59 protein-coding genes and 3 pseudogenes are annotated in these 52479 nt (G+C 45.0%); 48 read left to right on the forward strand and 14 right to left on the reverse strand.

The features are described from left to right. The first annotated feature begins 1 nt into the window (after position 1). The 3 genes and pseudogenes from mce to LNN34_RS03260 all read left to right on the forward strand — a co-directional run bounded on the left by mce (position 2) and on the right by LNN34_RS03260 (position 3072). Positions 2-424 (forward strand): methylmalonyl-CoA epimerase, encoded by a 423-nt coding sequence (mce, locus tag LNN34_RS03250; RefSeq protein WP_059352400.1) that lies wholly within the window; start codon positions 2-4, stop codon positions 422-424. Continuing rightward, a pseudogene (locus LNN34_RS03255) lies at positions 417-1939 on the forward strand (acyl-CoA carboxylase subunit beta). Before mce ends, LNN34_RS03255 begins: the two are co-directional and overlap by 8 nt. Positions 1940-1956: 17 nt before the next feature. Next, on the forward strand, positions 1957-3072 hold the full coding sequence (locus LNN34_RS03260; protein WP_106020070.1) for a tripeptidase T: 1116 nt from the start codon (positions 1957-1959) through the stop codon (positions 3070-3072). A gap of 48 nt (positions 3073-3120) precedes the next feature. Here LNN34_RS03260 and LNN34_RS03265 read toward each other — a convergent pair whose 3' ends face one another. The 3 genes from LNN34_RS03265 to mifM all read right to left on the reverse strand — a co-directional run bounded on the left by LNN34_RS03265 (position 3121) and on the right by mifM (position 5121). Next, positions 3121-3849, reverse strand: a complete 729-nt coding sequence (locus LNN34_RS03265) for a YqjF family protein (protein ID WP_217827754.1) — start codon at positions 3847-3849, stop codon at positions 3121-3123. Between the two features lie 127 nt (positions 3850-3976). Beyond that, positions 3977-4804 (reverse strand): membrane protein insertase YidC, encoded by an 828-nt coding sequence (locus tag LNN34_RS03270; RefSeq protein WP_229042717.1) that lies wholly within the window; start codon positions 4802-4804, stop codon positions 3977-3979. Positions 4805-4833: 29 nt separating this feature from the next. Next, complete coding sequence (mifM, locus tag LNN34_RS03275; RefSeq protein WP_081638334.1) at positions 4834-5121, reverse strand: membrane protein insertion/folding monitor MifM; 288 nt, start codon at positions 5119-5121, stop codon at positions 4834-4836. A gap of 72 nt (positions 5122-5193) precedes the next feature. Here mifM and LNN34_RS03280 point away from each other — a divergent pair, with 72 nt between their 5' ends. From LNN34_RS03280 to LNN34_RS03290, 3 genes are all read left to right on the forward strand, one after another. Beyond that, positions 5194-6438, forward strand: coding sequence for a DNA polymerase IV (locus tag LNN34_RS03280; RefSeq protein WP_229042721.1), 1245 nt, complete (start codon positions 5194-5196; stop codon positions 6436-6438). Positions 6439-6547: 109 nt separating this feature from the next. Continuing rightward, positions 6548-7957, forward strand: a complete 1410-nt coding sequence (gene gndA, locus LNN34_RS03285; protein ID WP_044154734.1) for an NADP-dependent phosphogluconate dehydrogenase — start codon at positions 6548-6550, stop codon at positions 7955-7957. A 64-nt stretch (positions 7958-8021) separates the two neighbouring features. Next, complete coding sequence (locus LNN34_RS03290; RefSeq protein WP_202647461.1) at positions 8022-8690, forward strand: DUF3885 domain-containing protein; 669 nt, start codon at positions 8022-8024, stop codon at positions 8688-8690. Positions 8691-8732: 42 nt separating this feature from the next. Here the strand turns inward: LNN34_RS03290 and zwf are convergent, their stop codons facing one another. Continuing rightward, positions 8733-10202 (reverse strand): glucose-6-phosphate dehydrogenase, encoded by a 1470-nt coding sequence (gene zwf / locus LNN34_RS03295; RefSeq protein WP_059293648.1) that lies wholly within the window; start codon positions 10200-10202, stop codon positions 8733-8735. A gap of 223 nt (positions 10203-10425) precedes the next feature. Between zwf and rnz the strand changes: the two genes are divergently transcribed. Beyond that, on the forward strand, positions 10426-11349 hold the full coding sequence (gene rnz, locus LNN34_RS03300) for a ribonuclease Z (protein ID WP_044154736.1): 924 nt from the start codon (positions 10426-10428) through the stop codon (positions 11347-11349). Positions 11350-11428: 79 nt separating this feature from the next. After that, positions 11429-11578, forward strand: coding sequence for a 50S ribosomal protein L33 (gene rpmG, locus LNN34_RS03305; protein ID WP_003226511.1), 150 nt, complete (start codon positions 11429-11431; stop codon positions 11576-11578). 34 nt (positions 11579-11612) lie between these two features. Here the strand turns inward: rpmG and LNN34_RS03310 are convergent, their stop codons facing one another. Beyond that, entirely contained in the window at positions 11613-12383 is a 771-nt protein-coding gene (locus LNN34_RS03310) for an alpha/beta fold hydrolase (RefSeq protein ID WP_229042723.1), read from the reverse strand. Between the two features lie 117 nt (positions 12384-12500). Then, complete coding sequence (gene namA / locus LNN34_RS03315) at positions 12501-13517, reverse strand: NADPH dehydrogenase NamA (protein WP_044154738.1); 1017 nt, start codon at positions 13515-13517, stop codon at positions 12501-12503. A 170-nt stretch (positions 13518-13687) separates the two neighbouring features. Here namA and LNN34_RS03320 point away from each other — a divergent pair, with 170 nt between their 5' ends. After that, positions 13688-15319, forward strand: coding sequence for a M20/M25/M40 family metallo-hydrolase (locus tag LNN34_RS03320; protein WP_059336693.1), 1632 nt, complete (start codon positions 13688-13690; stop codon positions 15317-15319). Positions 15320-15366: 47 nt separating this feature from the next. Here the strand turns inward: LNN34_RS03320 and proC are convergent, their stop codons facing one another. After that, positions 15367-16203 carry a pyrroline-5-carboxylate reductase gene (gene proC / locus LNN34_RS03325; protein WP_059352406.1) on the reverse strand — a complete coding sequence of 279 codons (837 nt, stop codon included), beginning with the start codon at positions 16201-16203 and terminating at the stop codon, positions 15367-15369. Positions 16204-16607: 404 nt separating this feature from the next. Here proC and LNN34_RS03330 point away from each other — a divergent pair, with 404 nt between their 5' ends. The 5 genes and pseudogenes from LNN34_RS03330 to LNN34_RS03350 all read left to right on the forward strand — a co-directional run bounded on the left by LNN34_RS03330 (position 16608) and on the right by LNN34_RS03350 (position 21192). Continuing rightward, the gene (locus LNN34_RS03330) at positions 16608-17567 is read left to right on the forward strand and encodes an MBL fold metallo-hydrolase (RefSeq protein WP_229042724.1); all 960 of its coding nucleotides are present in this window, start codon (positions 16608-16610) and stop codon (positions 17565-17567) included. Positions 17568-17572: 5 nt separating this feature from the next. After that, positions 17573-18352 carry an SDR family NAD(P)-dependent oxidoreductase gene (locus tag LNN34_RS03335; RefSeq protein WP_099043229.1) on the forward strand — a complete coding sequence of 260 codons (780 nt, stop codon included), beginning with the start codon at positions 17573-17575 and terminating at the stop codon, positions 18350-18352. A gap of 92 nt (positions 18353-18444) precedes the next feature. Then, entirely contained in the window at positions 18445-19791 is a 1347-nt protein-coding gene (dsdA, locus tag LNN34_RS03340; protein ID WP_229042725.1) for a D-serine ammonia-lyase, read from the forward strand. Between the two features lie 88 nt (positions 19792-19879). Next, entirely contained in the window at positions 19880-20839 is a 960-nt protein-coding gene (gene coaA / locus LNN34_RS03345; protein WP_024121956.1) for a type I pantothenate kinase, read from the forward strand. Between the two features lie 5 nt (positions 20840-20844). Beyond that, positions 20845-21192: pseudogene (locus LNN34_RS03350) on the forward strand (VOC family protein). On the opposite strand, the gene LNN34_RS03355 reads toward LNN34_RS03350, so the two are convergent. Then, entirely contained in the window at positions 21189-21350 is a 162-nt protein-coding gene (locus tag LNN34_RS03355; RefSeq protein WP_024121954.1) for a hypothetical protein, read from the reverse strand. The pseudogene LNN34_RS03350 and the gene LNN34_RS03355 overlap by 4 nt on opposite strands. Before the next feature lie 53 nt (positions 21351-21403). Continuing rightward, positions 21404-22633, reverse strand: a complete 1230-nt coding sequence (locus tag LNN34_RS03360) for an MDR family MFS transporter (RefSeq protein ID WP_099043227.1) — start codon at positions 22631-22633, stop codon at positions 21404-21406. A gap of 142 nt (positions 22634-22775) precedes the next feature. Here LNN34_RS03360 and LNN34_RS03365 point away from each other — a divergent pair, with 142 nt between their 5' ends. Continuing rightward, positions 22776-22916: a hypothetical protein gene (locus LNN34_RS03365; protein ID WP_158003523.1), complete on the forward strand. Its 141-nt coding sequence runs from the start codon at positions 22776-22778 to the stop codon at positions 22914-22916. Between the two features lie 245 nt (positions 22917-23161). On the opposite strand, the gene LNN34_RS03370 is transcribed toward LNN34_RS03365, so the two are convergent. Next, positions 23162-23368, reverse strand: a complete 207-nt coding sequence (locus LNN34_RS03370; protein ID WP_229042726.1) for a YqzH family protein — start codon at positions 23366-23368, stop codon at positions 23162-23164. A gap of 167 nt (positions 23369-23535) precedes the next feature. Here LNN34_RS03370 and LNN34_RS03375 point away from each other — a divergent pair, with 167 nt between their 5' ends. From LNN34_RS03375 to LNN34_RS03405, 7 genes and pseudogenes are all read left to right on the forward strand, one after another. Further along, the gene (locus LNN34_RS03375; protein ID WP_229042729.1) at positions 23536-24774 is read left to right on the forward strand and encodes a DNA polymerase IV; all 1239 of its coding nucleotides are present in this window, start codon (positions 23536-23538) and stop codon (positions 24772-24774) included. Next, a complete protein-coding gene (locus LNN34_RS03380; protein ID WP_024121949.1) occupies positions 24771-25109 on the forward strand; it encodes a YolD-like family protein in 339 nt (112 codons plus the stop codon). The genes LNN34_RS03375 and LNN34_RS03380 overlap by 4 nt, the downstream gene beginning before the upstream one ends. A 183-nt stretch (positions 25110-25292) precedes the next feature. Beyond that, a complete protein-coding gene (locus tag LNN34_RS03385) occupies positions 25293-25763 on the forward strand; it encodes a GNAT family N-acetyltransferase (protein WP_044154753.1) in 471 nt (156 codons plus the stop codon). Positions 25764-25775: 12 nt separating this feature from the next. Further along, positions 25776-26133 (forward strand): annotated as a pseudogene (locus tag LNN34_RS03390) (antibiotic biosynthesis monooxygenase family protein). Beyond that, complete coding sequence (locus tag LNN34_RS03395) at positions 26111-27142, forward strand: GNAT family N-acetyltransferase (RefSeq protein ID WP_229042731.1); 1032 nt, start codon at positions 26111-26113, stop codon at positions 27140-27142. The pseudogene LNN34_RS03390 and the gene LNN34_RS03395 overlap by 23 nt, the downstream one beginning before the upstream one ends. Then, positions 27139-27462, forward strand: coding sequence for an iron-sulfur cluster biosynthesis family protein (locus tag LNN34_RS03400; protein WP_024121945.1), 324 nt, complete (start codon positions 27139-27141; stop codon positions 27460-27462). Before LNN34_RS03395 ends, LNN34_RS03400 begins: the two co-directional genes overlap by 4 nt. 13 nt (positions 27463-27475) lie before the next feature. Next, positions 27476-27715, forward strand: a complete 240-nt coding sequence (locus LNN34_RS03405; RefSeq protein WP_044154756.1) for a DUF2552 family protein — start codon at positions 27476-27478, stop codon at positions 27713-27715. 33 nt (positions 27716-27748) lie between these two features. Here the strand turns inward: LNN34_RS03405 and LNN34_RS03410 are convergent, their stop codons facing one another. After that, a complete protein-coding gene (locus LNN34_RS03410; protein WP_229042736.1) occupies positions 27749-28654 on the reverse strand; it encodes an alpha/beta hydrolase in 906 nt (301 codons plus the stop codon). A gap of 171 nt (positions 28655-28825) precedes the next feature. Between LNN34_RS03410 and LNN34_RS03415 the strand changes: the two genes are divergently transcribed. Beyond that, positions 28826-29050, forward strand: coding sequence for a YqkE family protein (locus LNN34_RS03415; RefSeq protein WP_044154759.1), 225 nt, complete (start codon positions 28826-28828; stop codon positions 29048-29050). 28 nt (positions 29051-29078) lie between these two features. Here the strand turns inward: LNN34_RS03415 and LNN34_RS03420 are convergent, their stop codons facing one another. Continuing rightward, positions 29079-29999, reverse strand: coding sequence for an aldo/keto reductase (locus tag LNN34_RS03420; RefSeq protein ID WP_229042737.1), 921 nt, complete (start codon positions 29997-29999; stop codon positions 29079-29081). A gap of 63 nt (positions 30000-30062) precedes the next feature. Then, positions 30063-30185 (reverse strand): Z-ring formation inhibitor MciZ, encoded by a 123-nt coding sequence (gene mciZ, locus LNN34_RS03425; protein ID WP_024121940.1) that lies wholly within the window; start codon positions 30183-30185, stop codon positions 30063-30065. A gap of 73 nt (positions 30186-30258) precedes the next feature. On the opposite strand from mciZ, the gene nudF reads away from it, so the two are divergent. Then, on the forward strand, positions 30259-30810 hold the full coding sequence (nudF, locus tag LNN34_RS03430) for an ADP-ribose pyrophosphatase (protein ID WP_044154761.1): 552 nt from the start codon (positions 30259-30261) through the stop codon (positions 30808-30810). A 2-nt stretch (positions 30811-30812) separates the two neighbouring features. Continuing rightward, entirely contained in the window at positions 30813-31976 is a 1164-nt protein-coding gene (locus LNN34_RS03435) for a TIGR00375 family protein (protein WP_059293659.1), read from the forward strand. A gap of 7 nt (positions 31977-31983) precedes the next feature. On the opposite strand, the gene LNN34_RS03440 is transcribed toward LNN34_RS03435, so the two are convergent. Further along, a complete protein-coding gene (locus tag LNN34_RS03440) occupies positions 31984-32334 on the reverse strand; it encodes a helix-turn-helix domain-containing protein (protein ID WP_024121939.1) in 351 nt (116 codons plus the stop codon). Positions 32335-32516: 182 nt separating this feature from the next. Between LNN34_RS03440 and ansA the strand changes: the two genes are divergently transcribed. The 23 genes from ansA to lysA all read left to right on the forward strand — a co-directional run bounded on the left by ansA (position 32517) and on the right by lysA (position 52410). Then, positions 32517-33506, forward strand: coding sequence for an asparaginase (gene ansA / locus LNN34_RS03445; protein ID WP_202663754.1), 990 nt, complete (start codon positions 32517-32519; stop codon positions 33504-33506). 45 nt (positions 33507-33551) lie between these two features. Continuing rightward, positions 33552-34979, forward strand: coding sequence for an aspartate ammonia-lyase (aspA, locus tag LNN34_RS03450; protein ID WP_229042738.1), 1428 nt, complete (start codon positions 33552-33554; stop codon positions 34977-34979). 140 nt (positions 34980-35119) lie between these two features. Next, a complete protein-coding gene (mleN, locus tag LNN34_RS03455) occupies positions 35120-36526 on the forward strand; it encodes a malate-H+/Na+-lactate antiporter MleN (RefSeq protein ID WP_229042739.1) in 1407 nt (468 codons plus the stop codon). 15 nt (positions 36527-36541) lie between these two features. Next, a complete protein-coding gene (locus tag LNN34_RS03460) occupies positions 36542-37864 on the forward strand; it encodes an NAD-dependent malic enzyme (RefSeq protein ID WP_059293661.1) in 1323 nt (440 codons plus the stop codon). A 114-nt stretch (positions 37865-37978) separates the two neighbouring features. Continuing rightward, complete coding sequence (locus LNN34_RS03465) at positions 37979-38200, forward strand: hypothetical protein (RefSeq protein WP_059336651.1); 222 nt, start codon at positions 37979-37981, stop codon at positions 38198-38200. 97 nt (positions 38201-38297) lie between these two features. Continuing rightward, complete coding sequence (gene spoIIM, locus LNN34_RS03470; protein WP_229042740.1) at positions 38298-38942, forward strand: stage II sporulation protein M; 645 nt, start codon at positions 38298-38300, stop codon at positions 38940-38942. A gap of 112 nt (positions 38943-39054) precedes the next feature. Further along, positions 39055-39504 carry a ferric iron uptake transcriptional regulator gene (gene fur / locus LNN34_RS03475; RefSeq protein WP_024121932.1) on the forward strand — a complete coding sequence of 150 codons (450 nt, stop codon included), beginning with the start codon at positions 39055-39057 and terminating at the stop codon, positions 39502-39504. Positions 39505-39628: 124 nt separating this feature from the next. Next, positions 39629-39856: a YqzK family protein gene (locus LNN34_RS03480; protein ID WP_010334808.1), complete on the forward strand. Its 228-nt coding sequence runs from the start codon at positions 39629-39631 to the stop codon at positions 39854-39856. Positions 39857-39863: 7 nt separating this feature from the next. Then, positions 39864-40754 (forward strand): site-specific tyrosine recombinase XerD, encoded by an 891-nt coding sequence (gene xerD / locus LNN34_RS03485; protein ID WP_095713215.1) that lies wholly within the window; start codon positions 39864-39866, stop codon positions 40752-40754. A 161-nt stretch (positions 40755-40915) separates the two neighbouring features. Further along, positions 40916-42100, forward strand: a complete 1185-nt coding sequence (gene deoB, locus LNN34_RS03490; RefSeq protein WP_105954908.1) for a phosphopentomutase — start codon at positions 40916-40918, stop codon at positions 42098-42100. Positions 42101-42112: 12 nt separating this feature from the next. After that, the gene (locus LNN34_RS03495; RefSeq protein ID WP_099043221.1) at positions 42113-42928 is read left to right on the forward strand and encodes a purine nucleoside phosphorylase I, inosine and guanosine-specific; all 816 of its coding nucleotides are present in this window, start codon (positions 42113-42115) and stop codon (positions 42926-42928) included. Between the two features lie 156 nt (positions 42929-43084). Beyond that, positions 43085-44254 (forward strand): D-alanyl-D-alanine carboxypeptidase family protein, encoded by a 1170-nt coding sequence (locus LNN34_RS03500; protein ID WP_099043220.1) that lies wholly within the window; start codon positions 43085-43087, stop codon positions 44252-44254. Between the two features lie 95 nt (positions 44255-44349). Continuing rightward, positions 44350-44703: an anti-sigma F factor antagonist gene (gene spoIIAA, locus LNN34_RS03505; RefSeq protein ID WP_010334804.1), complete on the forward strand. Its 354-nt coding sequence runs from the start codon at positions 44350-44352 to the stop codon at positions 44701-44703. Then, positions 44700-45140 (forward strand): anti-sigma F factor, encoded by a 441-nt coding sequence (spoIIAB, locus tag LNN34_RS03510; protein ID WP_010334803.1) that lies wholly within the window; start codon positions 44700-44702, stop codon positions 45138-45140. The genes spoIIAA and spoIIAB overlap by 4 nt, the downstream gene beginning before the upstream one ends. 11 nt (positions 45141-45151) lie before the next feature. Further along, positions 45152-45919 (forward strand): RNA polymerase sporulation sigma factor SigF, encoded by a 768-nt coding sequence (sigF, locus tag LNN34_RS03515; RefSeq protein ID WP_024121925.1) that lies wholly within the window; start codon positions 45152-45154, stop codon positions 45917-45919. Between the two features lie 127 nt (positions 45920-46046). Further along, positions 46047-46667, forward strand: a complete 621-nt coding sequence (locus LNN34_RS03520) for a stage V sporulation protein AA (protein WP_059336691.1) — start codon at positions 46047-46049, stop codon at positions 46665-46667. Next, complete coding sequence (gene spoVAB, locus LNN34_RS03525; RefSeq protein ID WP_024121923.1) at positions 46657-47082, forward strand: stage V sporulation protein SpoVAB; 426 nt, start codon at positions 46657-46659, stop codon at positions 47080-47082. Before LNN34_RS03520 ends, spoVAB begins: the two co-directional genes overlap by 11 nt. 12 nt (positions 47083-47094) lie before the next feature. After that, on the forward strand, positions 47095-47547 hold the full coding sequence (spoVAC, locus tag LNN34_RS03530; RefSeq protein ID WP_024121922.1) for a stage V sporulation protein AC: 453 nt from the start codon (positions 47095-47097) through the stop codon (positions 47545-47547). A 12-nt stretch (positions 47548-47559) separates the two neighbouring features. Further along, positions 47560-48576, forward strand: a complete 1017-nt coding sequence (spoVAD, locus tag LNN34_RS03535) for a stage V sporulation protein AD (protein WP_024121921.1) — start codon at positions 47560-47562, stop codon at positions 48574-48576. Further along, positions 48577-48927, forward strand: coding sequence for a stage V sporulation protein AE (spoVAE, locus tag LNN34_RS03540; RefSeq protein ID WP_003230467.1), 351 nt, complete (start codon positions 48577-48579; stop codon positions 48925-48927). Positions 48928-48934: 7 nt separating this feature from the next. Beyond that, entirely contained in the window at positions 48935-49552 is a 618-nt protein-coding gene (locus tag LNN34_RS03545; protein WP_229042741.1) for a stage V sporulation protein AE, read from the forward strand. Further along, positions 49497-50984, forward strand: a complete 1488-nt coding sequence (spoVAF, locus tag LNN34_RS03550) for a spore germination protein SpoVAF (RefSeq protein WP_059293666.1) — start codon at positions 49497-49499, stop codon at positions 50982-50984. Before LNN34_RS03545 ends, spoVAF begins: the two co-directional genes overlap by 56 nt. A gap of 106 nt (positions 50985-51090) precedes the next feature. Continuing rightward, positions 51091-52410, forward strand: coding sequence for a diaminopimelate decarboxylase (gene lysA, locus LNN34_RS03555; RefSeq protein WP_229042743.1), 1320 nt, complete (start codon positions 51091-51093; stop codon positions 52408-52410). Positions 52411-52479 lie beyond the last annotated feature (69 nt).

A 52479-nucleotide genomic window follows, 5' to 3' on the forward strand; every position in this document is an offset into this window, starting at 1 on the left:
AATGACCGGACTTGACCATATTGGGATTGCCGTTTATTCCATAAAAAAAGCCAGAACTTTTTATGAAGATGTATTGGGATTAACGTTTCTTCATCAAGAAACGGTTGAAGAGCAAAAGGTGATCATTGCTCTGTTCCAAGCGGGAGGTGTTTATTTGGAGCTGATCGAGCCGTTAACGCCTGACAGCCCTGTCCGTACATTTTTAGATAAAAAAGGAGAGGGGCTGCACCATGTTGCGTTTTTATGCAGCGGCTTAACAGATCAGCTTCAAGCATTATCAAACCGGCAAATTGATGTAATAAACAGGCAGCCGAGACAGGGAGCAAACGGGAAACGGATCGCGTTTATTTCTCCGCGGGAAACAAATGGCGTGCTTGTAGAGCTCTGTGAACCGAAAGGAGATCAAGACATTGAACATAAATGAACATATCGGTCATCTATACAACAGGCGCAGGCAGGCGGAAGAAGGCGGGGGACATGCAAAGCAGGCTGAACAGCGGAAAAAGGGAAAGCTCACAGCACGGGAAAGGATCGCCTATCTCCTGGATGAGGATAGTTTTATCGAATTATATCCCTTCATGGAGAGCCGAAGCTTAACTAGGGAGCAGCGTATATTGGGAGATGGAGTCGTGACGGGCTACGGGACGATTGACGGCCGCTCTGTATATGTGTTTGCGCAGGATTTTACCGTATTCGGCGGGGCGCTTGGCGAAACCCATGCGAAAAAAATCACCTCTCTGATGGATCTTGCAGCAAAAAATAAAGCACCGATTATCGGGCTGAACGACTCAGGTGGTGCGAGAATTCAAGAGGGTGTGGTATCATTAGATGGATACGGTCACATATTTTACCGAAACGTCTTATATTCCGGAGTCATTCCGCAAATCTCGGTTATATTAGGGCCGTGCGCTGGAGGCGCTGTGTACTCTCCGGCACTTACTGATTTTATCTTTATGGCAGAACAGACGGGCCGAATGTTTATTACCGGTCCGAAGGTCATTGAAAAAGTAACAGGAGAACAGGTTGATGCGGAGAGCTTAGGAGGAGCGGGAATACATAATGCCGTCAGCGGAAATGCCCACTTTTCCGGAAAAACGGAAGAGGAGGTTCTGGCAGGAGTGAAGAAGCTGCTGTCTTATTTGCCGCTCGACAAACAGATATCACTACCTTCATCTGGGGATGAGGCCTCCAGCTCGTTAATAAACCGCCTCGTGCCGGCTGACAGCACAAAACCGTATGATGTTCGGGCGGTGATTCAGGAATTGGCTGATCCGCAGTCTTTTTTTGAGATTCAGCCGTATTTTGCGAAAAATATAGTCATCGGATTTGCAAAGCTTGGCCAAAACACGATCGGAATTGTGGCAAACCAGCCGAAACATTTAGCAGGAAGCCTGACGATTGACGCGGCTGATAAAGCAGCGAGATTTATCCGGTTTTGTGACGCCTTGACATCCCGCTGTTAACTGTCGAAGATGTTCCGGGGTTTTTGCCCGGCATTCAGCAGGAGCATAACGGCATTATCAGACACGGAGCCAAATTGCTGTTCGCTTATGCAGAAGCGACGGTCCCCAAAGTAACGCTCATTATCAGAAAAGCGTATGGCGGGTCGTATGTCGCCATGAACAGCAAATCCATCGGAGCGGATCTCGTGTTTGCTTGGCCAAATGCTGAAATCGCAGTGATGGGTGCTGAAGGTGCGGCATCTATTTTGTATCATAAGGATATTGAAGCGTCAGCTGACCCGCAAAAAACAAAACGCGAAAAAACAGCTGAATACAAAAAACAAAACGCCAGCCCTTACAAAGCGGCGGCATGCGGAATGGTCGATGACATCATTTTGCCGGAAGAATCAAGGAATAGACTCATCCAAGCTTTTCACATGCTTGCACATAAGACAGAAGAGAGACCGAAAAAAAAGCACGGTAACATACCGCTTTAACATGGAGGGACTTACAAATGGTGAATGAAAAACGCCTGCTGGAAGAATTTTTAGAGCTTGTTCAAATCGATTCAGAAACGAAGCACGAAGCTGAAATCTGCAAAGTGCTGAAACAAAAATTTTCTGATTTAGGTGTAGACGTAAAAGAAGACGATACAATGGGTATCACTGGCCACGGAGCCGGCAACCTAATCTGCACATTAAAAGGAACGAAAAAGACAGATACAATTTATTTTACATCTCATATGGACACAGTCGTACCCGGAAACGGCGTAAAACCGGTTGTTGAGGACGGATATGTCAAAACAGACGGCACAACGATTTTAGGCGCCGATGACAAAGCCGGATTGGCTGCCATGTTTGAAGCAATTAAAGTGCTCAAAGAAGAAAATATTGAGCATGGCACGATTGAATTCATCATCACTGTAGGTGAAGAATCAGGTCTTATCGGGGCAAAGGCGCTTGACCGTTCCATGATGACAGCATCCTACGGTTATGCTCTTGACTCAGACGGAAAAGTCGGTAATATCATTGTTGCGGCACCGACTCAGGCGAAGGTAAGAGCGGCGATTTACGGTAAAACTGCACACGCCGGAGTTGAACCAGAAAAAGGTATATCAGCGATTACAATCGCAAGCAAGGCGATTTCAAAAATGCCATTGGGCCGCATCGATGAAGAAACAACAGCAAACATCGGCCGGTTTGAAGGCGGCACACAAACGAACATTGTGTGCGACGAAGTTCATATTCTTGCTGAAGCCCGTTCTTTAGTTCCTGAAAAAATGGAAGCGCAGGTTCAAAAAATGAAAGCTGCTTTTGAAGAGGCGGCAGCTGATATGGGCGGACGTGCAGAAGTTGAAATCGAAGTCATGTATCCAGGGTTTAAATATCAAGATGGCGACCAGGTCGTTGAAATCGCGAAAAAAGCGGCTGCGAAAATCGGACGCACAAGCGAGCTGCAAACGAGCGGCGGCGGAAGCGACGCAAACGTAATCGCAGGCCATGGCATCCCAACGGTCAATCTTGCTGTCGGGTATGAGCAGATTCATACGAAGAACGAAAAAATGCCGATTGAAGAGCTGGTGAAAACAGCAGAAATGGTTGTTGCCATTATTGAAGAAGCAGCAAAATAATGAAGAAAACCCGAGTGCGGATCTGGCATTCGGGTTTTTTTCTGACAGTCAGCGCCATTGTCGAAGCGGCCAAAATAACACGTCTTGTTTTTTGGCATAATGAAGCAGCGGTTCTGAGTCTGGTAAAGTGATTTCGTGAGCATCAGCCACTGTATTGATTGAAAACTGGGCCTCGGCTCTTTGAAGAAGCCAAGGGTGATGGTGAATGTCCTCATAATAGAGCTTGTCACGATGGGCGGTGTAGAGTCTGTAGCGCTCCGTCAGCCAGTAATCTAGCGAATCCTCTTGCGCTGTAAAAGGCGCAGAGAGTGGCCGGTACGTGGCGCCGAATTCTGCTTTTCCGGCATCTCTCCGTTTGCTTCTATATTCCATATTATCCCCATTTTTTTCAGCTTTCATATCGGCGTAAAAATAAGGCAAATGAAAGAAAGTCCGTGCACCTTGAACTGCCAGCCGATGATCAGCATCTAAGCTGAAGAAATAAATGCCCGGCTTGCCTTTATAGGTGACATAAGTGCGCAGGTTAAGCTCTGGAAAGGACTGGGCTCCGGGAATAGGAGGGAGAAAACGCGCGCGAAGGTTTGTGAGCATAAAGGGAAGCACGCTGACCCAAGCTTGTCCGTTATATGTATCTATGTCCAATATCGGCGGAATCTTAGCTCGAAGGGTAGAGTAATTAACCGGCCAATGAGCAAATAAGACATCATTCCATGTTTGTTTCATGATCCAAATTCCCTCAGGCACAGAAATATTTTTTTGTTGAGACCGTTCCGTCATGACACCAGCTCCTTTCGTTTGGATGTGAGTAAAGGTATTCCCGATTTTCTTCTTTTTAAACGAATGCAGGTTCTAAAACGTGATGGAAATAAAAAAACAACTCCGAACAAAAGTCGGAGTTGTTTTTTTATTTCACCGGCTCTGTAAGAGCGGCTGTTTTTTTATGTTTATGGTGTGTCATCTGAAGTACGACGTTTTGCACTGTCAAGAACAGGCCGCTGGTGAACCAGTACAGCGGAAGGGCCGCAGGAACATTAAGCGAGAAAATCGTCATCATCAAAGGGAAGATAACCACCATTAGCTTTGCAGATTGCTGCGCTGCCGGATTTTGCGGAACAGCGGAATATTTCGCGCTCAGTTTTTGAGCGATATAGGCTTGGACAAAATACATAATCCCTGCACTAAGGGACATGAGAATATCAGATTGCCCTAAACTGAACCATAGAAACGAGTGTGACGCAATTTCAGGTGTTGAGCGAATCGCGTAATAAAGCCCAATCATAATCGGAGACTGAATCAGCATTGGAAGACAGCCCATCGCAAGCGGGTTGATATTATGCTCCTGATACAGCTTCATCATGTCCATTTGCAGTTCTTTTTGCTTTTCCGGGTCCTTCGTCTTTTTCAACTTAGCCTGAATACTGTCAACCTGAGGTTTAATAACGGCCATTTTCTCTTGGAACATGCGCTGTTTTTTGAACTGATTGACAAACAAAGGCAGTACAACCACACGCACAATAATCGTAACGAGAATAATAGAGAGTCCGTATTCTCCATGAAAGAACCCGGCAACACCCTTAAGCAGAGCAGAAAACGGCTCAATTAAATAGTCGTGGAAAAAACCGACGTTACTGAGGCCTCCCACCTGATTTGTTGCAGCAAAAGCTGCGTTGCCCGAGCATAATACGATCAAAAAGGCCCCTAAAGCCAAAAGTTTCTGATATGTTTTTAACAATTTGTTCTCCTCCTTTTTATAAATGCGGTTTATAAAAGAAGGGAACTGACGTCTTCATCATCATTCACAGGTGAATTCATGCGGAAGACTTTACGTATCCAAGTTGTAATGCGATGATATATAATAATAAGAAAGTCTGTTCGGTTTATTCGAAAGACCGTCTGATGCTCATCTGTTCGTTTTGATTTCCACTGCTCGCCGGCACGGCACTCTCGCAAGAGAAAAGCAATCCCGATGGCGGTCAGAGCCGGAAGAATAATTGTGAAAAAATCGACTAAGAATAAAACGTCATTTATCGATTCCACAAACATTGTAATCACATCCATTCAATACCTTCATTTTACTATATGTACAAGCCGTTGTCTAATGAACGGAAAGGAGATATGTTTATGCCGGGGAAGGGCCGAATTATTTTCCATATTGATATGAACAGTTTCTATGCATCGGTGGAAATGGCATATGACCCGTCTCTCAGAGGAAAGCCAGTTGCAGTTGCCGGAAACGTCAAAGAACGCAAAGGCATCGTCGTCACATGCAGCTACGAAGCAAGGGCGCACGGTGTGAAAACAACCATGCCGGTTTGGGAAGCAAAGCGCAACTGTCCTGAGCTCATCGTCCTTCCGCCGAACTTTGACCGCTACAGAAGCTCTTCAAGAGCGATGTTTAGCATCCTTCGTGAATATACAGATCTGGTGGAGCCTGTATCCATCGACGAAGGCTATATGGATATGACGGATACACCATACAGCCGCAATGCCTATGAGACGGCAAAAGAAATACAAAGCAGACTGCAGAAAGAGCTGCTGCTTCCGTCAAGCATCGGAATTGCCCCTAATAAATTTCTCGCCAAAATGGCATCCGATATGAAAAAACCGCTTGGGATCACCATCCTGAGAAAAAGAGAAGTGTCTGATATCCTTTGGCCTCTCCCAGTTGGAGAAATGCATGGCGTAGGCAAAAAGACGGCGGAAAAACTGAACGGGCTCAGTATTGATACGATTGGAGATTTAGCGGCCGCTGACGAACACGCGCTGAAACGGCTGCTTGGCATCAACGGGCCCCGTCTAAAAAATAAAGCGAACGGCATTCACCATGCCCCTGTTGATCCGGAACGTATTTATGAATTTAAAAGCGTAGGCAATTCATCCACACTTTCTCATGATTCTGCCGATGAAGATGAGCTGTTAGCTGTTTTTCGCAAACTGTCCGCATCAGTTAGCGACCGTTTGCAGCGTAAAGAGGTAATGGCTTCAAAGCTGTTTATTATGATCAGATATGCGGACTGGAAAACCATAACGAGAAGCATCACACTGAAGAATCCGATAGATCAAAAAAACGAGATATATAATGAAGCAGAACATCTCTTCTTTAAGCATTGGAACAAAAACCCCATCAGGCTGCTCGGCATTACCGGAACGGATTTGGTAGAAAAAGAGCAGGCCTATAAGCAGCTCGATTTGTTCAGCTATACAGAGGATGCGAAGGATGAACCGATTCAGCAGATGATGGAAAAACTGAATGAAAAGTACGGCTCCAAGCTGATCAGAAAAGGTGCAAGGGTTAAAAAAGACGAGAGCAAAACAAGCGGGACAAGCTTTAATAAAGATTTTTTTCAAGAGGAAAAGAAAAGCTGAATGTCTTGAAATAAGGGGGTGAAGTATGGTAATTTCAATAGTATAAATATCATTTTATTTTAATGTAAATTTTAAAATGGTTAAACGTTTGCAGAAGGGACGTTAGAATATGTCAAAACAACAAATCGGAGTTATCGGACTTGCGGTAATGGGTAAAAATCTGGCTTTAAATATTGAAAGCCGAGGATTTTCTGTTTCTGTTTACAACAGATCAAGCAGCAAAACCGAGGAATTTTTGCAAGAGGCTAAAGGCAAAAACGTTGTTGGCACCTACAGCATTGAAGAATTTGTTCAATCCTTGGAAACACCGCGCAAAATTTTGTTAATGGTTAAAGCGGGAACTGCTACAGATGCGACAATTCAATCTCTTCTTCCTCACTTAGAGAAGGACGATATTTTAATTGACGGCGGAAATACATATTATAAAGATACACAGCGCCGAAACAAAGAGCTTGCTGAAAGCGGCATTCATTTTATCGGCACAGGCGTTTCAGGCGGAGAAGAAGGAGCGCTTAAAGGGCCTTCTATCATGCCTGGCGGACAAAAAGAAGCTCATGAACTTGTGAAGCCAATTCTTGAAGCAATTTCTGCAAAAGTTGACGGTGAAGCGTGTACGACATATATCGGTCCGGACGGTGCCGGCCATTATGTAAAAATGGTTCACAACGGCATTGAATACGGGGATATGCAGCTGATCTCTGAATCTTATTTCATCCTGAAGCAGGTACTCGGTCTTTCAGCTGATGAGCTTCATGAAGTATTTGCTGAATGGAATAAAGGCGAGCTAGACAGCTATCTGATCGAGATTACTGCTGATATCTTCACGAAAAAAGATGAAGAAACAGGTAAACCGCTTGTTGATGTAATTCTTGATAAAGCGGGTCAAAAAGGAACAGGAAAATGGACAAGCCAAAGTGCACTTGACTTAGGTGTTCCGCTTCCGATTATCACTGAATCTGTATTCGCACGTTTTATTTCAGCGATGAAGGATGAGCGTGTGAAAGCAAGCGGCCTTCTTTCAGGGCCTGAAGTGAAGCCTGTTACAGAAAATAAAGAAGAGCTGATCGAAGCAGTCAGAAAAGCGCTGTTCATGAGTAAAATCTGTTCTTACGCCCAAGGATTTGCCCAAATGAAAGCAGCTTCTGAAGAATACAACTGGGATCTCAATTACGGTGAAATCGCTATGATCTTCCGCGGCGGCTGCATCATCCGTGCGGCATTCCTGCAGAAAATCAAAGAAGCTTACGACCGCGATCCTGAGCTTGATAACCTGCTGCTTGACAGCCACTTCAAGAACATTGCAGAAAGCTACCAAGGAGCGCTTCGCCAAGTGATTTCACTTGCAGTTGCCCAAGGCGTGCCGGTACCTTCATTCTCAAGCGCACTAGCTTATTATGACAGCTATCGCACAGCCGTGCTGCCTGCAAACTTAATCCAAGCGCAGCGTGACTACTTCGGCGCCCATACTTATGAGCGCACAGACAAAGACGGTGTCTTCCATACTGAATGGATGAAATAATGATGTGGAAATCCCGCAGCCTGACAGCTGCGGGATTTTTTTGAAATAGAGTGCCGACGAAAGGATGTATGTTTTGCCTGTAAATGAGTATTTACTTGAAAATTTTCCTGGTTTACGACTTACACCTCCTTTGTTTTATAACTGGCCGATCGGAATCCGGTTTGAAATAGGTGTAGGGTATAATGTGAACGATGCCTATCTACACAGCCTTTATTTAGATAACGCATATAAGAGAGCTGTCACTTTATTTAAATCTCTACATGCCGAAGATGATGATATATTTGTTATAGCTGATGCTGTTGGTATTGAAGGGAGAAGGGGATATAAGAGCAAATTGCATATTTTCTCACGGTACATTCGAGAAAAAGCTGTGTTGAAAAAACTGCAGCACATTGCTGTTCCTTATACTTGTTCTGATGATTATGATGATAAAACGCATAGATTTTTTCTTAGATGCAAAGCTGGTGATATAAGATATATCCCAATGCTGAGAGCAATATGTAATCAAGATATGGGGATAAAACCAAGCATTTCTCGAAAAATTTACTTTATCAATATAAAGAAGAGAACCATTTTTTATCTTTATGATGATCGAGGCTGCGATATTTTAGCTGCTGCAGCTGAAACAATATGGGATATGTATGAAACATATAACAGTTGGATATTAGATTACGACAGAGAGAGAATCAATCGACTTTTTGAGCCGCTTAGAGGCAGAAAGCTTGATACATAAATAAAAGGCTGAAAATGCTTTACAAGCACTCAGCCTTTTTCTTTATATATTCCACCAATGCAAGCCGTCTTTCGCCAAAAGATCATCTGATTCTTTTGGACCCATAGAACCTGATTCGTAGTTTGGCGATAGTGTTTTGTTGGCTGCCCATGTTTCAGAAATGGAATCGACAAAGCTCCAAGAAAGGGCAACTTCATCCCAGTGTGCGAAGTTCGTCGCATCGCCGAGAAGACAGTCGTGAATCAATTTTTCATATGCTTCAGGAGTGTTCAGCTCGTCATTGCAATTGCTGCAGTAATCCAGTTTGATTGGCTGCGCGTGTGCTGCTCCTCCGAGTTTTTTAGCGTTTAAGTAAAGTGTAATGCCTTCGTCAGGCTGAATATGAATGACGAGTAAGTTCGGATTCATGTTGTTTTCATTGCCGTAATAAAGGTTCATCGGAATGTCCTTAAATTGAACGACAATTTTTGTAGACTTTTCTTTCATTCGTTTTCCGGTACGGATGTAGAATGGAACACCAGCCCATCTGAAGTTGTCGATCAGAAGCTTTCCAGAAACAAAGGTTTCTGTATTTGAGTCAGGAGCGACATTATCTTCATCTGTATAAGCAGGGACTGGCAGACCGTCAATTTCACCGGCTTGATATTGTCCGCGCACAAAATACTCATCCACTTCGTCTTTTGCAATAGGGCGGAGGGCTCTCAGCACCTTCACTTTTTCGCTGCGGATTTCTTCTGTGTTCAGTTTAATCGGCGGCTCCATTGCGAGAAGCGCAACCATTTGCATAATATGGTTTTGGACCATGTCGCGAAGGGCGCCTGATTTTTCGTAATATCTAGCACGGTCTTCAACACCAAGTGATTCGCTTGATGTGATTTGGATATTTGAGATGTAGCGGTTTGTCCATAGCGGTTCGAAAATCGCATTGGCAAATCGAATGACCTCAATATTCTGCACCATTTGTTTTCCTAAATAGTGATCGATTCTGTAAATTTGATCTTCTGTAAATGCTTCGCGAATTTCTTGATTTAATGCTTGCGCGCTTGGCAAGTCATGGCCGAACGGCTTTTCAATCACAAGGCGGGACCAGCCTGTAGTTGCTGTAACACCTTCTGATTTTAATGTCTTTGCAATTGTCCCAAAGAATTCTGGGGCCATTGCCAAGTAGAACATTCTGTTGTTCGGGATTTGATATGTATCTTCCAGCTGGTTGAGCAGCACGTTAAGCTCTTGATAAGAACCAGGGTTTGTCACGTCAAACGGGTGGTAATAGAAGTGAGACGTGAAATCATCTATATGTTTATCAGCAGCTGAGGAAATAGATGTTTTGACGGTTTGGCGAAGATCCTCATTGGACCAAGGTCTTCTTCCGACTCCTACAACTGCAAACTCTTCGCCGATTTGTCCGTTTTTATATAAACGGTGAATGGACGGATAGAGTTTTCGTTTTGCTAAATCTCCCGTTGCACCGAATATGACAATTACTGCTTTTGGTTGTTGGTTTGTTTTCACTAAAAGTACCTCACTTTATTCGAAGCTTTATTTTAGTACCCCGCATATTTCCTTCATTTTAAATCTAAAATTCAACGAAAGCAAACATTTAAGACCTTTTTTTGCAGAATGGCGCAAAAATATTTCTAGAACGAAAGGATTGCCCGAATCAGAGGCAAGATTCACATTTTACGCATGATCCTGTATTCTTGTAGGTAACTAGTTCTAGTAGGAGGAAGGAAATGTGGAATTACTTTTTTTAGGGACGGGAGCCGGAATTCCCGCTAAGTCGAGAAACGTGACGTCGATCGCATTAAAACTGCTTGAAGAAAGACGATCTGTATGGCTGTTTGACTGCGGGGAAGCCACACAGCATCAAATTTTACATACATCGATTAAACCTCGAAAAATAGAAAAAATCTTCATTACTCACATGCACGGCGATCATGTATACGGTCTTCCAGGGCTTCTTGGCAGCCGTTCTTTTCAGGGCGGTGAGGACGAGCTGACGGTTTACGGACCGAAAGGCATCAAGGCGTTTATTGAAACAAGTCTTGCTGTCACGAAAACTCACCTAACATATCCGCTTGTGATACAAGAGATTGAAGAGGGAGCCGTATTTGAGGACGATCAGTTTATCGTCACAGCTGTATCCGCGATTCATGGTGTAGAGGCCTTCGGGTACCGCGTACAGGAAAAAGATGTGCCTGGTTCTTTAAAGGCGGCGTTATTAAAGGAAATGAATATTCCGCCGGGACCTGTATATTCGAAAATGAAAAAAGGTGAGACTGTGACACTTGAAGACGGACGCATCATAAACGGGAAGGATTTTCTGGAGCCTCCTAAAAAGGGGAGAGCTGTCGTGTTTTCCGGGGATACGAGAGTGAGCGATAAGATAAAAGAGCTTGCGCGGGACTGTGATGTGCTTGTGCATGAAGCCACCTTTGCTAAGGATGATGTGAAGCTTGCTTTTGATTATTTTCACAGTACAACAGAACAAGCAGCTCTAACTGCCAAAGAAGCTGGAGCGAAGCAGCTCATTTTAACTCATATCAGCGCGAGATATCAGGGAGAGGCTTCTTTAGAGCTCCAAAAAGAAGCGGCAGCCGTTTTTCCGAACAGCATCACGGCGTATGATTTCTTAGAGGTGCAAGTTAGGAGAGGCTGAGAAAAAGATGGTGTTTGACAATCTGTTGTTAAGCTGTATAATAAAACGTAATCATTACGCTTTATAAGGAGATGTTAACATGAGAGTAAATGTTACTTTGGCTTGCACTGAAACAGGAGACAGAAACTACATCACAACCAAAAATAAACGCACAAATCCTGATCGTTTAGAGCTGAAAAAATACTCGCCGCGGTTAAAGAAATATACCCTTCATCGCGAAACAAAATAGTAAAAACCCCGGCTGCTTTAGCCGGGGTTTTTGTTTAATTGACTGCCTGGTATATCGGGGCGGCCTGCTGGCAGGCCGCACACCAAACATCATAAATCGCCAGATGGACGATATGAGGTTCATCATGATGAATGTTATGTGAGCTGTTTTTAGCTTGTATCCAGCCGCTTTGATCGGATAGAGACAAAATGCTGCTATGCAGGTTTCTCCAGTCCTCTTCACGGGAGGCGAATTTCTCAGTGCGTTCACCTGATGACAGGACAATAAGCGGCATGTTCCCTAAATGGACTTGCTGCTGTTTGAACTGCCGCAGACTTTTCGAAAAGTCTGCATGTGTCTCCTCGAGCATCATCTGCTTTCTGTATGCTGTATGCATTTCTTCAGGAATAATTGTAAAGCCGCCTGTGCCGTAATCTCCTAAAGCGGGATCAAGGAGCACCATGCCGATAATATCCTGTCGGTTTTTACAGGCCCATAAACTGCTGATAACCGATCCGTATGAATGTGAAACAGCCAGATAAGGGGGTCTTATACCTGCTGCCTTAAGCAAGCTTTCTAATTCTCTCACCTTTTGGTCGGCTGTTCGTTCTGCCTTGCTTTGTCCGCTTTTCCCAATGCCCGCTCTATCATATGTGAATATGCCAAATTCGTCATCAATGTCCGCTGTTAGTGGTTTCCATGTCTCTGAAGAAGTGCCGTAGCCGGCTTCAAAGACAATGGTTACACCGCTAAATCCTTTTCGGTGCTTTGTATGAAATTCACAACCGTCAACCGTATAGGTCCTTTCGATCCATGCTGCATTCATTGGAGTCATCTCCTCTAATTGGTTCTACTAGGGAGACGGAGAACGTCAGCTGATCGTTTCTCCAAAAATAAAAAAAGAGATATCCGGCGGCGGAGCCGCGGATATCTCGGATCAAGATTACCAGCCTCTTTCGTATTGAACAGGGGCTTGAATGTCTGTATTCAGCTGTTTTGCGGCAGTTCTTGCAAAGTAAGGGTCGCGTAATAGCTCTCTGCCGATAAAGATGAGGTCTGCACGGTTATTTTGAAGAATTTCTTCAGCCATTGAACCATTTGTAATCATTCCAACAGCTCCAGTCGCCATGTCAGCCTGTTCGCGGATTTTCTCGGCGAAGCTGACCTGATAGCCAGGGAATACGTTAATGTCTGCCTGAACAAGGGCACCTGAGCTGCAGTCAATTAAGTCAACGCCCTGCTCCTTCATCCATTTTGCAAAACCGATATGATCAGCGATGTCTAAGCCTTTGTCTGTATAGTCAGAAGCCGATACACGGACAAATAAAGGACCGTCCCACACTTGTTTGACTTCATCAATGATCTCTCTTAAGAAACGGTAGCGGTTTTCTGGTGAGCCGCCGTATTCATCTGTGCGATGGTTAGAAAGCGGAGATAAAAATTCATGAATTAAGTAACCGTGTGCTGCATGAATCTCAATCACATCAAAACCTGCTTCTTTTGCACGGGCAGCCGCTTGTTTGAACTCCTGTACGGTTTCTTTCACTTTTTCAGTTGTCATTTCAACCGGCGTGCTCGATTGCTCGTCAAACGCAATCGCAGACGGAGCGAAAATATCTCCTTCAAGCTCTGCTTTACGTCCTGCGTGGGCAAGCTGAATTCCGATTTTTGAGCCTTGCGCTTTTACCTGCTCAGTCAGCTTTGCGAAACCTTCGATATGCTCGTCGCCCCATATCCCTAAATCTTGGTCTGTGATTCGTCCTTGAGGATTAACCGCTGATGCTTCCACAATAATCAATCCGACCTGGCCGACTGCGCGCGTTATGTAGTGAGCCATGTGGAACGGCTGTAATTTTCCGTCCTTTTCGTGAGAAGAGTACATGCACATTGGTGACATCACAATGCGGTTTTTTAACGTTACATCTTTAATCGTAATAGGTGTGAATAATTTTCTGGCCATTTCTTTCGCCTCCCGTAAGGTTTTTAGAGATTGATTATAACAAGTCATTTCTTTCACGTCATATAAACTGCTCAAACGATCCGAATTTGTCAAATATTTCTGTATAATAGACAGGGAATCATTTTATTTTTTAGGATCGAAGCGTATTTATACATAGGAGGGCGGAAATGATGAATTGGCAGACTAAGGATGATTTGCTTACCCTTTTAACTTCTCTTGTCCAGTATGAAAGTATCACCGGTTCGAAAGGGGAGGCCGCACTTGCAGAATATCTTTATTATCTTTTAAAGGACAAGCCTTATTTTCAAAATAACCCTGATCATGTAACACTCCATCCGATGGAAGACGGCAGAACGTTTTTGACAGCGCTTGTCAAAAAGAAAGATGTCAAACAGACGGTGCTCTTGCTGAGCCATTTTGACGTCGTGGACATAGAGGACTACGGAGAATTCAAACATATGGCTTGTAAGCCGGCTGAGCTTTTGAACTCCTTTTTAGAGAAAAAAGAGTTGCTTCCTGAACATGTGAGAACAGACGCGGAAAGCGGCGACTGGCTGTTCGGGAGAGGCACGATGGATATGAAAGCGGGGCTGGCTGTTCAGCTGTCGATGCTTGAGCGGGCAATGAATGGTCATTTTGATGGGAATGTGCTTTTGATTTCGGTTCCTGACGAGGAAGTGAATTCAAGGGGAATGATCGAAGCCGTTCCTGCGTTGAAAGAAATGGAGAAAAAATATCATCTTACATACACTGCTTGTTTGAATAGCGAACCGATGTTTGAAAAGTTTCCGGGCGACCAGCAGCAATATGTGTATTCAGGAAGCATCGGCAAGGTTCTCGCAGGGTTTTTCTGCAAAGGGATAGAGACGCATGTCGGAGAGCCGTTTTCCGGTTTAAATGCAAATTTAATGGTTTCTGAGATCAACCGTCTGCTGGAACTGAACGTAAATTACTGCGAAATGGCTGACGGGGAAGTCACCCCGCCGCCGGTAAACTTAATGCAAAAGGACTTGAAGGAGGCATATTCCGTCCAAACACCGCATACGGCCGTTACGTTATTTAATGTACTGACAATGAAGCGCTCCGCGAGTGAGCTGCATGACATGCTGCGGAAAACCGCAGAGCAGGCGGCAGAGAAGATTTCAAACCATATTCAGCAGAAAACACGTGATTTCCAGAAGTTTGAGCCATTTCATCCAATTGAACGAACTGTCTCTGTTTTTACATTTGATGAGCTGCTTGCACGTGCGAAACGGCGTGTCGGAAGCTCGGAAACAGAACGGGTGCTGAATTTCACTTATGCAAACAGGGGAGATCTTGGAGACAGGGATTTTTCGACTAGAATTGTATCTGAGCTCGCAGCGCTGTGTAAGGAAGATGCGCCGCTCATCGTTCTCTTTTACAGCCCTCCATTTTACCCGGCAGTGTCATCAAAGAACGATCAGATAATCAAGAATACTGCTGGCAAGCTCATTCAATATGCAGCTGACAGGTACGGCATTGCTTTACGGGAGGTGCAGTATTTCCCAGGACTCTCGGATTTGAGCTATCTTCAGCTGGAAAAACAGGAGGTTGGTGCATACACAAGCAATATGCCGCTCTTTAACAGAGGATATTCACTTCCCAGCAGTAAAGACAAGGCGCTGTATGTCCCGGTATTAAATGTCGGCCCGGCTGGAAAAGACCCGCACAAATGGACAGAAAGACTGTATGTGCCTTATTCCTTTGAGGTGCTTCCCGACTTGCTTTCCTTTACAATCTCTGCATTATTAAAACAATCAGAAGCTGCCAGCCAGCCTTAAGATAAAAAAAGACAGAAAGCGCTTTGCCTTCTGTCTTGTGTTTTTTTCTATAAATGCTTCTCTAAGGCGGCTCCGGCAAATTGCTCTTTGATTTCAGCGCTGCGTTTGGCTGTTTCTTCAATACAATGAATGATCGCTTCTTCAAAGCTGGCTTCCGTTAAAGCGCGAAGGCCTGCCTCTGTTGTTCCCCCTGGGCTCGTAATCTCCCTGCGCAGCTGTGCGGGCTGTTTTCCGCTTTGACGAAGCATGTCTGTAGCGCCTGCCATTGTCTGCAGGATCAGTTTTTTAGCCGTTTCCTCATCTAAACCGACCTTTTGCGCCGCTTTTTCCATCGCTTCGATATAGCGATACAGGTAAGCGGGACCGCTGCCTGCTATCGCGGTAACGGCATCAAGGTGCTGCTCCTCAACCAATGTGGCGTCACCGATTGTTTCTAGCAATGCTGTAGCCGCCGTGATATCGTCTTGGCTTGCTTCAGCGCTTACGGAAAATCCGGTTGCTGATTTTCTGATGGCAGCTGAAGTATTCGGCATCACCCGTATGACAGCAAGCTTTCTGCCGAAATAATGCTGAATGGTTTCGATGGTAAGGCCTGCAAGCACAGAAATGACAAGCTGATCCTTCATGTAAGAACGAATGCTGTCAATGCTCTCTGCCGCATCCTTAGGCTTAAAAGCGAGAACGACGATATCAGTTTGTGTGAAAAACTCGCTCTTATCCCTGCATGGACGCACGCCGTACATTTCCTTTAATTCATTCAGTCTCTCTTCGTTTGACCTGTTTGTGATATAAATATTTTCAGGTTTTGTAATGCCGCTTTGCAAAAAGCCGTTGATCATTGCTTCAGCCATGGACCCGGCGCCGACAAATCCTATCTTTTTCATGGATATCCTCCTTCTATCAGAACAACAAAAAACCTTTTCATCACATAAAGGACGAAAAGGTTCGCGGTACCACCCTTATTAGCACAACTTGTGCTCAGCTCAAATCCCGTAACGCGGGAAACGTTTAGGTTTTCCTAACCGCGACTTGAGGGCAGGTTCTACAAACAAGCGGGCCGCGATACCTTTCAGCCTGGGGATATCGCTCTCTCTGGCCATTGCCTGTATACTATTCCTCGTCATAGCGTTCCAATGGTTCTCATTTTAGTTGTTGTTCATTATGCAATGGGGGATAAGCTAATGTCAATATCTTTTTCAAAAAGGGACATTCTCATACGGCACAATAATGACACAAGACCGAGAAAAAGCTAAAATATGAGTAATGAATGAAGACAAGGAGCAAAAGAATGACAACTGCAGATATCATTCCGATTCGCGTCCCGACACCGTTTGCCGTCGGTGATGTCATCGTTTACTTAGTGAAAGGTGACGCGCTGACACTGATCGATGCCGGGCCGAAAACCAAAGAGGCGGCTGCAGCCCTAAAAGAGCAGCTTGCCGCTGTACATATAGAAATGTCAGATATTGAGCAGGTCGTGCTGACTCACCATCACGCGGATCATGCGGGGTTGCTTGATGTTTTTTCTGATGATATTAAAGTGATTGGACATCCGTTTAACGAACCATATATCAGCAGAGACAAGGCATTTATGGAGTGGCAAAAACATTTTTTTCAAAAGCTGCTGCCTGAGTTAGGCGTTCCATTTGATGATGTGAAAGCAGAAAGGCTCATCCGGTCGGCGTACGCATTTTCCTGTACAAGATCCTTGACCCAAACGGTTACGGAAGGGATGAAAATTGACGGGATGGGTGACTGGACTGTTCTGGAAATGCCCGGACATGCAGAGTCGCATATTGTTCTCTTTCATGAAAAGACCGGAAGAATGCTTGGCGGTGATTTGCTGCTGGCGAACAGCTCGTCTAACCCGATTCTTGAAGCGCCAAAAACGGGAGAAAAAAGATCGGAGCCTTTACTGGATTATCAGCGGTCGTTGCGGAGGCTGTCTGAACTTGCCCCGAACACAGTGTTTCCCGGTCATGGCGAGACAATTGGCAATGTACGGGCACTGATCAAGAAGCGGTTTGACAAGCAGAGCAGCCGAACCGAGGATGTGCGTCATATGCTGGCGGAAAAACCGCTTACCGCTTTTCAGGTCTGTCAGCAGCTCTTTCCTGCCGTTTATGAAAAAGAGTTGTTTTTAACGATGTCAGAAACGGTTGGGCATCTTGATATATTGGCAGCCGAAGCAGGCATCACGTCATATTGGGATGGAAAAACCGCATACTTTAGAGCAATAGAGAGGTGAACAGGGTGAAAAATATAGCTGGCAAGCGTATTTGGATTACAGGTGCTTCAGGAGGGCTTGGTGAAAGAATCGCTTATTTATGTGCTGCTGAAGGAGCCCATGTTTTGCTGTCGGCAAGACGTGAGGATCGTTTGAAGGAAATCAAAAGAAAAATGACCGAGGAATGGAGCGGACAATGTGATATTTTCCCTCTGGATGTCTCCCGTCTTGAAGATATCACCCTCGTCCGTGGTCAGATCGGTCCGGTTGATGTGCTGATCAATAATGCAGGCTTCGGTATTTTTGAAACGGTTTTAGACTCTACACTTGATGAGATGAAATCAATGTTTGATGTCAATGTTTTCGGTCTGATCGCCTGTACAAAAGCTGTTCTTCCGCATATGCTTGAGCAAAAAAGCGGCCATATCATCAATATTGCCTCTCAAGCAGGGAAAATTGCCACGCCGAAATCCAGCCTTTATTCAGCGACAAAACATGCTGTGCTCGGCTATTCAAACGCTTTGCGTATGGAGCTGGCGGGCACGGGCGTCTATGTGACGACAGTCAATCCAGGGCCGATTCAGACTGACTTTTTTTCTATTGCTGACAAAGGCGGAGACTATGCCAAAAATGTCGAACGCTGGATGCTTGACCCAGATGATGTGGCAGCACAAATCGCGTCTGCCATTATGACGAACAAACGTGAAATCAACCTTCCTCGTTTGATGAATGCCGGCACAAAGCTATATCAGCTGTTTCCAGCCCTTGTGGAAAAGCTGGCTGGACGGGTGTTCATGAAAAAATAAGCATGGAACTGCCTGTGTGAGGCGCCTTTGGGTGTGTTTGCAGGCAGTTTTTTATAAAGATATACATTTGTTACAGGAAGGAGAAATGGCTGATGTCGATAAATCAAGAAACTTTGCTTAATCTGATAAAAGATCCATTTATTCAGAAATTGATTGATGCACGACCGGTATTCTGGGCTAATCCCGGCAAGAAAGAGGGGATGGTATTACAAGCGGCTGAGTGGGAAAGCGAGATAGCCGAGGCGGACAAAAGACTTCGGCGGTTTGCTCCTTATATTGCCGAGGCGTTTCCGGAAACAAAAGCTGCCGAAGGGATGATTGAATCGCCGCTTTTTGAAATACGCCATATGAAAAAGAAGTTGGAGGAAGTGTATGGCGAAACGTTTCCGGGGAGATGGCTTTTAAAGTGCGATCATGAGCTTCCGATTTCGGGATCGATTAAAGCACGCGGCGGTATTTATGAAGTGCTGAAACATGCGGAGGAGCTTGCGCTTCAAGAAGGAATGCTTAAGGAAACAGATGATTACCGCATCTTGCACGAAGAGCGGTTCACTTCATTTTTCTCACGCTATTCCATTGCTGTCGGCTCAACAGGCAATCTTGGTTTAAGCATCGGCATCATTGGCGCCAAACTAGGTTTTCGAGTGACGGTGCATATGTCCTCCGACGCTAAGCAGTGGAAGAAGGATTTACTTCGCAAAAAGGGCGTCACCGTAATCGAGTACGAATCAGATTACAGTGAAGCGGTTAAAGAAGGACGGCGGCAGGCGGAACAAGATCCATTCTGTTATTTTATTGATGATGAACATTCCCGCCAGCTGTTCCTAGGATATGCGGTAGCGGCCAGTCGTTTAAAAACACAGCTCAGCTTAATGGATATCGAGCCTGGTCCTGAAACACCGCTGTTTGTGTATTTGCCTTGCGGAGTCGGCGGAGGGCCGGGCGGTGTGGCATTTGGACTGAAGCTATTGTACGGAAACCATGTCCATGTATTTTTCGGGGAGCCTACCCATTCACCGTCTATGCTCTTAGGTCTATATTCCGGCTTGCATGACCAGATCTCTGTGCAGGATATCGGCTTGGATAATGTAACGGCTGCTGACGGGCTTGCCGTAGGGCGTCCATCAGGATTTGTCGGCAATCTGATAGAACCTTTGCTGAGCGGCTGTTATACAATTGAAGACGAAACGCTGTATACTTTGCTTCATTTGCTGGCTTTATCTGAAAATAAGCATTTAGAGCCGTCTGCGCTTGCCGGTATGTTCGGGCCTGTTCAGCTGTTTTTATCGGAAACCGGGAAACACGACATGTTTGAAAATGATCTGCGTCACAGCATGAAAAATGCCGTACATGTTGTCTGGGGAACGGGAGGCAGTATGGTTCCGAAAGAAGAAATGGCTGCATATAACCGAATCGGTGCTGACTTGTTAAAAAGGTAAATTGAAAAAATAAGCAGACAGTAGGAATGTTTTCCGTTACAATCTTTGTAAGCGTTTGTTTAAAGCTACAGAGAGTCAGGTGTAAACAGTGAAAAATAAAGAGCTTAATTTACATACTTTATATACACAGCACAGCCGGCAGTCTTGGTCAGGATTTGGGGGCCATTTGTCGATTGCTGTTTCTGAAGAAGAGGCAAAAGCTGTTGAAGGGCTGAATGATCATCTATCCGTAGAGGAAGTGGAGACGATCTATATTCCGCTTGTTCGCCTGCTTCATTTGCATGTCAAGTCCGCTGCCGAACGAAATAAGCATGTCAATGTTTTTTTGAAGCACCCTCATTCAGCCAAAATTCCGTTTATCATCGGCATTGCCGGCAGTGTCGCAGTCGGGAAAAGCACGACAGCGCGGATTTTGCAGAAGCTGCTTTCACGTTTGCCGGATCGCCCCAAGGTCAGCCTGATCACGACAGACGGCTTTTTATTTCCTACAGCTGAGCTGAAGAAGAAAAACTTGCTGTCAAGAAAAGGATTTCCTGAAAGTTATGATGTGAAAGCGCTCCTCGAATTTTTGAATGACGTAAAGTCAGGAAAAGAAAGAGTAAAGGCCCCGGTATATTCTCATTTAACCTATGACCGCGAGGAAGGTGTGTTCGAGGTTGTAGAACAGGCTGATATCGTGATCATCGAAGGGATTAATGTTCTTCAATCGCCGACCTTGGAGGATGACCGGGAAAATCCACGCATCTTTGTTTCCGATTTCTTTGATTTTTCAATTTACGTAGATGCGGACGAAAGCCGGATTCTTACCTGGTATTTAGAGCGTTTCCGCCTTCTTCGGGAAACAGCCTTTCAAAATCCGGACTCGTATTTTCATAAATTTAAAGACCTGTCTGACCAGGAGGCTGACGAGATGGCAACCTCGATTTGGGAGAGTGTCAACCGCCCTAATTTATATGAAAATATTTTGCCGACTAAATTCAGGTCAGATTTAATATTGCGAAAGGGAGACCGGCATAAGGTAGAAGAAGTGTTAGTGAGAAGGGTGTGATCATTATGCACCATATTGAACTGTATGTCTCCGATTTGGAAGCGGCTATAAAGAGTTTCAAAATGGAGTTCCGGCATCAGCTGGAAGAAAGATCACTTTTACCTTGTGATTGTTCAGGCAAAAGAAGAATGTCTAGAGCTGAAATATCACAGGTGCCGTGTCGGCCTGAACCATCTCGCGTTTCAGCTGAAATCAAGCTTCAAGTCGACCTGATGACTGAAAAATTGATGGCGAAAGGCTATCGTGTGCTGTACCGGGACCGGCATCCTTTTGCCGGAGGAGACGGGCATTATGCAGTTTATTGTGAGGACCCTGACCGGATCAAGGTAGAGCTCGTTGCCCCAAGCGGTTAATCGTTTTGGTCTTCGGACATGCTGTTAAGCTTTTTTTCGATTCGGTCCAGCTGTGCTTTACGGTTTTTCGCATATGTAGAGCCGATCACAGCCGCCGAGATAACAGCGGCAAACATGAAAAATACGATCAGCTGAAACATGATATCACCTATATTCATATTTCATCACCTCGTTTTTGCGGGAGAGAGCGATTCTCTCCCGTCTTCTTGTGTTAAAGCGGCTTCCCCAGTCCGGGTTGCTGCTCAGTGATTCCCGCTTTCATCCTCCGATAGGCAAACACTAAAAACGGCAGGCCAAGCAGGGTGATGCCGCTAAGGACAGAAAAAATGGAACTTGGATGCCCGGCACCAAATGCATCTATACATAAGCCGCCAGCCCAAGGGCCAATCACATTCCCAAACTGCGAAAAGCCGATCGCTCCGAAATACGTTCCTTTTAATCCGGGTTTTGCAATCTGGTCTACAAACAAATCCATCATACAGAATAAGAGCACTTCTCCAATTGTAAATGCAATCACAATGATAACAAGTGAAGAAACCCCGTGTGACATGGTAAGGATCATCATGCTGGCGCTGATCATGATATTGCCGAGCATCAGGGAGCAAAGCGGCGAAAACCGTTTACCAAGGTGGACGATGGGAAACTGTGTTGCCAAAACAACAATTGCGTTTAATGTCAGCATCAAGCCGTACAATTTTGTCCCATTTTCGATAAAAGGATTTTGCGCCATATATTGCGGGAATGTAGAGCTGAACTGCGAATAGCCGAAGCTGCATAGTGTAATGCCGATAAGAGCAACTGTAAAAAGACGGTCCTTTTGCGTTACCATAAACGCTTCCCGAACGTTCAGATTTCTGGATTGTTCTAATGTCGCGGGTGGATGCTTTTTAAATTGGATGGCAAGGATGACACCGTACATCCCATAAATCACCGCGGGCACCAAAAAAGGAGCGGTAGATTGTGATGAACCAAAGTACAGACCGAGCACAGGGCCGAAGACAACGCCGATATTAATGGCTGCATACCGTAAATTAAAAACCAGCAATCTTGTTTTTTCTTCTGTCATATCTGACAGCAAAGCTTTTGAAGCAGGTTCAAACAGTGATTTACAAAGTCCGTTTAACGCATTTACCACAAAAAATACCCAGAGGTGAGAAGCGGCCGCAAACCCTGCAAACACCAGCATCCAGCCGAAAATGGATACAAGCATCATGTTCTTTTTGCCGAATTTGTCCGAGATATATCCGCCATAAAAGCTTGCAATGATACCGACTGATGAGCTCGCCGCAATGACAAGCCCCGCGTAGGACGCTGATGCGCCTTGGACAGATGTTAAATAAATCGCTAAAAACGGAATGCTCATCGATGTTGCCATCCTGCCAAAAATGGTTCCGATAATAATTGTCCAGCTGATTGGGTGGATATCTTTCCATGTCTTCATGTCTATTGTTCTCTCCTGTTAGTAAGATCTTTTTCTATCATACATGAAAAAATTTCCTTATCCAACGGAGGATTAAATATTTTTACTTACCGGTTTATAAGGGATTGTATTACACTATGGGTGCGCAGGATGACCTTTGTTTTTGAATGGTTCATGTTTCACGGTTGACGATGGCGTTTACGCCGTTGAAGCAGAGGTTGAAGTACTCGGATTTTTTGTCCGGCGCTTATATCTCACCATGAAAGTGCAATTCTCATTCAGCAGAAATGCCCGGGCAGTTTAAAGATATCAGGAATGCGGGAGAATCAAACGGATTTCCGTTTAAAGACGTTGACCTATCAGGCTGTAGCTCATATCGGCGGGGTTCCTGAAATGCTGAGTGAGACGGGGCATCAGGCTAAAGTTTATGCTGATGGGCTTGAGCGCCCCTATATGAGAAGGGGCGCTTCCCGTCGATATCAGCGGCGTCTCTTCTGGCCATACGAAAACAGATATACGAAATTTCTCCAACAATGAAGGTGCATGACACTAAGAAAACAGCCCTTGGTTTGTGACGTAGTCATAAATGATATCCTCTATATGCGCATGCAGGTCCTCATCTGGATCTTGATTTTGTCTTTCCTCTAAAGCAGCTTTCAGGCTTTGTTTTTCATACGGGCTTAACGGATCAACGGCAACATTTCGGCCGTATTGGCGCAATGCCTGTCCCAGCATTTTTTCGACAAATTTCTCCATTTTGACTCTCCTATCTTTATGGTTCGCTTTCATTCTACTAAATGTTTTCCTTCTCTCAAACCCTTGCATCATATTTTCTGTCAGACAAGAATCATTTACCAGTATAAATCGAACATATTTTCGCATATAATAGTGAAAGCGAACATAAGTTCTTTTTAGAGGTGTGTATGATGAAAGAAAAAGTGATTTTTCTCGTTGACATGCAATCGTTTTATGCATCTGTAGAGAAAGCGGAAAATCCACATTTGAAAAATCAGCCGGTGATTGTTTCGGGTGATCCGGAAAGGCGGGGCGGAGTTGTATTGGCTGCATGCCCGCTGGCGAAACAAAAAGGGGTAGCCAATGCCTCACGCCTGTGGGAAGCGCAGGAAAAGTGCCCTGAAGCTGTTGTGCTCCGGCCTCGTATGCAGCGGTATATTGATGTATCGCTGCAAATCACCGCCATTTTAGAGGAATATACAGATCTCGTGGAGCCCTATTCCATTGATGAGCAGTTCATGGATATCACAGGCAGCCAAAAGCTGTTTGGGGCGCCCGAGGAGATTGCTAAAAGCATTCAGGACAGAATTAAGCGGGAGGTCGGCATTTATGCCCGGGTCGGAATCGGCCCTAATAAAGCGCTCGCCAAAATCGCGTGTGACAATTTTGCCAAAAAGAATAAGAACGGTATTTTCACGTTAACGAAAGAAAATATGAAAACCGAGATGTGGCCGCTTCCGGTGGGGAGTATGTTTGGCGTCGGGAGCCGGATGAAACATCATTTAAATCGAATGGGCATCAGCACGATCGGCGGGCTTGCGGTTTTTCCGCTCGAGCTTTTAAAAAAGAAATGGGGCATTAACGGACACGTGCTGTGGATGACGGCGAACGGAATCGACTATTCTCCTGTGTCAACGGCATCGCTGGACGGACAAAAAGCGATTGGCCACGGAATGACACTCCCGAAAGACTATGAACACTTTGACAAAGAAATAAAAGTCGTTCTGCTGGAGCTGAGTGAAGAGGTATGCAGGCGAAGCCGAAACGCCGGGATGATGGGGCAGACGGTTTCGGTGAGCTGCAGGGGGGCTGACTTTGATTTGCCGACCGGCTTCAACCGGCAAGTGAAGCTGGCGGAACCGACCAATTCTACGCAGGATGTGTACCAGGCTGTATGCAGACTGTTTCTCAAGTTTTGGGACCGGAAGCCTGTCCGCCGCCTCGGGGTCAATCTCTCTCAGCTCTCATCTGATGAAGTATGGCAGCTTAATTTATTTCAGGATTATGCAAAGAAGATGAGCCTCGGCTATGTGATGGACGGGATTAAAAACCGGTTCGGCGACACGGCGATCATCAGGGCGGCCTCACTGACAGCGGCAGGCCAGGCGTTTGAACGAGCGGCTAAAATAGGAGGGCATTATAAATGAATGAGCATTTAAAAAGAGGCAATCTGCTGTGGGAAGGAAGCCGAATGTTTCTGCCTGAACATAAACAAAGCCTGCTTGAGAGAAAACACCATAAACAGAAGCTGCAAAGGCCAATCCTTGATTCGGATAAGCTGGAGGAGATGAACCAAACGCTTTGCATGGCAATGGAATTTGCTCAGGATATTACTGTCAGCTGCTTTCAGGATGGCGAAATTGTCACCTGCAGCGGGAAAATCTGCCGCTATGAGGAATTTGAAAAAACAGTGTGGATAAAAGGAGACGCCGGCAAGCTCTGTAAGCTGAGACTTGATCAGGTGCTTGATATTTTTCTGTAAATGTTCCCCCTCCTGGAGGGGGAGAACTAGATATGAAAATAGCAAACATTGTTCCGTCAGCAGTCTGGAAACGTATGATACAGAAAAGAAGGCATTTACAATTCCAGTCAGGCAAAATATAATTTTTATATTGTGAGAAAAAAGAGACATTCGTTTTGCCAGACGGAGGGAGATCAAATCGTAATGGATATTCGAACAATCACGTCTTCAGATTATGAAATGGTAACGTCTGTAATGAATGAATGGTGGGGCGGCAGGCAGCTGAAAGAAAAGCTCCCGCGATTATTTTTTGAACATTTTCAGGACACCAGCTTTATCACACATGAACATAACAGCATGACTGGATTTTTAATCGGATTTCAATCGCAATCAGATCCTGTAACGGCATACATCCATTTTTCCGGTGTGCATCCGGATTTCAGAAAAATGCAAATTGGAAAACAATTATACGATGTGTTTATTGAAGCAGTTAAGAAGAGGGGATGCACCCGGGTAAAGTGCGTGACGTCCCCGGTAAATAAGGTGTCAATCGCGTATCATACAAGACTGGGATTTGAAATTGAAAAAGGCAGCAAAACAGTGAATGGCATCTCAGTATTTGCAAATTACGATGGACCGGGCCAGGACAGGGTTCTTTTTGTGAAGTACATATAAGGAGGAACCGCTATGGATTTTTTATCAAAAACACCTGAGCCCCCTTATTATGCTGTTATCTTTTCTTCTGTCAAAAGTGAAAATGACGAAGCGTATGGAGAAACAGCAGAGCGGATGGTTTCGCTTGCGGCGAGCCAGCCCGGATTTTTAGGTGTGGAAAGCGTTCGCGGAGCGGATGGAACCGGCATCACAGTTTCCTATTGGGAGAGTATGGACGCAATCAATCATTGGAAGCGTCACACCGAACACCAGGCAGCGAAAGCGAAAGGAAAAAGCGTATGGTATGAATCGTATGCGGTCCGCGTCGCCAAAGTCGAGAAGCAGCGGCTGTTTTCAGGAGAAAACAAATGATTGCATTTCTTCAGCATAAGGAAGAGGCTGTATCGCGTGAGATTATTGACGTTCAAAAGCCGGCTTATGTAAAAGAAGCGGAGCTTATCGGTTTTGACGGAATCCCTGCTTTACACGAAAAAGCTGAGGATATCAGAGCCTCTCAAGAGCAATTTGCGGGATACCGGGAAGACGGGAAACTGCTCGGTGTCATTTCATGCGAGAAGTTTATGCATGAGCTGACAATTTGCAGGCTTGTTGTGCATCCCGACGGTTTCAGAAAAGGCATCGGACGAGCACTCGTGCAATTTGTTATTGATCAGAACGAAGACGCTGAGAAAATCGAGGTCGTAACAGCCGAGAAAAACAACCCGGCCGTGTCGCTGTATACGCAGGCAGGGTTTGTAAAGACGAAAACCGTCAAAGCGTCAGAGGGGCTTTTTCTGTCAGTCTTTCATCTCTATCCGAAAAGAAAGGTTGAAGTCGTTCACTACAATGAAGAATGGGCAAGGCTGTTCAGAGAGGAAAAAGATCGTCTGAAGCTTGTGCTCGGCCCGGAGATCATTGACGTGCATCATGTCGGAAGCACATCGATACCAAATATGGCGGCAAAGCCGGTCATTGATATCCTGATTGCAGTAAAGGATATCGCGGCCGTGAACCAATATGATTCGAAAATGGCGGAGCTCGGCTATATGCCGAAAGGAGAAAACGGCATGATTGGCAGACGCTATTTTCAAAAGGGCGGAAATAAGCGTACCCATCATGTCCATATTTATGAAGGAGGGCATCCTGCTATTGAACGGCATTTGGTGTTCAGAGATTATCTCACAGCTCATCCGGAAATAGCGAATGAATACGCCTCGCTCAAAAAACAGCTGGCGGCCCAGTATCCGGACAATATCAAGCCGTACATACAGGGAAAAAACGATTGGATCAAGGCTGCAGAAGAAAAAGCGAAGCGGTGGAAAAAAGGCAGAAACAATGCGAACGGACGCGTGGTGTGCTACAATAGCGAAAATGAAAAAAACGGGGGTTTCACCTTATGAACATTCATGTGACAGATGCAGCAAAACAGGCACTGCAGCAGGCGCTTGACGCCAACCCGGGAAAAAAGGCACAGCTCCGTTATGACGCTGAAGGATGCGGCTGCGCAGTAAGCGGTGTACCGACCATCTGGGTGACAGAGGAATTAGCGGGACAGTGTGAGCAGCTGGAAACGAACGGCATTCCGCTATATATCCAGTCGTCGCAAAAAGTGTTTTTTGACGATCAAATGACAATCGATTACAATGAAAAAGCCAAAACGCTGGCGCTGAAAAGTCCGGCTCAAATGCTCAGTCCAAGAATGAGCATATTAGTAAAGTAGGGAGACACGAAACGTGGAACAAAAGCTGAAGTCAATTAAGAATACAGCACAGAATAAAACGTGGGTATCCTTTCTGAACAAAAACCATCCCTACACCCTGCTGCATTGGTCAATCGGAGGAGCGCAATCCGTCGAGAAGGATGTTTGGCTTTTGCAGGATGAAATGACATTTGAAGCGCAGGAGTTTACTACGATAGACCTTGCGATTGAATGGATCAGTGAACATATGGATGGCATCACCGACGTTTTATGATGGAAAAGCGAAAGGCTAGGGGCCTTTCGCTTTTTACGTTATTTTGTCTAAAAAGGCTTGCACGGTTTTTCGATACGTGTCCCGATTTTTTGTATACGACATGGCGTGTTCTCCAGCTTCAGCAATATAGAGTTCCTTTGGACCGGGCTTTTTTTTATAAAGCCGCTCGGTTGCGGAAACAGGAATATAATCATCATGCCTGCTGTGAATAAAGAGGACCGGCTTTTCGATCGTTTCGATGACGGCAAGAGGAGATACATCGCGTGCGCGGTAGCCGTCCCTGAACCGCAAAAAGGAGTCGGCAATGGGAAGAATCGGCCAGGAAGGCAGCCGGTATTCCGCTTTCAGGCGATACGCAAGCTGTTCCTCAAAGCTTGCAAACGGGCAATCGGCAATATAAAAATCAGCGCCATCGTCAGGATGTGCGCCTGCATACAGCAGAGCAGTCACTGCTCCCATTGATTCACCATGAATTCCAACCAATCCGCGGTTACCGGTTTTTTCTTTCACCCATTTGACGACCTCGTGTAAATCATCCTTTTCATAAAAACCATAGCTTGTAGTCTTTCCGCCGCTTTGTCCGTGCCGACGATGATCGTAAATCAGCACATTCCAGCCGAGATCAAGAAATAAATCCATATATTTGAGAGAATTTAATACATTCACGGTCACACCGTGGCAGATGATCATTGTATTTGATGTATCGTGCGGTGCAGCATAGTAGCCTTTTATATCATATCCGTAAGCCGATGGAATCACAAAAGCCGTTTTCTCCATGCGTTCAAACCATTCAAATACATCATGCCCGTCATCTGTTTCTCTTTTCATAATCTCTTCGTCAGTTTTTTTCTTTATAAACATAATGATATTTGTGAAGCAAATACCGATAGCAGCTAATGCTGCCAAGACAGCGCCGACGGCTAAAAGGAATCTTTTCAAAAGACACAGCACCTTTCAACTCTATTATGGATAATCTTCTAAAACCATTATACCTAAACGCTGCTGAGCCGGCAGAAAAATATGACAGCGTTTTTCAGAAGAGAGTCTGCTTGTTCAGCCTGAATCTCCATGATAAACTGGCTTCAAAACAAAAACACGGGGGAAGCGAGCATGAAAAAACAAAAATCTGCTGACAAACACCAATTAAAAGACGACCTTCAATCCGATATAAAAGAAAAGCTGATGCAGATGAAAAGCCAATTGAAGGAAGAGGATGAGAAGAAACAGGAAAGAAAGAAAGCGGAACAGATCAGAAAGAAAAAGGAGATCGAAAAAAACAAAAGCTTTGAACAGCTCCTCAATGAAAGCCAGCTCGATTGGCATCAATACAAATAAACCAGCACCCGGTCAGGTGCTGGTTTTTTTATGAACGGTGCGCTTCGTAAACGTCTTGTTCCGTATGAGATTGGAGCGCTTTGATTTCCTCTTCACTTAAACGCCGTGCGTTTGCAGCATGAACGTTTTCCCGTAACTGCTCAATCTTACTGGCGCCTGTAATCACTGAGGCGACAGCCGGCTGTGCTAACAGATACTGCAGTGACTTTTCTGTCATGGACAGATCTGGCGCGACATTCTCCATCGCTTTGCGGGCATTTGTCAGTTTCTCGAACGAATAGGATAAGTATCCGTTTTGTTTGATACTGTCAGCCGTTTGTTCAAGCGGTTTCTCAGTCAGCAGCCCTTTAGCGACCGGGCCTCTGGCAACGACACTGATCTGATGTTCCTCTAAAAGCGGGAGCCATTCCTCCGGCCGTCTGTCATACAGGCTGAATTGCATCATAATGCTGACGATGTTTGACTTTTTCACATATTCTTTAATGACGTTCGGGCGAATAGAAGAAATTCCATAATAACGAATGACGCCTTCTTGTTTTAATTCTTCAAATGCTTCAATCGTTTCGTCAATGTTGTCTTCTATTGTGCCGCCGTGAAGCTGATACAGATCGATATAGTCCGTTTTCAGCCGTTTCAAGCTCTTTTTCACAGCTTCTTTTATGTAAGCTTTTGAAGGGTCCCAATACCAGCCTTCACTTTCGTCACTCCAGCGGTTTCCCGCTTTCGTTGCCAAAATAATATCCTGGCGTCTGTTTTGAATCGCTTCGCCGACGATTTCTTCATTGCGGCCGCGGTCATACAAATCAGCTGTGTCGAGATAGTTGATGCCAAGCTCAATGGCTTCATCAAGGATCGACAGCGCTTTATTTTTTTCGGTTCCAAGGGACATACAGCCAAGTCCGACTTCGCTTATTTCTAAATCAGATGAACCTAGTTTGCGCTTTCTCATGTGCACACTCCTTTTTTTAGGCTTTGTAATGACCGTAATATAAAGGAGCAGAGTTTTCAACTTTTACGGCTCGGAAACCCAATCTTTCACATACCGGAATGTGCGCCCGTATTCCTTGAGCTTCGCCCGCACCTCCCACGCTTTCCCCACTAAAACGACGCCCTTTTGCATACGGTACACTTTCATAAAGAAGCCCCCTTTTCTCTAGTATGATAAAATGTATGGGGCATGATATAGAGACAGAACGGGAGATGAAGAAATGAAACACTTAGAAGAAAAAACAATTGCGAAAGAACAGATTTTTTCGGGTAAAGTTATTGATCTTTATGTAGAGGACGTCGAGCTCCCAAACGGAAAAACGAGTAAACGCGAAATTGTAAAACACCCGGGTGCGGTAGCGGTGCTGGCTGTCACAGACGAAGGGAAAATCATAATGGTGAAACAATTCCGGAAGCCGCTGGAGCGGACGATCGTTGAAATACCGGCCGGAAAGCTGGAAAAAGGAGAAGAGCCGGAGTATACGGCGCTTCGGGAGCTGGAAGAAGAAACAGGATACACAGCGAAAAAGCTGACGAAAATCACAGCATTCTATACATCGCCCGGTTTTGCCGATGAAATTGTTCACGTTTTTCTTGCGGAAGAGCTGTCTGTGCTTGAAGAAAAACGGGAGCTTGATGAGGACGAGTTTGTTGAAGTGATGGAGGTGACGCTTGAAGACGCACTGAAGCTGGTTGAGTCGCGTGAGGTATACGACGCAAAGACAGCCTATGCGATTCAATATCTTCAGCTGAAAGAAGCGCTGCAAGCATAAAAATGAAAAAGATTTACGCGGATTTACACATTCATATCGGCCGGACCTATACAGGTAGGGCTGTTAAAATAACAGGTGCAAAAACCCTGACGCTGGACCGGATTTTGGTTGAGGCCAGTGAATATAAAGGGATTGAACTTCTCGGGATTATTGACTGCCATTCCCCGGAAGTCATAATAGAGCTTGAGGAAGGCATTGCTTCAGGCAGGTATCACGAGCTTGAGGGTGGCGGAATCCGTTATCGCAGCACAACTCTTTTATTGGGAAGCGAGCTGGAGATTTATGATGAAGCCTGCAGCGGGCCGATTCATGTGCTCGCTTTTATGCCGACACTCGCTGATATGAAACAATTTTCAGCCTGGCTTTCAGCGCGGATGAAAAATATTCACTTAAGCTCGCAGCGGATATACGAAACAGGCTTGAACCTTCAAAAAAAAGTAAAGGAAATGGGCGGATTGTTTATCCCCGCCCATATTTTCACGCCCCACAAAAGCTTGTACGGAAAAGGGGTTAAGTCAAGCTTAACTGAGGTTTTTGATCCTTCTATGATAGATGCGGTTGAACTTGGTTTAAGCTGTGACACACCTATGGCTTCACGGGTATCCGAATTAAATAAATATTCATTTTTAACAAATTCTGATGCGCATTCCTTAGGGAAGATCGGCAGAGAATATAATGAACTATATGTGCAGTCAGCTGATTTTTCTGAGTTTGCTCTTGCATTAAAGGGACAGGACAACAGGAAAATTACTGCAAATTACGGATTAGATCCGCTGTTGGGGAAGTATTATCAAACGGCTTGTGACGTATGCGGGGAGCGTACAGTGAGCGGGGCAACGGCGTGTGCGGAATGCGGAAGTGCCAGATTGACAAAGGGTGTCAGCGAGAGACTGCGCGAACTGAGTGATCAGTCTGGAAAAGGCAAAACGCGTCCTAGATATGTCCATCAGATACCGCTGCAATTTGTTCCGGGTGTCGGACCGAAAACCCTGGACAAGCTGAAGACTGCCTTTGGCACAGAAATGGCTGTTCTCCATGAGACTTCAGAGGAGGATCTGGCTCGGGTTGTTCCGCCGAAAACCGCCGCTCTTATTGTGAAAGCGAGGTCAGGAAAGCTTGAACTGAAAGCCGGAGGAGGAGGAACCTACGGGAAAGTTAAGTCATGAGTGAAAATTAACTCAGTTCCTCCTGGACTTTTCTCTTTGTCCGGATAAAGGTGATCAGCTGTATAATTTCGTCTTCAGACAGCGGCTTGCCGTCAACAGCAATATCAATGTCAAGGCTGCTCCACGTGGTCAATTCAATGGTCTGAGGAGCAGTCTGTTTTTGCTTTGGGCGGCCTAAGAGGTCATCGCAGGTTGTGTCAAAAAGGTCTGCCAGCATTGCCAGCGCCTCAAGCGAAGGGCGGCGGTAGCCGGACTCGTATCCCGCGTACGTGCTTTTTGCGATGCCCAGGAGGTCAGCCGTATATTGAAGCGACCAATTTTTCTTTTTTCTCAATTCAGTTAAACGATCTAAATTCATGGACTTCCGCTCCTTTTTCAACTTGAGCTGATTATATCATATAGGTATTCGGAAGTGTACGCGAATTGAATAATAATGTCTTGCGTATTTTATTTTCCGTGTCTATAATTGCATTAAAAGTATGCGAAAAGCGAATGCCTTCTCGCAAACCCATCTTTAGATATAGTGAAGAGGTGTATGGTATGAAAAAATTATTGATGTTGACAACTGGGGGAACGATCGCTTCAGTTGAAGGGGAAAACGGGCTTGCCCCGGGGGTGAAGGCTGACGAGTTGTTAAGTTACGTATCAAAACTTGATAACGATTACACGATGGAAACCCAATCGCTTATGAATATAGACAGCACCAATATGCAGCCTGAATACTGGGTGGAGATAGCGGAAGCCGTTAAGGAAAATTATGATGCCTATGACGGGTTTGTTATTACCCATGGTACAGATACAATGGCCTATACATCTGCCGCATTATCTTATATGCTGCAGCATGCTAAAAAGCCGATTGTGATTACAGGCTCGCAAATTCCGATTACCTTTCAAAAGACAGACGCCAAAAAAAATATTACAGATGCCATTCGCTTTGCCTGTGAAGGCGTAGGTGGGGTTTATGTTGTGTTTGACGGCAGAGTCATTCAAGGAACACGTGCGATCAAGTTAAGAACGAAAAGCTATGACGCGTTTGAAAGCATCAATTATCCATATATCGCTTTTATTACAGAAGACGGGATTGAATACAACAAACAAGTAACGGAACCTGAGAACGACTCCTTCACAGTTGACACGTCACTATGCACAGATGTTTGTCTGCTTAAGCTGCATCCGGGCTTAAAGCCGGAAATGCTGGACGCTCTGAAAAGCATGTACAAAGGAATTGTCATCGAAAGTTATGGCAGCGGAGGTGTTCCGTTTGAAGGCAGAGACATTTTGTCCAAGGTAAATGAGCTGATTGAAAACGGCATCGTTGTCGTCATTACGACTCAATGCTTGGAAGAAGGCGAAGATATGAGTATTTACGAAGTCGGCCGCAGAGTCAATCAGGACTTGATTATCCGCTCTAGAAACATGAACACTGAAGCAATCGTTCCTAAATTAATGTGGGCACTCGGCCAATCCTCAGATCTGCCGGTCGTAAAAAGAATTATGGAAACACCGATTGCCGATGACGTTGTCCTGTAAAAAAGCTAAAACTATAACCATTATAGAGAAAGTAGGTTAAAGATTATGTTGAACGGCCAAAAAGAATACCGCGTGGAAAAAGATTTCCTTGGAGAAAAACAAATTGAAGCAGATGTCTATTACGGCATCCAAACGCTGCGTGCTTCAGAAAACTTTCCGATTACGGGATATAAAATCCATGAAGAAATGATTAACGCGCTGGCGATTGTAAAAAAAGCTGCCGCTCTTGCAAACATGGATGTAAAACGGCTGTATGAAGGAATTGGCCAAGCTATCGTACAAGCCGCTGACGAAATTCTGGAAGGCAAGTGGCACGACCAGTTTATCGTCGATCCGATTCAAGGCGGCGCTGGTACATCCATGAACATGAATGCGAACGAGGTCATCGGAAACCGCGCGCTCGAAATCATGGGTCATAAAAAGGGAGAATACATCCACTTAAGCCCTAACACACACGTTAATATGTCACAGTCAACAAACGATGTATTTCCGACAGCCATTCATATTTCTACACTGAATCTGCTGGAAAAACTGCTTAAGACGATGGAAGACATGCATGGTGTGTTTAAACAAAAAGCGCAGGAATTTGATTCTGTCATTAAAATGGGACGGACTCACCTTCAAGACGCTGTTCCGATTCGTCTCGGCCAGGAATTTGAAGCATACAGCCGTGTTCTTGAGCGTGATATTAAACGCATTAAACAATCCCGGCAGCACCTGTATGAAGTCAACATGGGCGCTACTGCTGTCGGCACTGGACTGAACGCCGATCCGGAATATATCAAACAAGTCGTTAAACACCTTGCTGATATTAGCGGACTGCCTCTTGTCGGCGCTGACCATCTTGTCGATGCAACGCAAAATACAGATGCTTACACAGAAGTTTCTGCATCATTAAAAGTCTGCATGATGAACATGTCGAAGATCGCAAACGACCTTCGTTTAATGGCATCGGGACCGCGCGCCGGACTTGCGGAGATCTCTCTGCCTGCCCGCCAGCCGGGATCTTCCATCATGCCGGGTAAAGTCAATCCGGTTATGGCGGAGCTCATTAACCAAATTGCGTTCCAGGTGATTGGAAACGATAATACCATCTGCCTAGCTTCAGAAGCAGGTCAGCTTGAGTTAAACGTTATGGAGCCAGTGCTCGTCTTTAATCTGCTGCAATCAATCAGCATTATGAACAATGGTTTCCGTTCCTTCACTGACTATTGCTTAAAAGGCATCGAAGCTAATGAAAAACGCTTGAAACAATACGTAGAAAAAAGCGCTGGCGTTATTACCGCTGTGAATCCGCATCTTGGCTATGAAGCGGCTGCCCGAATCGCCAGGGAAGCGATTATGACAGGCCAGTCCGTACGTGATCTTTGCCTTCAGCATGATGTGCTGACAGAAGAAGAACTGAATATCATTTTAAATCCATACGAGATGACAAAGCCAGGGATTGCTGGAAAAGAGCTATTAGAAAAATAAAATTTAAACAAAATGCAGCTTATTCACTCCTGAATAGCCGGTGAATAAGCTGTTTACAAGCATAGGGATGAGGAAGTATAGTATACGTGTTGCACTATTTATTGAAAGCGTTTTAGCTTTTTCATTAAGGGGGACTTCTTTTGAAGGATGTAAGATTGCCAACACTATTTGAAATTATTATCGTACTAGGAGTATTTTTGGCACTTGTCATGTCGTTTACAGTCTTTTTGGACTTGCCGATACAGCTTGCGCTTTTTATTTCCTGGTTTATTGCAATGATTCTCGGAATCAGACTCGGTCATTCTTATAAAGATTTGCAGAATGCGATTCTTAGCGGAATATCAAACGGTCTCGAAGCCGTTCTGATTCTCGTTTCAGTCGGAGCGCTCATCGGAACATGGATCACCGGAGGCGTGGTGCCGACTTTGATTTATTATGGATTAGAATTTATTCACCCTAGTATCTTTTTACTCGCAACGTTAATTATTTGTTCTATTATGTCTGTGGCAACGGGAACGTCATGGGGAACAGTTGGAACAGCCGGCATCGCCATGATCGCAATTGGTGAAGGCCTCGGAATCCCGCTTCCTCTTGTAGCGGGAGCCATTCTTTCCGGAGCTTATTTCGGGGACAAGCTGTCTCCTCTGTCTGACAGTACAGTCCTGGCTTCTTCATTATCAAAAGTGGATGTATTGGACCACGTCAGAGCGATGCTTTATTTATCAATACCAGCATATGTGATTACGGCTATTCTCTTTACAGCTGTTGGATTTATGTACGGCGGGAAAAATATTGACCTCGACAAAGTTGAATTTTTGAAATCTTCATTGCAGAATACATTTGACATTCATATTTGGATGCTGATCCCGGCTGTAATCGTTATCGTCTTATTAGCGATGAAAAAGCCGTCTATGCCGGTTATCGTAATTGGTGCATTGCTTGGCGCTGTCTGGGCTGCTGTTTTCCAAGGCATGAATTTCGCGGATGCGATTGCAACAGCCTACAACGGGTTCTCTATTAAAACAGATGTTGAATTTTTAAACGGCCTCTTAAACCGCGGAGGCATCGTAGGCATGCTCGGGTCTCTCGTCGTGATTATCTTTGGTCTCGGTTTTGGCGGGTTGCTTGAGAAGCTAGGTGTGTTAAAAGTCATTGTTTCATTGTTTGAAAAGAAATTGACATCAGCGGGCAATGTGACATTATCTACGCTGATTGTAGCATTTTTGGCGAACATCTTCGGGTGTGCCATGTATGTATCTCTTATTTTGACACCGAAGATTATGGAAGACAGCTATGACCGTTTGCATCTGGACAGAAGAGTTCTCTCCCGTAATTCAGAGGTCGGAGGAACATTGACTTCAGGTATGGTTCCTTGGTCTGATAACGGCATTTACATGGCCGGAATTTTAGGAGTTTCTACCTTCTCTTATCTGCCGTTTATGTGGCTCAGTTTTGTCGCAATAGGTCTTGCCATTATCTATGGTTATACAGGAAAATGTATATGGTATACGAAAAACGATACAGCTCAAGCTGAAAAACTAGGCTAAGGGGAGGATCACTGAATGATAGCGAAACACATGATTCGGACACTGATGATAGAAACGCCTTCGGTTCCCGGAAATCTCGGAAGAGTGGCTACAGCAATCGGCCTTCTGGGCGGAGACATTGGTGATGTGGAGACGGTAAAAGTCGGACCCAATTACACGATGCGCAATATTACTGTACAAGTGGAAAATGAAGAACAGCTTCAGGAAGTGATCATGGCTGTTCAGGCTCTTGGCGAAGGGATCAGGCTTCACACGGTATCTGATGAAGTCCTGTCTGCCCATGAAGGCGGAAAAATCCAAATGAAAAGCAAAATGCCAATCCGTTCGCTGGCAGAGCTCGGGCGTGTCTATACCCCAGGTGTAGCAGACGTCTGCAGACTGATCGAGAAAGAACCTCAGAAGGCTGATATCTATACAACAATCAGCAACTCGGTCGCAATTGTAACCGATGGAACAGCGATTCTCGGCCTTGGTAACATCGGCTCTGTGGCGGGAATGCCTGTTATGGAAGGAAAGGCAGCGCTGTTTGATCAGCTGGCAGGGATCAGCGGTATCCCGATTTTGCTGGATACAAGTGATCCTGAAGAAATCATCAATACGGTAAAACATATTTCACCAGGATTTAACGGCATCCTGCTTGAGGATATCGGGTCACCGCATTGCTTCGAAATTGAAGATCGCCTAAAAGAGGAGCTCAATATCCCTGTCATGCACGATGATCAGCATGGGACAGCTGTCGTCACGCTGGCAGCTGCCATTTCGGCATGTAAAAGCGCGGGCGTTGACTTGAAAGAAGCAAAAGTGGGGCAGATCGGCCTCGGCGCAGCGGGCGTAGCCATCTGCCGGATGTTTATGGCTTACGGCGTCAAAGCTGTATGCGGTACAGATAAATCAGAGGCGGCGATGAGTCGTCTTGAGCAATATGGCGGACAGACAGCTGCCAGCATCGAAGAGTTAATGGAAACATGTGATATTGTCATTGCCACCACAGGAGTTCCTGGTTTAATTAAACCTGAATTCGTACGATCTGGTCAGGTCATATTGGCTTTATCCAATCCGAAGCCGGAAATTGAGCCTGAGGCTGCTTTGCAGGCCGGCGCAGCGTATGCGGCTGACGGGCGGTCTGTGAATAATGTGCTTGGCTTCCCGGGTATATTCAGAGGAGCACTGAATGCCAAAAGCAAGGAGATCAATCACGATATGCTTGTGGCGGCAGCAGAGGCCATTGCAGCCTGCACAAAGCCAGGCGATGTGGTTCCGCAGCCGCTGGATTCAAAGGTCCATCACGAAGTGACAGCTGCGGTTGAACGCGCAGCTCTTACAGCGGTCAAACATTAAAATGAAAACAGCGCCTGGGACGACAGGTGCTGTTTTTTATTGACAGGTTCAAAACATTTTAATAACAAGTTCCATTTGCTATAATGAACCAAAATGAAACAGGGAGTGATCAGCATGGCAAAAAGCCGAGCGAAAAGAAAACGGGAGCATCTGCTTAGAAACAGCGGACGGGACGCCTTATTATCAAGAGGCAGTTCTCCATCCTTCAGCACCCATGAAAGAATGACAAAAAGCAAAAAAGACATATTGAATAAAAGAAAGCATAAACACAAAAATCCTTATGATCATAATGCATTTGATGATAGGGATTTTTTTATGCCCGAAACAGCCGCCTAGCAATCTCTATCGTTTCTTTTTGAAAAAGAGCATGTTTTTTCGTTTCTTTCATACAATCTATTAAATCAAATCAATAGAGCGGGCGGGAGGAAACGATATGCGGAAAATTTCTTATAAGGACATGTTTCTCGGGCATGTAAAGGATCATCTCTCTCTTTATATATTTGTGTCTGTCCTGTTTTTCATGGGTGTGATTTTTGGCGCTATTATTGTCAACAGCATGACGATCAGCCAGAAAGAAGATTTATATTATTATTTAAGCCAATTTTTCGGACAGCTATCAGACGGAAAACAGGCCAGCTCATCCGATATGTTTTGGCAAAGCATTTTTCATAATGTAAAGTATTTAGGGCTGATGTGGATTTTAGGCATTTCTGTGATTGGTATGCCGATCATTTTTATTATGATCTTTCTAAAAGGAATTGTCGTCGGATTTACTGTGGGATTTCTCGTCAACCAGATGGGAATCAGCGGTTTTTTCTTATCCTTTGTCTCGGTTTTGCCGCAAAATGTGCTGCTTATTCCGGCTTACCTCATTATGGGCACGTGTGCGATTGCATTTTCTTTAAAGCTGATCAGACAGCTGTTCGTCAAACGAAGTCTGCATGATGCGCCGATCCAGTGGTTCGGGAGGTATGCTGTTGTTCTCCTGATCATTTTATTTTTAGCGCTGATCTCGTCTCTCTTTGAAGCATACATGTCGCCTGTTTTGATGGAAAAGCTGACATTGCGACTTTTTTAAAAACATTATTAAAAGAAAATCATTTTATTTATCAGTTTATAATAATTATAGTTGGAACTCCACGCTTATTTTGTTATAATGAGTCATGGAATGCGGCGTAGGAGGGAAAGACATGGAAAACCGTATTGATCGAATTAAGAAACAGCTGCACTCATCCAGCTACAAACTTACGCCTCAGCGTGAAGCGACAGTAAGAGTGCTGCTTGAAAACGAAGAAGACCATTTAAGCGCAGAAGATGTATACCTCCTCGTAAAAGAGAAATCTCCTGAGATCGGTCTCGCAACAGTATACCGTACGCTTGAATTACTAACTGAATTAAAAGTCGTTGATAAAATTAACTTTGGAGACGGCGTGTCCCGTTACGATCTTCGTAAGGAGGGGGCAGCTCACTTTCATCACCACTTGGTGTGCATGGAGTGCGGAGCCGTTGATGAAATTGAAGAAGATTTGCTTGAAGACGTAGAAGAAGTCATTGAACGTGATTGGAAATTTAAGATCAAAGATCATAGATTGACGTTTCACGGCATTTGCCACCGCTGTAACGGAAAAGAAACTGAATAGACGATGCCGGGCTCGAACCTTTTCTCTTGGGGAAAGGGTTTTTTGCTGTTTCGACGTATAAATCCTTTCTGATTTGGCATATGGTTTAAATAACTGGAACCATAGAGAAAGGATCGATTGGGACATGGGAAGATTCCTGAAAACGGCTGTTGATACATTGAAGGTTTTTATTCTGTTCACAGGTTTTACCGCTCTCTTCTATTATGCTATGATATGGGTAAATCAAGAGTATGAAAACTATCATCGGTACGATAAACCGGAAGGCTCTGCCGTAAAAGTTGTTGAAATGGATGCGGAAGAAAAAGGCGGATGGTTTGACCGGTTAATCTTTTTTTACCAAAATGGGGAGTAGATCTAGAGTGAAAGATCAAATAAAGGATTTCATCCACTACGTCATGGTAGAGAGAGGGCTTTCTCAAAATACGGTGGTCTCCTATGAGCGTGACTTGAAAAGCTATTCTCTTTATTTAACAGAAACCCTTCATATCAACAATTGGAACGATGTGACCCGTATACATATTATCCAATATTTGAAGCACTTGAAGGACTCGGGGAAATCCGGAAAGACATCAGCGCGGCATTTGGCATCGATTCGCTCTTTTCATCAATTTCTGCTTAGAGAAAAGGTGACGGACAAAGACCCTTCCGTACATATCGAAACACAAAAAACAGAACGGACGCTTCCAAAGGTGCTGGCGCTGAACGAGGTTGAGCGGCTGTTGGACACGCCTAAGCTTACGAGTCCTTTTGGCTATCGGGATAAAGCGATGCTGGAGCTGCTCTATGCCACAGGTATCCGAGTCAGTGAAATGATTGAATTGAAAACGACAGATGTCCATTTGTCAATGGGGTTTGTCCGCTGTTTCGGAAAAGGGAGGAAAGAGCGGATTGTGCCGATCGGTGAAACCGCTGCTTCTGCTATTGAAGAATATATGATGAAAGCCAGGGGGAAACTGCTGAAGAACAAAGTGTCTGACGCACTCTTTTTAAATCATCACGGAAAGCAGATCAGCCGCCAGGGGTTTTGGAAAAATCTGAAGAAAATCGCGCTCGAAGCCGGAATCAAAAAAGAGCTCACCCCGCATACACTCAGGCATTCCTTTGCAACGCATCTGCTTGAAAACGGAGCTGATTTAAGAGCGGTGCAGGAAATGCTCGGCCATGCGGATATATCTACGACGCAAATCTATACGCATGTGACGAAAACAAGGCTGAAGGATGTGTACAAGCAGTACCATCCGCGTGCCTAGCCGCAGCAGGCTGCGGCTTTTTTCTTTAGGACAGACAGAAAATAATGAAGTTTCTCATTATTTTCAAATGCATTGTCAACGGGAATGAAAACGGTTTATACTTGAGTTGTCAGACCTCTAGGCGATACAATAGACGTATAGAAAAAAAGGAGGCTTTTATGATGCCTGCATACAAATATAATCGCGTGTTTTTAATCGTAATGGATTCAGTCGGAATTGGCGAAGCGCCTGATGCCGCCGACTTTAATGACGTAGGCGCCAATACGCTCGGGCATATTGCTGAGCACATGAACGGATTACATATGCCGAATATGGCAAAACTCGGCCTTGGCCTTATTGGTGATATCAAGGGCGTTGAAAAAACAGAACAGCCGCTCGCGTACTTTGGAAAAATGCAAGAAGCGTCAAACGGCAAAGATACAATGACAGGCCATTGGGAGATCATGGGCTTATACATTGATAAACCGTTTAAAGTGTTCCCTGAAGGCTTTCCTGATGAACTGCTTAAGGAGCTTGAGAAAAGATCGGGCCGCAAAATTATCGGAAACAAGCCGGCTTCTGGCACAGCTATTTTGGATGAACTCGGCAAAGAGCATATGGAGACAGGCGCTTTAATTGTGTACACTTCAGCTGACTCTGTTCTGCAAATTGCCGCTCACGAAGAAGTTGTTCCGCTTGAAGAACTGTACCGCATTTGTGAAACGGCGAGAGAGCTGACGCTTGATCCGAAATATATGGTAGGCCGTATTATCGCACGGCCGTTCGTCGGCGAACCGGGACATTTCAAACGGACGCCAAACCGCCACGACTATGCGCTTAAGCCGTTTGACCGCACTGTGATGAATGAATTGAAAGACAGCGGCTTAGATGTCATTTCAATCGGAAAAATTTCTGATATTTATGATGGAGAAGGAATTACGTCTTCCCGCAGAACGGTATCCAATATGGACGGAATGGACAAGGTGGTTGACACGCTCGGAGAAGACTTTACGGGTCTGAGCTTTGCAAACCTTGTTGATTTTGACGCCTTATACGGCCATCGCCGTGATCCGGAAGGCTACGGACGCGCGCTTGAAGAATTTGATGCTCGTCTTCCGGAAGTATTCGAACAAATGAAAGAAGATGATCTGTTAATCATTACAGCCGATCACGGCAATGATCCGATTCATCACGGAACAGACCATACACGTGAGTATGTGCCGATTCTTGCATACAGCAAAAAACATGAGAAAGCGCAAATGCTGCCGCTCGCAGATACATTTGCCGATATCGGCGCAACCATCGCCGATAACTTCCAAACAAAAAAACCGAAATACGGTAAAAGCTTTTTATCTTTATTACAATAGGGGGACTGTTTCTTGAAAGACAGAATCGAACGCGCAGCCGCTTTTATTCAACAAAACTTGCCTGAATCACCAAAGATCGGCCTTATTTTAGGCTCAGGTCTTGGTATTTTGGCTGATGAAATCGAAAATCCTGTTAAGCTGAAATATGAGGATATCCCGGAATTCCCGGTATCAACGGTTGAGGGACACGCCGGACAGCTTGTGCTTGGCACACTTGAGGGAGTTACCGTCATCGCCATGCAGGGCCGCTTTCATTTCTATGAAGGCTATTCAATGGAAAAAGTCACTTTTCCTGTTCGCGTCATGAAAGCGCTCGGAGTCGAGGCTTTGATCGTGACAAATGCGGCAGGGGGCGTAAACACTGAATTCCGTGCGGGAGACTTAATGATCATTACAGATCACATTAACTTTATGGGGACAAACCCATTAATCGGGCCAAACGAAGCAGATTTCGGCGCCAGATTTCCTGATATGTCTTCAGCCTATGATGAAGATCTTTCCAGCCTGGCTGAAAAAATGGCAAAAGACCTTAACATTCCAATTCAAAAAGGTGTGTATACTGCTGTGACAGGTCCTTCCTATGAAACACCGGCGGAAGTGCGCTTTTTAAGAACAATGGGTTCTGATGCAGTCGGCATGTCTACCGTACCGGAAGTGATTGTGGCAAACCATGCGGGTCTCCGCGTACTCGGCATTTCCTGCATTTCAAACGCAGCAGCCGGAATTTTGGATCAGCCTTTATCTCACGATGAAGTCATGGAAGTGACAGAAAAGGTGAAAGCCGGATTCTTGCAGCTTGTGAAAGCGGTAGTTGCTAAGTACGAATAAATATGGGATTCAGAAAAAATAAGAAGACAGCTGTTTCTAATCGAAACAGCTGTCTTTTTTATGTCGAAAAAGTCCCGAAACATTTTCCAACAGTGGTGTATAAAACCATTCAGCTTGGAAAAAATAAAAAGGATTATGAAATGGAGGGCTTTTGAGATGAAACGTCTTTTATCCACTTTGTTGATTGGTATGATGCTGCTTACATTTGCACCGTCCGCATTTGCAAAACAAGACGGAAAACATACATCGGAGCTTGCTCATGAAGCCAAGTCTGCGGTGCTGATTGAACGTGATACTGGAAAAGTGCTTTACAACAAGAACAGCCGTGAGAGACTGGCGCCTGCAAGCATGACAAAAATCATGACGATGCTTTTAATCATGGAAGCCTTAGATGAAGGAAAAATCAAGATGAGTGATAAGGTCCGTACGAGTGAACATGCTGCTTCAATGGGCGGATCACAGATTTTCCTTGAGCCGGGGGAGGAAATGACAGTTACAGAAATGCTGAAGGGCATTGCGATTGCATCAGGAAATGACGCGTCCGTAGCGATGGCTGAATTTATTTCAGGCTCCGAGGATGAATTTGTGAAAAAAATGAACAAAAAAGCGAAAGAGCTGGGATTAAAAGATACATCCTTTAAAAACCCGACCGGCTTGACCGAGGAAGGGCATTACAGCTCGGCTTATGACATGGCAATTATGGCTAAGGAATTATTGAAATATGAATCAATCACCAAGTTTACAGGTACGTATGAGGATTATTTACGTGAAAACACAGATAAAAAGTTTTGGTTAGTGAATACAAATAGGCTTATCAAATTTTATCCCGGTGTAGACGGCGTCAAAACAGGCTATACAGGAGAAGCGAAATACTGCCTGACCGCTTCGGCTAAAAAAGGGAACATGCGGGCGATTGCTGTTGTGTTCGGGGCAAGCACACCTAAGGAAAGAAATGCGCAAGTCACAAAGATGCTTGATTATGCTTTCAGCCAATATGAGACACATCCTTTGTACAAACGAAATGAAACGGTAGCAAAAGCAAAGGTCAAAAAAGGCAAACAAAAAGTGATAGAACTCACCACTTCTGAGCCGATTTCTGTATTGACGAAAAAAGGCGAGGATATGAAACATGTGAAAAAAGAAATTAAAATGAACAACAATGTAAGCGCTCCGGTTCAAAAGGGCCAAGAGCTTGGCACGCTTGTGTTGAAAAAGGACGGAAAAGTGCTTGCTGAAAGTCCTGTCGTCGCTAAAAATGATATGGAAAAAGCCGGATACTTAACGTTTTTAAAGAGGGCAATGGGAGATTGGACAAAATTTAAGTAATTATGCCGAATGATCACTAGTTTTGTCACGGTGAAGGAATTCATTCCTGCGAAATCGAAACACTCATTATCCGATCATATCAAGGAGGAATGAGCATGAGCCTTGGAATTGACATGCATGTCAAAGAATCAGTGCTTTGTATTCGATTAACAGGCGAACTCGATCACCATACGGCTGAAACGCTGAAACAAAAAGTAACGGAATCATTGGAGAAGGATGATATTCGTCATATCGTGCTGAATCTGGAGGACCTTTCCTTTATGGACAGCTCGGGGCTTGGCGTTATTTTAGGCAGATACAAACAAATTAAGCAAATTGGCGGGGAAATGGTCGTTTGCGCCATCTCTCCGGCAGTGAAACGGCTGTTTGATATGTCTGGCCTGTTTAAAATTATTCGTTTTGAACAATCTGAGCAGCAGGCACTGCTCACGCTGGGGGTGGCATCATGAAAAATGAAATGCACCTTGAATTTTCCGCTCTCAGCCAAAATGAATCGTTTGCGCGTGTGACGGTTGCTTCATTTATTGCACAGCTTGACCCGACCATGGATGAACTCACCGAGATCAAAACCGTGGTGTCAGAAGCGGTGACGAATGCCATCATCCATGGTTATGAAGAAAATGGCGACGGAAAAGTATATATTTCGGTGACGCTGGAAGATCATGTCGTATATATGACCATCCGTGATGAAGGGCTCGGCATTACAGATCTGGAAGAAGCCCGACAGCCTTTATTCACAACAAAGCCTGAGCTGGAGCGTTCTGGAATGGGCTTTACCATTATGGAAAATTTCATGGATGATGTCAGTATCGATTCATCACCCGAAATGGGGACGACGATTCGCTTAACAAAGCACTTATCAAAAAGCAAAGCGCTTTGTAATTAAGGAGATTTGTTATGGATGTGGAGGTTAAGAAAAACGGTAAGAACGCTCAGCTGAAGGACCATGAAGTAAAAGAATTAATCAAACAGAGCCAAGATGGCGACCAGCAGGCAAGAGACCTCCTCATAGAAAAAAACATGCGTCTTGTTTGGTCTGTCGTACAGCGGTTTTTAAACAGAGGATATGAGCCTGATGACCTCTTTCAGATTGGCTGCATCGGGCTGTTAAAATCTGTTGATAAATTTGATTTAACCTATGATGTGCGCTTCTCGACATATGCAGTGCCGATGATTATCGGCGAAATCCAGCGTTTTATCCGTGATGACGGAACTGTCAAGGTGTCAAGATCATTAAAAGAGCTTGGCAACAAAATCCGCCGAGCGAAAGATGAACTTTCAAAAACATTGGGCAGGGTGCCGACCGTACAGGAAATCGCCGAACATTTGGAGATTGAAGCTGAAGATGTCGTGCTAGCCCAAGAGGCAGTAAGAGCTCCGTCTTCGATTCATGAGACAGTTTATGAAAATGACGGAGATCCGATTACCCTGCTTGACCAAATCGCCGATAACTCAGAAGAGAAATGGTTTGATAAAATTGCGCTGAAAGAAGCCATAAGCGATTTAGAAGAAAGGGAAAAATTAATCGTCTATCTTCGGTATTATAAAGACCAGACGCAGTCAGAAGTTGCTGAGCGGCTGGGGATATCTCAGGTGCAGGTATCCAGACTTGAAAAGAAAATATTAAAACAGATCAAGGTTCAAATGGATCATACGGAAAGCTAGTCTGTCACTGCAGGCTGGCTTTTTGTTTTGCAAAAGCGTGGTAATTTATGGTCTTTTCAAGCGGATGAATGAGAACAAAATCGAACCACATACTACATATATAACCACCGAAAGATGGTGATCAATGATGGAACGACGACTATTTATCAGGCTTCGCCACCGCGTTTTGGCACATCCGGGGGATATCATAACGGTCGGGGATGCCGCGCAAATAGAAGGGCAGCATCAGCTGAAAAAGAAACTGTCGGCTATGCCGCTGTATCAGGTGAGCGAAAAAGATAAAAATATCGTAATTCTGGATATCATAAAAGTGCTCAAAGCCATTTATCAGCAGGATCCCACACTTGATGTTCAAACTGTGGGCGGAGCTGAAACCATTGTTGAAATTCAGTATCAGAAACGGCACATATCAACCGTTCTTTTTGTTGGTGTCTGGCTGCTGCTGTTTATCGGATCGTGCCTCGCCATCATGAATTTCCATGAGGATGTCAGCATGGGAGATGTTCATATTGCGCTATATGAAATCATAACCGGAGAGCGGAATGACTATCCATATTTACTTCAAATCCCTTACAGCATCGGTTTGGGACTGGGGATGATCGTGTTTTTTAACCACATTTTTAAAAAGCGCCTTAATGAAGAGCCCAGCCCGCTGGAGGTTGAAATGTTTAACTATCAGCTTGATCTCGATCAATATGTGGCCATGCATGAAAATGAAGAAACAATAAAGGACCTGCATGATCGTTAGTGTATTGTTCATCATTTTTGTCGGGCTCGGCGGAGGCATCACAGTCGGGGCAGGTTTCGTGGCTTTTTTAACCGTGATGGGAATCATTCCGCGTCTGATGCAGCTCACCAAAACGATGAGATTTGTTCAAGCTTATGAAGCGGCTGTTATTCTCGGTGCGGTTTGCGGGGGCTGGGAAACACTGCATATGCACCATCTCTTTTTATCAAAGTGGATTGCCGTGCCGGTCGGGCTGTTGGCCGGAGTATTTGTCGGGATGCTTGCAGCCGCGCTGACAGAAGTGTTAAATGTCCTGCCGATCTTGGCTAAACGAATCGGCCTCAGAAGTAAAATCATTATTCTATTAATGGCCATTGTCATTGGAAAAATCGCGGGGTCTTTATTTCATTGGCTGTATTTTATTCATCATTCATAAGGAGGTTTTAATATGACAAACATAAAAGAAAACTACAAATCAAAAGTAAAAACATATCAGCCAAAGCCGCCTTACGTATGGAACTGTGTAAAAGCCTTTCTTGTAGGCGGTTTGATCTGCATGATCGGGCAAGGTCTGCAGAATTTTTATATCCATTTTTTTGATTTTAACGAAAAAACAGCAGGAAACCCTACGGCGGCAACGCTGATCCTATTGTCAGCGTTGCTCACCGGATTCGGCATTTACGACAGAATCGGTCAGTTTGCAGGCGCAGGATCAGCTGTACCTGTCACCGGCTTTGCCAACAGTATGGCAAGCGCGGCTCTTGAGTATAAAAGCGAAGGTTTAGTATTGGGAGTAGCGACAAACATGTTTAAACTGGCGGGAAACGTCATCGTATTCGGTGTTGTGGCTGCTTACATCGTCGGAATGATTCGGTTTGCTTTTGAGAAACTGATGTCATAGGAGGAGAAAGAAATGAAATTAACAGGAAAGCAAACCTGGGTGTTTGAGCATCCCTTATTTGTCAATGCAGCGGGAACAGCAGTAGGGCCTAAGGAAAAAGACGGTCCGCTCGGGTCTTTATATGATAAAACCTATGACGACATGCACTGTAATCAAAAAAGCTGGGAAATGGCTGAAAGGCAGCTAATGGAGGATGCCATCAATACCGTGCTGCAAAAAAACAATTTGAAAAAAGATGATATTGATCTTTTGCTTGCAGGCGATTTATTGAATCAAAATGTCACAGCCAACTATGTGGCAAGGCATCTGAAAATCCCGTTTCTTTGCATGTTTGGCGCATGCTCAACATCAATGGAAACAGTTGCTGTTGCATCTGCCCTAGTCGACGGCGGATTTGCAAATCGGGCGATTGCTGCTACAAGCAGTCACAATGCCACAGCCGAAAGACAGTTCCGCTATCCGACGGAATACGGCGGGCAAAAACCGGATACTGCGACATCTACTGTAACTGGGAGCGGTGCGGTTGTTATCAGTCAGACACCGAGTGATATTCAAATTACAAGTGCAACTATAGGGAAGGTGGCTGACTTAGGAATTACCGACCCGTTTGATATGGGCTCAGCCATGGCTCCTGCTGCTGCTGATACCATTAAACAGCACTTTCAAGACATGAACCGCACAGCGGACGACTACGATCTGATCCTGACGGGAGACCTTTCCGGCGTCGGATCTCCTATTGTCAAAGATATCTTGAAAGAAGAGGGATATCCGGTCGGCACAAAACATGATGATTGCGGGCTTCTGATTTACACTCCGGATCAGCAGGTGTTTGCCGGAGGAAGCGGCTGCGCTTGTTCCGCGGTTGTAACCTACTCACATATTTTTAAGCAGCTGAAAGAAGGAAAATTAAACCGTGTTTTCGTAGTAGCAACCGGGGCGCTGTTAAGCCCGACCATGATCCAGCAAAAACAAACCATTCCGACCATCGCACACGGGGTTGTATTTGAACGTGCAGGAGGTGCATCTTAAGTGGACTATCTTTTGGCTTTTGTTTGCGGAGGCGCCATTTGTATTGTCGGGCAGCTGCTGCTGGACATATTTAAATTGACGCCTGCCCACGTCATGACATCCTTTGTCGTCATCGGGGCGATTTTAGACGGTTTTGGCATTTACGATAAATTTATTGAGTTTGCTGGAGGAGGCGCCACGGTTCCGATTGTCAGCTTTGGCCACAGCCTTCTGCACGGTGCCATGCATCAGGCGCATATACACGGATTTATCGGAATCGGTATGGGGATATTCGAGCTGACATCTGCCGGTATCTCAGCCGCCATTCTATTCGCCTTTATCGTCGCTGTTATTTTTAAACCGAAAGGATAATGCCGAGATGACGACAAAACGCAAGGTCATACTGGTAACAGACGGAGATGTGTATGCTGCTAAAACAATTGAATACGCCGCAAGAAGAGTTGGAGGGAGATGTATTTCTCAATCAAAAGGCAATCCCTCCACCCGCAGCGGCGCCGAGCTTGTCAGGCTGATTACATCAGCACCGTATGACCCTGTATTTGTCATGTTTGACGACTCCGGCCTTCAAGGAGAGGGACCGGGAGAAACCGCTCTGACCTATGTGGCCACTCATCCGGCAATTGAAGTGCTCGGTGTGATTGCGGTAGCGTCGAAAACCCATCAGGCTGAATGGACCAAGGTTGACGTAAGCATTGACCGCAATGGAGAGATAACAGAATACGGCGTGGATAAAATCGGAGAGAGGGAATTCGATGAACACAGAATGAACGGGGATACGGTCTATTGCCTTGATAAACTAGATCTGCCGCTTATCGTTGGTATCGGGGATATCGGTAAAATGGGCAGGAAAGACGATATATCGAAAGGGTCGCCAATCACCATGAAAGCGGTCGAGTTTATTTTAGAAAGGAGCGGGTATCATGCCGGACAAACAGGAAGAGAAAATCCGGGTTTATCGGAATCCAGACAAAAATGAAGCTTATTTTAAAAATCGCGTCGGAATGGGAATCAGCTATGATGTAGGTGTTCGCAAGCTTACCATTTTAGACAGAGAAGTCCAGCTGTACTATTTGAATGGATTATGTGACACTGCCTTTATCATTCACTTAATGAGAGAGCTAGTTGCCATTAACAACCGGACAGGAAAAGAGGACCCTGAAGAGCTGGTCGATATTGTTGAAAACAGGCTGCTGAACGCCCAGGTCGAAAAAGTAAAAACGCTGGATGAAACCACCGACCAGGTGCTGTCCGGGTTAGTCGCAGTTATTGTCGAAGGTGCAGGATTTGCTTTTATCATTGATGTCAGAAGCTATCCGGGAAGAAATCCGGAAGAACCGGATACGGAAAAGGTGGTCAGAGGCGCCAGAGACGGATTTGTTGAAAATATCGTCGTCAATACCGCACTTCTCAGAAGACGGATTAGGGACGAACGCCTTCGCGTCAAGATGACAAAGGTCGGCGAGCGTTCAAAAACGGATCTGAGCATTTGTTATATCGAAGACATTGCAGACCCGGATCTGGTTGACATCGTGGAAAAAGAAATTGCTGCCATTGATGTCGACGGATTAACAATGGCAGACAAAACAGTCGAAGAGTTTATTATCAAACAAAGCTACAACCCGTTTCCGCTCGTCCGTTATACAGAAAGGCCCGATGTGGCGGCCAATCACGTACTTGAAGGCCATGTCGTGATTATGGTTGATACATCGCCAAGTGTGATCATAACGCCGACAACCTTATTCCATCATGTTCAGCATGCTGAAGAATACAGACAGGCTCCTTCTGTGGGAACCTTTTTAAGATGGGTACGATTTTTCGGCATTCTTGCTTCTACTTTATTTCTCCCCATCTGGTTTCTCTTTGTTCTTCAACCGGAACTGCTGCCAGAGAATCTAAAATTTATCGGGTTAAATAAAGATATGCACATCCCGATCATTCTGCAGATTTTCTTAGCTGATTTAGGAATTGAGTTTCTCAGAATGGCGGCTATTCACACACCGACCGCTTTATCTACCGCAATGGGATTAATTGCCGCGGTTCTAATCGGGCAAATTGCCATTGATGTGGGGCTGTTCTCTCCTGAGGTCATACTGTATGTCTCGCTTGCCGCTATTGGAACCTTTACGACGCCAAGCTATGAATTAAGCCTGGCAAATAAAATGGCCCGTCTTACACTTATGATATTAGTAGCGCTCTTTCATGTAAAAGGGCTCGTTATAGGATTTACGGTGCTTATTATTGCCATGGCCAGCATAAAATCCCTTCAAACCCCATACTTATGGCCGCTCATTCCGTTTAACGGAAAGGCGCTATGGCAGGTGCTGATTCGCACGGCGAAACCTGGTGCGAAAGTAAGACCAAGCATTGTTCACCCAAGAAATCGCTTAAGACAGCCTACCAATTCATAATCGCATTGAAACTGACTGAAGAGTATGATAATGTATGTCTTAATTATGAAAGGACAGTCCATAAAACTGTCCTTTTCACCCATAAGCGGAGAAAGAGGGAATGACATTGTTCTTACACGGCACTAGCAGACAAAATCAACATGGGCATTTGGAAATCGGAGGTGTGGACGCTCTCTATTTAGCTGAAACATACGGCACGCCTCTTTACGTATATGATGTGGCTTTAATACGTGAGCGTGCTAAAAGCTTTAAGCAGGCATTTATAACTGCAGGGCTGACAGCGCAGGTCGCGTATGCGAGCAAGGCATTCTCTTCTGTTGCGATGATTCAGCTTGCCGAGGAAGAAGGGCTTTCCTTAGATGTCGTGTCTGGAGGAGAACTTTACACAGCTGTTGCAGCAGGATTTCCAGCGGAGCGCATTCACTTTCACGGAAATAACAAAAGCAGGGAAGAGCTGCGGATGGCGCTTGAACACCGTATCGGCTGCATTGTGGTTGATAATTTCTATGAAATCTCGATTCTTGAAGACCTGTGCAAAGAAACTGGGCACTCAATTGATGTTCTCCTGCGGATTACCCCCGGAGTAGAGGCGCATACACATGACTACATTACAACGGGACAGGAAGATTCAAAGTTTGGTTTTGACCTTCATAACGGACAAACTGAACAGGCGATTGAACAGGTTTTACAATCAGAACACATTCAGCTGCTGGGTGTTCATTGCCATATCGGTTCGCAAATTTTTGATACAGCCGGTTTCGTGCTAGCGGCAGAAAAAATCTTCAAAAAGCTTGACGAATGGAGAGAAGCTTACTCATTTGTTTCAAAGGTGCTGAACCTTGGAGGCGGTTTTGGCATTCGTTATACGGAAGAAGATGAACCGCTTCATGCCACTGAATATGTAGAAAAAATTATCGAAGCTGTAAAAACAAATGCAGCCCGCTATGGATTTGACATACCGGAAATTTGGATCGAACCGGGCCGCTCGCTTGTAGGAGACGCAGGCACAACACTTTATACAGTCGGCTCTCAAAAAGAAGTGCCGGGTGTCCGGCAGTATGTAGCTGTTGACGGAGGAATGAACGACAATATCCGTCCGGCTCTCTATCAGGCAAAATATGAAGCTGTTACAGCTAACCGTATCGGTGAAGTGCACGATAAAACGGTATCGATTGCCGGCAAGTGCTGTGAAAGCGGAGATATGCTCATTTGGGATATTGACCTGCCGGAAGTAAAAGAAGGAGATCTGCTTGCTGTTTTCTGTACAGGCGCTTATGGCTACAGCATGGCCAATAATTATAATAGAATTCCAAGACCTGCCGTTGTATTTGTAGAAAACGGAGAGGCTCATTTAGTCGTAAAAAGAGAAACGTACGAGGATATTGTAAAACTGGATCTGCCATTTAAAACGAGTGTGAAGCAATGAAAAAAGCGCCGGGAATGGGACTGACCCCATAAGATGAGACAAATAAAAAACACCTTCAAGTTTGAAAAC

Origin of the sequence: Bacillus sp. AF23 (assembly GCF_020861455.1) — a bacterium.
Lineage (GTDB): Bacteria > Bacillota > Bacilli > Bacillales > Bacillaceae > Bacillus > Bacillus halotolerans.

Excerpts from the sequence above, each read along its gene's own strand:
- fur (WP_024121932.1), top strand. The coding sequence starts at position 39,055 with ATGGAAAACCGTATTGATCGAATTAAGAAACAGCTGCACTCATCCAGC.
- LNN34_RS03265 (WP_217827754.1), bottom strand. The coding sequence starts at position 3,849 with ATGACGGAACGGTCTCAACAAAAAAATATTTCTGTGCCTGAGGGAATT.
- spoVAB (WP_024121923.1), top strand. The coding sequence starts at position 46,657 with ATGATCGTTAGTGTATTGTTCATCATTTTTGTCGGGCTCGGCGGAGGC.
- LNN34_RS03545 (WP_229042741.1), top strand. The coding sequence starts at position 48,935 with ATGACGACAAAACGCAAGGTCATACTGGTAACAGACGGAGATGTGTAT.
- deoB (WP_105954908.1), top strand. The coding sequence starts at position 40,916 with ATGCCTGCATACAAATATAATCGCGTGTTTTTAATCGTAATGGATTCA.
- spoIIAB (WP_010334803.1), top strand. The coding sequence starts at position 44,700 with ATGAAAAATGAAATGCACCTTGAATTTTCCGCTCTCAGCCAAAATGAA.
- LNN34_RS03385 (WP_044154753.1), top strand. The coding sequence starts at position 25,293 with ATGGATATTCGAACAATCACGTCTTCAGATTATGAAATGGTAACGTCT.
- mce (WP_059352400.1), top strand. The coding sequence starts at position 2 with ATGACCGGACTTGACCATATTGGGATTGCCGTTTATTCCATAAAAAAA.
- LNN34_RS03360 (WP_099043227.1), bottom strand. The coding sequence starts at position 22,633 with ATGAAGACATGGAAAGATATCCACCCAATCAGCTGGACAATTATTATC.
- LNN34_RS03375 (WP_229042729.1), top strand. The coding sequence starts at position 23,536 with ATGATGAAAGAAAAAGTGATTTTTCTCGTTGACATGCAATCGTTTTAT.
- LNN34_RS03395 (WP_229042731.1), top strand. The coding sequence starts at position 26,111 with ATGATTGCATTTCTTCAGCATAAGGAAGAGGCTGTATCGCGTGAGATT.
- LNN34_RS03380 (WP_024121949.1), top strand. The coding sequence starts at position 24,771 with ATGAATGAGCATTTAAAAAGAGGCAATCTGCTGTGGGAAGGAAGCCGA.
- gndA (WP_044154734.1), top strand. The coding sequence starts at position 6,548 with ATGTCAAAACAACAAATCGGAGTTATCGGACTTGCGGTAATGGGTAAA.
- aspA (WP_229042738.1), top strand. The coding sequence starts at position 33,552 with ATGTTGAACGGCCAAAAAGAATACCGCGTGGAAAAAGATTTCCTTGGA.
- LNN34_RS03440 (WP_024121939.1), bottom strand. The coding sequence starts at position 32,334 with ATGAATTTAGATCGTTTAACTGAATTGAGAAAAAAGAAAAATTGGTCG.
- LNN34_RS03320 (WP_059336693.1), top strand. The coding sequence starts at position 13,688 with ATGAATTGGCAGACTAAGGATGATTTGCTTACCCTTTTAACTTCTCTT.
- LNN34_RS03280 (WP_229042721.1), top strand. The coding sequence starts at position 5,194 with ATGCCGGGGAAGGGCCGAATTATTTTCCATATTGATATGAACAGTTTC.
- sigF (WP_024121925.1), top strand. The coding sequence starts at position 45,152 with ATGGATGTGGAGGTTAAGAAAAACGGTAAGAACGCTCAGCTGAAGGAC.
- proC (WP_059352406.1), bottom strand. The coding sequence starts at position 16,203 with ATGAAAAAGATAGGATTTGTCGGCGCCGGGTCCATGGCTGAAGCAATG.
- LNN34_RS03415 (WP_044154759.1), top strand. The coding sequence starts at position 28,826 with ATGAAAAAACAAAAATCTGCTGACAAACACCAATTAAAAGACGACCTT.
- nudF (WP_044154761.1), top strand. The coding sequence starts at position 30,259 with ATGAAACACTTAGAAGAAAAAACAATTGCGAAAGAACAGATTTTTTCG.
- dsdA (WP_229042725.1), top strand. The coding sequence starts at position 18,445 with ATGTCGATAAATCAAGAAACTTTGCTTAATCTGATAAAAGATCCATTT.
- spoVAC (WP_024121922.1), top strand. The coding sequence starts at position 47,095 with ATGACAAACATAAAAGAAAACTACAAATCAAAAGTAAAAACATATCAG.
- namA (WP_044154738.1), bottom strand. The coding sequence starts at position 13,517 with ATGGCCAGAAAATTATTCACACCTATTACGATTAAAGATGTAACGTTA.
- LNN34_RS03370 (WP_229042726.1), bottom strand. The coding sequence starts at position 23,368 with ATGGAGAAATTTGTCGAAAAAATGCTGGGACAGGCATTGCGCCAATAC.
- spoVAD (WP_024121921.1), top strand. The coding sequence starts at position 47,560 with ATGAAATTAACAGGAAAGCAAACCTGGGTGTTTGAGCATCCCTTATTT.
- spoIIAA (WP_010334804.1), top strand. The coding sequence starts at position 44,350 with ATGAGCCTTGGAATTGACATGCATGTCAAAGAATCAGTGCTTTGTATT.
- LNN34_RS03435 (WP_059293659.1), top strand. The coding sequence starts at position 30,813 with ATGAAAAAGATTTACGCGGATTTACACATTCATATCGGCCGGACCTAT.
- LNN34_RS03260 (WP_106020070.1), top strand. The coding sequence starts at position 1,957 with ATGGTGAATGAAAAACGCCTGCTGGAAGAATTTTTAGAGCTTGTTCAA.
- LNN34_RS03330 (WP_229042724.1), top strand. The coding sequence starts at position 16,608 with ATGACAACTGCAGATATCATTCCGATTCGCGTCCCGACACCGTTTGCC.
- spoVAF (WP_059293666.1), top strand. The coding sequence starts at position 49,497 with ATGCCGGACAAACAGGAAGAGAAAATCCGGGTTTATCGGAATCCAGAC.
- ansA (WP_202663754.1), top strand. The coding sequence starts at position 32,517 with ATGAAAAAATTATTGATGTTGACAACTGGGGGAACGATCGCTTCAGTT.
- LNN34_RS03355 (WP_024121954.1), bottom strand. The coding sequence starts at position 21,350 with ATGAATATAGGTGATATCATGTTTCAGCTGATCGTATTTTTCATGTTT.
- LNN34_RS03400 (WP_024121945.1), top strand. The coding sequence starts at position 27,139 with ATGAACATTCATGTGACAGATGCAGCAAAACAGGCACTGCAGCAGGCG.
- mciZ (WP_024121940.1), bottom strand. The coding sequence starts at position 30,185 with ATGAAAGTGTACCGTATGCAAAAGGGCGTCGTTTTAGTGGGGAAAGCG.
- LNN34_RS03310 (WP_229042723.1), bottom strand. The coding sequence starts at position 12,383 with ATGAATGCAGCATGGATCGAAAGGACCTATACGGTTGACGGTTGTGAA.
- LNN34_RS03290 (WP_202647461.1), top strand. The coding sequence starts at position 8,022 with ATGTATGTTTTGCCTGTAAATGAGTATTTACTTGAAAATTTTCCTGGT.
- LNN34_RS03460 (WP_059293661.1), top strand. The coding sequence starts at position 36,542 with ATGATAGCGAAACACATGATTCGGACACTGATGATAGAAACGCCTTCG.
- LNN34_RS03520 (WP_059336691.1), top strand. The coding sequence starts at position 46,047 with ATGGAACGACGACTATTTATCAGGCTTCGCCACCGCGTTTTGGCACAT.
- spoIIM (WP_229042740.1), top strand. The coding sequence starts at position 38,298 with ATGCGGAAAATTTCTTATAAGGACATGTTTCTCGGGCATGTAAAGGAT.
- LNN34_RS03500 (WP_099043220.1), top strand. The coding sequence starts at position 43,085 with ATGAAACGTCTTTTATCCACTTTGTTGATTGGTATGATGCTGCTTACA.
- rpmG (WP_003226511.1), top strand. The coding sequence starts at position 11,429 with ATGAGAGTAAATGTTACTTTGGCTTGCACTGAAACAGGAGACAGAAAC.
- LNN34_RS03480 (WP_010334808.1), top strand. The coding sequence starts at position 39,629 with ATGGGAAGATTCCTGAAAACGGCTGTTGATACATTGAAGGTTTTTATT.
- LNN34_RS03465 (WP_059336651.1), top strand. The coding sequence starts at position 37,979 with ATGGCAAAAAGCCGAGCGAAAAGAAAACGGGAGCATCTGCTTAGAAAC.
- LNN34_RS03420 (WP_229042737.1), bottom strand. The coding sequence starts at position 29,999 with ATGAGAAAGCGCAAACTAGGTTCATCTGATTTAGAAATAAGCGAAGTC.